This is a genomic window from Flavobacterium sp. RHBU_3, assembly GCF_046613565.1.
Taxonomy (GTDB): domain Bacteria; phylum Bacteroidota; class Bacteroidia; order Flavobacteriales; family Flavobacteriaceae; genus Flavobacterium.
The window spans coordinates 55,908-96,592 of the sequence record NZ_JBKJHC010000014.1 but is presented as its reverse complement, the minus strand read 5'-3'; the positions used below and the strand labels follow the sequence as shown (position 1 = coordinate 96,592).

Here is a 40,685-nt window from a genome sequence, read left to right as displayed (position 1 = left end):
TAGTTCAGCCACTTTTGGCTTATAGAAATTTACATAAAAGAAATTATCTTCTTTAATACCGGCATTGTTTACAAGGTGCTTTATTTGCTCGGTTTTTTCTATATCTACTTCGGGGCTTATTCCTAAAAAAGAAATAAACTCCCTAAAGTTTTCAAACCTAAAGCTAAGTGATGTATTCAGGGAATAAGGTGTAATACTGTATTCGGGTTTGGTATGGATACCCGCTTTTTTAAAAGCTTTGCGTATTATCTCAAAATCAGTATTCATTTTGCTTGCTGTTATGTAATTTCATTCTATGGTACTGTCGTTTTTTATAACGTGTATTTTACCCGCAGGTAGGGTAGCGGTTGTATCCTTTATTATAGTAAGCCCCAGTATGGTAAGCGGTATTTCTATAGGTTGTTCGCCTGCCTTAAACTCGGCTGCTATCCTGTTATAATCTGTTTCATTTAGTACAAGGCTGTCGCCCGGTTCTACATTGCCCGAAAATAAGAAGTCGCGTATGGAGGCTACGTTTATTTCGGTTCCGAAAGTGGTGTGATTTGGCATGGTGATTATTTTTTATTTAAAGTTAGCAATGTTATTTTCAGCACTGTTCCAAGCTTTTGTTAAATCAATGTTTACAGGCTGTTAAAGCTATATTTCTGTCACAAAACTATTTGCACTATCTTTGCAGCAAAAAGCTACAGCAATGCCTACATTTTTAGACTTCGATTTGCCAAAATCACTACAAAAAGCCATAGACGAGCTTGGGTTTTCCACGCCTACACCCATACAGGAGCGTGCCCTGCCCGTAATTATGAGCGGTCGCGATATGATGGGTATTGCACAAACCGGTACCGGTAAAACATTTGCCTACTTATTGCCAATACTTAAGCAATGGAAATTTATGGCTACCGATACGCCGCGTGTACTCATATTAGTACCCACGCGTGAACTGGTGGTACAGGTAGCCGAGGAAGTAGAGAAACTTACCAAATACATGTCGGTGCGTGTGCTGGGTGTGTATGGTGGTGTAAACATTAATACCCAAAAGACAAAGGTCTATGAAGGTGTAGACATACTTGTGGGTACTCCGGGCCGTGTTATGGATTTGGCATTAGATAATGTTATCCGTTTTGATGCGCTGCAAAAACTGGTTATAGACGAGTTTGACGAGATACTGAACCTTGGGTTCCGTTTTCAGGTAACGTCTATCCTTACCATGTTAAGGAATAAAAGGCAGAATATTCTTTTCTCTGCTACCATGACCGATGAGGTAGACGAAATGCTGAATGAGTTTTTTGAATTCCCTGAGGAAGTTTCACTGGCTCCAAGCGGTACACCACTTGAAAAGATAAGCCAGCTGGGGTATGTTGTTCCCAACTTCCTTACCAAGATAAACCTGCTGAAAGACCTTCTTAACAATGAAGGTATGGAGCGTGTACTGGTTTTTGTAAACAACAAAAAAACGGCAGACCTTGTAATGACTGCGCTCGATGATGATTTTTCGGGACAGTTTGGGGTAATACACTCTAACAAGTCGCAAAATTACAGGCTTAATACCATGGCCGAGTTTCAGCGTGGCGAACTAAGGGGTATTGTTACCACCGATGTTATGGCGCGTGGCCTTGATATTTCAGATATTACCCATGTTATAAATATGGAGTTCCCCGAAGTGCCAGAGCAATACATACACCGTATAGGCCGTACCGGGCGTGCCGATAAAGAAGGTACAGCCATAAGCTTCATATCGCCAAGGGAAGAAGAAATACAGCTGGCGGCAGAGGTATTAATGGAAAAGGAGATAGAAATACTTGATTTTCCTGAAGGGGTAAAAATAGAGGAGAAGTTACTGGAGTTTGAAAAAGACAAGAAGAAGGTAAAATTCCTGATGAAAAAGGTAAAGCTAGATGGTGGTGGGGCTTTCCATGATAAAAAAGATAAAAACAAAAAGGTGAACCTGGGCGGTCCAGGAAAGACCAAACCCCGCAAAACGGCTCCGCGTAACCGTGCTGTAGAGGCCAAACGTGCCGGTAAAAAGAAAAAAGGAAAATAATTATACCAAAAATTAAAAGCCTCCCAAACGATGTTCGGGAGGCTTTTTAATACACCTGGATTTTTATATATGGTAATCCGTCCTCAAAGTTTTTCAAATTTTTTAGCCTGGTTAAAGCCGGTAGTAACTACGTTAACCGTCTTGTCCAATCTTTAGAGTTAATAGTCTTCACCCCTAAGGGGCAATGGGCTATCATCATCATCTTTGCCGCAACCCACTATAAGTATGACTATTATGGCGCAGCACATTTTGGTAAAACTTTTCATAAAAGCAATTTTTCTGGTTTATATAACGGTTTTGATATGTATGTAAGCTATAAAAGTATTAAAAAAAGCCGAATTAAATGTTAATATTGTCTGTTAACAAGATGAATAAGTCGGTAAATGGTTGCGTACAGGGCAGCCTAACATAATGTTAAAGTTATATGAGGCTTTTAGGAGGAAAAAGTTTAAAATACCTTCGGTAGTTTGATTGTATTTATTATTTTTGTTGCACTTTTAATACGATAAACGCATATATCATGAATTTACACGAATATCAGGGAAAAGAAATACTGGCAAGCCACGGTGTACGTGTGCAACGCGGTATTGTTGCAAACAACCCTGCCGAAGCGGTAGCAGCTGCTAAAGAGCTTACTGCACAGACCGGTACTGGCTGGTATGTTATTAAAGCACAAATACATGCGGGTGGCCGCGGAAAAGGCGGTGGCGTAAAACTTGCCAAAAACCTTGAGCAGGTAGAAGAAATTGCAGGACAAATAATAGGCATGGACCTTATTACTCCGCAAACTCCTCCAACCGGAAAAAAAGTACACAAAGTACTTGTTGCTGAAGATGTATACTACCCTGGTGAGAGTGAAACTTCAGAATTCTATATGTCTGTGCTTCTTAACAGGGCAAAAGGCCGTAACATGATTATGTATTCTACCGAAGGTGGTATGGATATAGAAGAAGTTGCTGAGCATACACCAGACGCTATCTTTACTGAAGAAATCGATCCATCTGTAGGCCTTCAAGGCTTCCAGGCTCGTAGGATTGCTTTTAACCTTGGCCTTAGCGGAAATGCTTTTAAAGAAATGGTATCTTTTGTTGCCGCTCTTTACAAAGCGTATACAGACAGCGATGCATCGATGTTTGAAATCAACCCGGTGCTTAAAACTTCAGATAACAAAATTCTTGCTGTAGATGCTAAAGTAGTGCTTGATGACAACGCTCTTTACCGTCAGAAGAAATATGAAGAAATGCGCGACGTTCGTGAGGAGAACCCAATCGAAGTTGAAGCTAAAGAAGCCGGTCTTAACTATGTAGACCTTGATGGTACTGTAGGCTGTATGGTAAACGGTGCCGGTCTTGCAATGGCTACTATGGACCTTATTAAATATGCAGGCTTTGAGCCGGCTAACTTCCTTGACGTAGGTGGTACTGCCGATGCTAAGCGTGTAGAAACAGCGTTCCGTATCATCCTTCGTGACCCGAACGTAAAAGCTATCCTTATCAACATCTTTGGTGGTATCGTTCGTTGCGACCGTGTTGCACAAGGTGTTGTAGATGCTTACAAAAACATGGGCGACTCTATCAGTGTGCCTATCATTGTACGTCTGCAAGGTACTAACGCCGAGCTTGCAAAAGAGCTTATAGACAACTCTGGTATGCCTATCCTTTCTGCTACCCTGTTCCAGGAAGCTGCAGATCAGGTACAAGCTGCTCTTAGCTAATAATTTAATATTGCGCACACTCCCCGCGTCATTGCGAGGAACGAAGCAATCTAAATATCAAATCCCGTAAGAAATCTTACGGGATTTTTTTGTTTCAGCTATTTATTACCTGATAAGAGGAAATTGATTATTTCACCCTTTTTTAATATATTTGTAAAAACCGTGTTTTTGCTTGTAAACACGGGGATTTTTCGACCTAACAAACACAAGGAGGCAATACATGGACGAAGAACACTTAGAGCCTTTAGAAGGGGGCGAAGCCCACTACGACCCGCAGGGACATGAGCCCGAAGCGGGCGAAACCATTACTAAAGTTACCGGAATGTACAAGGACTGGTTCCTGGATTACGCGTCTTACGTAATCCTGGAACGTGCCGTACCTGCTATTGAAGACGGTTTTAAGCCTGTACAGCGCCGTATTATGCACTCGCTTAAGGAGCTGGATGACGGCCGTTACAACAAAGTAGCAAACGTGGTGGGGCATACCATGCAGTACCACCCACACGGCGATGCCAGTATTGGCGATGCCATGGTACAAATAGGGCAGAAGGACCTGCTAATAGATACACAGGGTAACTGGGGTAACATACTTACCGGTGATGGAGCTGCGGCTTCGCGTTATATAGAAGCAAGGCTGAGTAAATTTGGCCTTGAGGTATTGTACAGCCCTAAAATTACCACCTGGCAACTAAGCTATGACGGACGTAAGAATGAGCCGGTAAACCTGCCGGTGAAGTTTCCGCTGCTGCTTGCGCAGGGAGCCGAGGGTATTGCGGTGGGGCTTTCTACAAAGGTATTGCCGCACAACTTTAATGAGCTTATAGATGCCTCTATAAAAGTTTTAAAGAACAAACCGTTTACCATATACCCTGATTTTCCTACAGCGGGTATAGCAGACATGACCAATTATAACGATGGTATGCGTGGTGGTCGTGTACGCGTGCGCGCTAAGATTTCTCAGCTTGATAAAAGTACGCTGGTTATTACACAGATACCTTTTAGTACTAATACCGGTACACTGATAGACAGCATACTTAAAGCTAATGAAAAGGGGAAAATAAAGGTTAAAAAGATAGAAGACAATACAGCCGCCGATGTGGAAATCCTTATCCACCTGCCGCCGGGTGTGTCGCCTGATAAAACCATAGATGCCCTGTATGCCTTTACGGCGTGCGAAACGTCTATAGCACCACTGGGCTGTGTGATTGAAAATCATAAGCCGTTTTTTGTAGGGGTGAGCGAAATGCTGCGTATTTCTACACACCGCACGGTAGAACTTTTAAGGCGTGAGCTGGAAATTGAACTTGGTGAGTTAGAAGAGCAATGGCATTTCCTTTCGCTGGAGCGTATATTTATAGAAAACCGTATCTATCGCCTTATTGAGGAGGAAGAAACCTGGGAGGGTGTTATACGCGCTATAGATGATGGTCTTAAGCCGTTTACCAAACATTTAAGGCGTGCCGTTACCGAAGAAGATATTGTACGATTAACCGAAATAAGGATTAAACGTATTTCGAAATTCGACATTGACAAGGCGCAGGAAAAACTTGAAGCTCTTGAAGGTGAAATTGAACAGGTAAAATACAACCTGGAACATATTATTGATTTTGCTGTTAAGTATTTCCAGAATCTTAAAGATAAGTACGGCAAAGGCCGCGAACGTAAAACCGAGATACGCAACTTTGATAATATAGAGGCTACCAAGGTGGTACTTCGTAATACCAAGCTTTACGTAAACCGCGAGGAAGGCTTTGTGGGTACCGGGCTTAAAAAAGACGAGTACGTAGCCGACTGTAGCGATATTGATGATGTTATTGTTTTCCTGCGCGACGGTAGTATGATTATTACAAAGGTAGACGTTAAAACGTTTGTGGGTAAAGACATTATACACGTAGCGGTATTTGACAGGAATGACAAGCGCACCATCTACAACATGATATACCGCGACGGTAAAAACGGCCCGAGCTATGTAAAACGCTTTAACGTATCGGGGGTAACGCGTGATAAACCGTATGACCTTACTGCGGGTACAAAAGACTCTATGGTACTGTACTTTAGCGGTAACCCTAACGGTGAAGCAGAGGTTGTTACGGTGCTGTTACGTCAGGTAGGTAGTATTAAGAAGCTGAAGATAGACCTTGATTTTGCTGCTATTGCCATAAAAGGCCGTGCCTCAAGGGGTAATACCGTTACTAAGTATCCTATTAAGAAAATAGAGCTTAAGGAAAAAGGTATCAGCACGTTAAAGCCGAGAAGGATATGGTTTGACGATACTGTTCATCGTCTTAACGTAGATGCACGCGGGGAGTTGCTTGGTGAGTTTAAGCCAAACGACAGGCTGCTGGTTGTAAACCAAAACGGTAAGCTTAAAACCATTGTTCCTGAACTTACTACGCATTTTGACGATGGTATGATTGTTTTGGAAAAATGGAACCCTGATAAGCCGCTTTCTGCGATTTATTACGATGGCGATAAGCAACGTTACTACATAAAGCGATTTGTAGTGGAAAATGAAAATAAAGAAGAAACCTTTATTACAGACCACCCAGAATCGCGACTGGAAATTGTAAGTACTGACTGGAGGCCCGTAGCAGAGGTTATTTTTGCTAAAGTAAAAGGTGTACAGAAAGAAACTATAACTGTAGATATTGAAAGCTTCATTACCGTAAAAGGTATAAAGGCACAGGGTAATCAGCTGACTACCGATAAGGTAAAAGAAATTAACCTGCTGGATCCGTTACCTTATGAGGAACCGGAGCCGGAAGAACCCGAAACTATTTCAGATGAGAATGAAGGTGACGAACCATCAGTAAGCCTGGATGACGACGGACAAATAACACTAAGCCTGGATTAGTATAAAAGCACTCTGATAAGGAGTGCTTTTTTTATGTTTAATGAGTTTCCTGTTTCAAAAACCTGTATGGATTTAGAGAAATAATAGCTTTAGTTCTTTTTCAAATCATTAATTACATTTTTACTTCCATAATCAAATTATGTATAGTTATTTTTTAAATTATTAATTTAACCGCTATTTTTTTATTTTATTATTACTTTTTAAACAAAATTTTTATTAAATTTAAATCAAATAGTGATTTGTAAAATCTGTAAGAAAGGTTTTAATAATTAATTATTAAAAATTTTAGTGTAGAATATTATTAAATCAATCAGTTATGGAACCTTATTTTTTGTTATTGCAGTTAGAAGATGATCAAGGCCATATACCTGACGAGGATACCGCTACAATTTGCGATACCGCCGCCCAGGCATTATTAACAGGTAAGGCTAATATTGTTTGTATGAGAAATGATACAGGTGTCTCTGAAGACCTCAGGGCCCATGCGAGTACTCTCAAGCGTTTTACTACCTACATTATTTTACAAATCCATGCCACAAGCTGTGATTTAGTACACAGTGCTATTTTCATCCGGAAAATATATAAGTGGCTAAAAAACTCCTGTAGTTCTGAGTTGGTTCATTCCGAAAATAATTACAGGCTTATTGCCGTTACCTAACAAAAAGAGCAGCTTATAGCTGCTCTTTTTGTTATTCCTTAATCCAGGTATTATCACTTATATTAATATCCGGTACATAGCGTCCCGGGTCTATATCCAGCATTTTTATTTTCTTGGTGGTTTTAAGGAAATGATCCCACTGGTTACCGCGCTGCCATATTTCTACCGGCAGGGTACGCACCTCGGTAGTGTTGTCGTCATAAGTTATTTTATAAACTACAGGAGCAGGCATATCGCCTTTGTTAGTAAAGGTTATAAGATATCCGTCTTTTTCTTCAGCTACAGCAGAAATGCCCAGGTCTATGTTAGCATTGCTCATAAACCATCCTCTCCAAAACCAGTTTAGGTTTTCTCCGGCAGCATTGTCCATGGCGTTAAAAAAGTCGCTTGGTTGTGGGTGCTTGTACGCCCAGTTTTTAATGTAGTTACGGAAAGCATAATCAAACCTTTCGTGTCCCAGTATGTATTCGCGAAGCATTATTAGTCCGGTAGCGGGCTTATAATAAGCTGTATAGCCTAAGTTCATTGATCTTGCTATATCAGGGTAGGTAGCTATACTTTCGCGTTTGCGGCTCTTTAGCCAGTATACATGCTGGCGGCTTTTGGCTATATTACTCGGGTACTCATTATTGTTAAAAGCCCCTGCGCTGTAATAGTTGATAAAAGTATTAAAACCTTCGTCCATCCATGCATAACGGCGCTCATTACTGCCTACTATCATAGGGAACCAGTTATGGCCAAATTCGTGGTCGGTTACTTCCCAAAGGTCGCCACGGGTACTTTGCGCCCCACAGAACGACATACCCGGATATTCCATACCACCTACATTACTGGCTACGTTGATAGCGTTTGGATAGGGGTATTCAAAATAGGTTTTAGAATAGTGTTCTATGCTACCTTTTACATACTCTGTACTGCGGCCCCAGGCATCGTTACCGTCTACTTCTTTGGTATATACAGATTGTGCCATTGCAGGTTTACCACTTGGCAGATTTATACGGGCGGCATCCCAAATAAAATTCTTGGCAGTGGTAAACGCCACGTCGCGGGTGTTTTCCATTTTAAAGTGCCATGTAACCTTACCGCTCTGCACCGGGCGGGTTACTGTAGTGTTACCGGCCTCCTCAGGAGAAATAATATATACGGTTTTATCACTGTTTTTGGCTTGTTCCAGGCGTTGTTGTTCTTGCTTGGTAAGTACTTCACCGGCATTTACTAATGAACCTGAACCGGCTACAATATGGTTATACGGTACAGTTACTTTATAATCAAAGTTGCCGTATTCTACATAAAACTCGCCTGCACCAAGATAAGGTTCGGTATTCCAGCCTACAACATCGTCGTATACTGCCACACGCGGGTACCACTGCGCCATAGAGTAGGTAGTGCCACCCTGAGTGTTAAGTCGGCCCATGCGATCCATACCCTCCTCAGGAATTTTAAATTCAAAATCCATGCTTACTGTAGCTTTGCCACCATTAGCTTTTATCGGTTTATCAAAGAAAACCTGCATGCGGGTATCGCTTACCAGGAATTTAGTACCCGTAAAACCTTTTGTCTTTGCAGTAAGGTTGGTTATATTCAGTCCGCCATCGGTATCACCGCTATAACGGTTACCTGCAACCGGGGTGGTAAGTGTACCACGCGAATTTTCAGTAAAGCGGTTCTGCTCGGCGTACATCCATATATAATACAGGTCTTGCGGGCTGTTGTTATGGTATGTCATGGTAAGCTTGCCTTTTAGGGTGTTGCTTACATCGTCGAGCTCGGCCTCTATAACATAGTCGGCATGGTTTTGCCAGTATTCCGGGCCGGGTATACCACTGGCAGCCCTGTAGGTATTGCCGCGGCGGTACATAATGTCGTCAAATTTTTCCTGGTTGGTAGGGTCGGTTTCCTGGGCAAAGGCCGTAATAGCAGTAAGGCCTATGAACCAGAATATTTTTTGTATTTTCATTAAATTAAGGTAATGGTTATGTATCCTTTGCCACCAAAGATACCTAACTTAATGTAAATAATAAAATTGATATAATATTTTACTTATCATCTAATTTTATGAAATAACGGCTGCTTCAAACTGAAGTTTTGAGTATTTTTGCATGGATTTTTTCACAACAATCTTTGTACATACACAAATGAACAAAATAGCATCTTTCCTCTTTTCTACCCGTTTAATGGCCATGTTGTTCCTTCTGTTTGCCGCTGCCATGGGCATAGGCACATTTATAGAAGACGCATATAATACCGAAACTGCACGCGTATTTATTTATAACACATGGTGGTTTGAGGGAATAATGGCAGTTTTCCTGATTAACTTTTTGGGCAACATAAAAAAATACCAACTCCACAAACGCGAAAAATGGGCTACGCTGTTATTACACCTTGCCTTTATACTAATACTTACAGGGGCTTTTGTAACACGCTACCTGAGCTATGAAGGCATGATGCCTGTACGCGAAAAGGCTACCGAACACCAGTTTTATAGTGATAAGCCTTACCTTACCGTATGGGTAGATGGTGAATACCAGGGGCAGGTAATGCGCCGCAGCTATGAAAAGCCAATACTGATGACCAGTAAAGAAGTGCCGTTTTTAGCAAGTAACTATTTTGATATTAGTGACGAGTTTAACAGCATACCGTTTGACATAGAATATAAAAACTATGTTTTAGGTGCAAAGGAAACCATAGTACCCGATGCTAACGGAACCGATTACCTGAAGCTTGTAGAACAAAGCCAGGGCAAACGTGCCGACCATTACCTGAAGGCAGGTGAGGTACAAAACATCAATAACATACTGTTTGCCTTTAATAAGCCTACAGCGGGTGCTATAAACATTACCAAGACAGGCGAGGAGTATACATTAAGTGCTCCGTTTGAAGGTAGTTTTATGCGGATGGCCGATCGTATGCAGGGTAAAGTAGCTAAGGACACAGTACAGCCGCTTATGTTCCGTTCGTTGTACAATGTGGCAGGTGCTATGTTTGTATTGCCGGAACACGCCATAAAAGGTAAGGTTTCTTATGAGTTTAACGGCGATTATAAAACCAAGGAAGAATCGGCTTTAACGGTTACTGTAAAAAGCCAGGGCGAGGAAAAAGAAGTAACCCTTATGGGTGGAATCCAAAAGGTAGGTGTACCGGTAGCCTTTAAGATAGGAAAACTTGATTTTACGCTAATCTACGGTAGTAAAACTTACGATCTTCCGTTTGATGTAACACTTAACGACTTTATAGCAAACCGCTATCCGGGAATGGAAGGCATGAGTGCCGGCTATTCTTCATTTGAAAGTAAGGTTACCATAAATGATACTGAAAAGAAAGAAAAATTTGACTACCATATTTATATGAACCACGTACTTGATTACCGCGGCTACCGTTTCTTCCAGTCGGGGTTTGATCCTGATGAAATGGGGACCAGGCTGTCTGTTAGCCACGACTTTTGGGGTACATGGCTTTCATACGCCGGTTACTTTTTATTGTACATAGGGCTTATGGCTATATTATTTGACAAAAACACCCGCTTTGGCGACCTGAAAAAGAAAATAGATAAAATCCGTGAAAAGAAGGCGGGACTTACCGCTTTACTTATACTGTTCTTTGCTTTAGGAGGGTATGCCCAAAATCATGATCATGACCATGCTAATGAAAAGAACCATCAGCACGAAAGGCCTACTGAGAAACAGCTGGATTCTGTTTTTGAGAAGTACAAGATAAGTAAAGAACACGCTGCCAAGTTTGGCCGTATCCTTATTCAGGACAATGGACGTATAATGCCTGTAAATACTTTTTCATCAGAACTTTTGCGCAAGCTGAGCAAAAAGGAAACATTCCACGGAATGAATTCAGACCAGGCGCTGCTTTCTATGTCGCTTATGGACAGAATGTGGTATGAAGTTCCGGTTATTTTCCTTGCAAGGCATAATGATAGCCTGCGAAAAATAACAGGCTTACCTATAGACGCTGAGTATGCTGCCATGTCGGACTTTTTTGACAACAAAGGCAACTACAAACTGAGCGGGGTGCTGGAAGAAGGTGCCCATAAAAAAGAAATGAACAAGTTTGATAAAGACTTTAAAGATATTAACGAACGTATAGTACTGCTAAACCTTACCCTTTCGGGGCAGTTGTTTAAGGTGCTACCGGTACCGGGTAACAAAAACCACAAATGGGTATCGTATACAGAAGCAGTTACCGACAGTATTAAAGGTATGGATACCATACGTAATATAGTGCCATATTATTTTGGGGCGCTGGGTGCAGCAGTACAATCGGGTGGTTATAAAACAGCCGATGATATACTGGATAACCTTACGGTATATCAAAAGAAAATGGGAGGGGATGTAATGCCTTCTGACGAGAAGATAGAAGCAGAGCTGTGGTACAATAAAATAAATATTTTTGAAAAGTTGTTCCAGGGCTACCTGTACGCTGGGCTTTTAATGCTGGTATTTTCCATCATTAAGATTTTTAACGATACTAAGTTTGTAAATGGCGGTATTAAGGTATTTCGTAGCATTGTTTGGATATTGTTTATACTGCATACTATAGGATTGGGAGTGCGCTGGTATTTATCGGGTCACGCGCCTTGGAGTAACGCTTACGAATCCATTATTTATGTAGCATGGGCTACCATGTTCTTTGGTTTGGCACTGGGTGCGGGCTTTACGCCAAACGTAATGCTTTACCTTGTAATGAAGATTAGCTTCTTAAGGGATTATGTAAAGCGCAGGTCAGACCTTGTAGTTGCGGCAGCTGCTTTTGTAACAAGCATCATTCTTATGGTAGCACACTGGAACTGGCTTGATAGTTCTATTGCAAACCTGCAGCCGGTACTAAACTCGTATTGGTTAATGATACACGTAGCGGTAATTGTAGCCAGTTATGGACCATTTACCCTGGGGTTAATACTTGGGCTTGTATCGCTTACATTAATGCTGTTTGCTACAGAAAAGAACAAAAAGAAACTGGACCTGAATATTAAAGAGCTTACGTATGTAAACGAAATGGCCTTAACCGTAGGGCTTGTAATGCTTACTATTGGTAACTTTTTGGGTGGGCAGTGGGCCAACGAAAGCTGGGGCCGTTACTGGGGCTGGGACCCTAAGGAAACATGGGCACTGGTAAGTATTATGGTATACGCATTTGTAATACACATGCGCCTGGTACCTAAACTAAGAGGAACATGGATATTCAACCTGTTTAGTGCATTGGCATATTTTTCTATACTAATGACATATTTCGGGGTGAATTTCTACCTTACCGGCCTGCATAGTTATGCTACCGGCGAACCACGTACGCCTGCATACTTTTACTATATGGCGGCAGGTGTGCTTATCCTTGGCGGTTTTGCATACTGGAAATACAAGACGGTACTTAAGAAAAAATAAACCCGGTAACCGGGCATAAAAAAATCCCTTTACAATATTGTAAAGGGATTTTTTTATGCTTTAAGACTTTCGACTTTATAACTTTCGACTTTATAACTTTCGACTTTATAACTTTCGACTGACTAAAGGCTTAATATAAAATTATCTTTACTAAGCCCTTCAGATATTTGTTGCCAGTTTATGTGTACCACATCGCTCAATACTTTTTTAAGCATATTAAAGTCGTTTGGTTTCTTAATATAAACATTAGCGCCGGTTGTAAAAGTTTCCTCAATATCCTGCTCAGATGAAGAAGTAGAGTATATGGCTACCGATATTTTTTTAAGACGGTCGTTTTGCCTGATTTCCCTTAGGCACTCCATACCACTTTTTCGGGGCATATTTAAATCGAGGAAAACAATGTCCGGTAATACGCTGTCGGGAGTATTAAGATAGTCCATAAGCTGCTCACCATCATTAAAGGTGCTAATCTCATATTTTATCTTTACCTCCTCAAATGCCTCCTTAAAGAAAAGGCGGTCATCTTCATCGTCATCGGCAAGCATTATTTGTAATGGTGTAGAGCGCATCAATTATTTTTAAAAGTTCTTATTTGATATCTGTAATCCTCTTTTGACGCATTATTTTCCGGAAGGCAGAGGGCGTAACCCCTGTAATATTTTTAAATTGCTGGGAAAGGTAAGCCACACTACTATAATTCATCATAAATGAAATCTCAGTTAACGATAAATTTTCTGTTAATAATAACTGCTTTACTCTTTCAATCTTGTGCAAAATAATGAAATTTTCGATTGATATGAAAGTAACTTCTGAAAAAACCTGGGAGAGTGTACGGTAATTTTCACCAAGCTTTTCCGACAGAAACCGCGATATTTTAAGAGATTGCATCCCTTTATCTGCATAAAGCATTTCCAGGATTACATTCTTTATTTTTTGAACCATTATATTCTTTTGGTTGTCAACGATTTCAATCCCGAATGCTTCCAGAGATTTTAAAAAACTGCTGTAAACCTCGGGCGATACATTATTTTTTAGGTTTACATACCCCGGCTCTGTCACTCTGCTGTCTATATTAAATTTATCCAGTTGTTGCTGCAGCAAAACTTTACACATCGTGTCTATGTTATACTTAAGGTAAAGCTCCATAGGGTATTTTTTGTTAAAACCGGTTTTTGTAGGATATCTTCTTGAGTTATAAAAGTATAAAAATTTATAGTACTAATACTTACAGTTTTGTATCCTGCATAATATTGTAATATGTTTAACAGTGTTAAATATTAATGGTTTGTAAACGTGTGCTTTAGTTTGGTTTTTGTTTTGTAGAATTTTATAAAAAAATATTAAATACTTGCTTTTGTATAATCTAAACCAAGTATTTTTATGGGATAAATACTACTATATGCAGCAGCTTTTACCCCCGGATGGCGGTATAATTTATACCGAAACCGACATGCATTTTCTGTTTCCGGAACCACATAATGCCATTACATCATGTTTTTTCCTGATTATAGCCATTTACTGGACAGTTAAACTATGGGGCAGGGGCAGGCAGCATACCTTTCTGAGTTTTGCTCTGGTACTTTTGTATATAGGAGGTATAGGCGGTATGATTTATCATGGCCTGCGTCAGTGGTCTTTTTTTATAATGATGGACTGGGTGCCTATTATGCTGCTATGCGTTTTTGCAGGAATATATTTTATTAGCCACCTTACTAAGTGGTATTTTGCGGCACTTCTCGTTGTTGCTTACATGATTTTTTGGTATTTTTTACGAGCCAGCCTCAGAGGAACTACCGATATACAGTTGTACATTAATATTAACTATGCTGTAATGGCTTGTATTGTACTACTTCCTGTTTTGGGTTATTTAATAAAAACTAAGTTTAATCACGGCAGGTGGGTGGGCTTTGCTTTTGTGTCATTTATATGCGCACTTACGTTTCGTGTAGCCGATCCGTGGCAATGGTTAAGGTGGGGTACTCATTTTTTGTGGCACACATTTGGTGCGGTGGCAGCCTTTAGTATGTTTATGTATTTATATCTTATAAATAGTAAAATAGGCACAGCCGGTAGATAAACTAAATTAAAAAGCCTGTTTGCGGAGGCTTTGCAAACAGGCTTATAGCATTATACGGTATATATCCGACAACGTGTATTATTAAACTGAAAAGTTTGTTGCCGGAAAGAAAATTTTAACGTACCGAAAACAGTTGGTTTAGAAACTGATGCGGACTGTAAAATTAGGTAAAATCCCGGTTAACCCTATGGTTTTTTCCATAAAAAAAAGCCCAGGCAAAGGCTTTTTTTTATTTACAATTTAATTAATCTTAAAGAGTTGTTAAAAATTAACAATAGTGTTATATCTGTAACTAATTCATTTTCGACTTAATAAAGTCGGCAATTAGTGCGGCAATCACTTTTCCGGTAAGATGCACGTAGCTATTGCATTCAAGTTCAGGAACTGCTTCGCATACATGCAGGTAGGCAACATTGCGGCACTGCCCGAAGTAGTGTATAAAATGTCGTGCCTTCTCTATACTGAATCCGCTTGCGGTCATTGTATCAGTAGGGAAGTGTGGTAAAGCAGATAAGTCTATCTCCAGACCAAACGGGTCATCGGCTATAAAACCTTTGGCCAAAGCAAGTTCTTCGCTAAAGTGTTTTTCTTTTCGCACCGCTATTTGTTCGTAGGTGTTGTAGCGCAGGCGGTCGTTATGCTTTTTAATGGTCTCCAAGATTCCTTTATTGGCATAGCTTTCGTGCATACCAAAAATGAAATAGTTTTTAAGGAAACCTTCTTCAAAAGCATAGCTAAAGCCGTTACCGCTATGACGACCTTCCAGCATGCGCAGGCGTGCCCGGCTGTCGTAGTTTATGGCATTTACGGGTTTACCTTTAGCCAGTGCTGCGCCCTTTACATTGCCATAAGCATTGTTGTGCCCGCCACCCAGTACTATAGGGATTTTGCCTGCCTGAATAATGCGGCAAATGACATGAGATACGTCTTTATCTATCTTTTCAACCAAAGTGCTTAGCTGTCTTCTGCCTTCTTTTTCGCGTCCGTCGATGGTCGCAGCTGCTTCCATGGCTTCAGAAACGTCTACTTGTCCGAGTACAATAAGACTGTTTCCTTTACAAAAACGGTTGTGTTGCATGTTGCAAATGCTGCGCAGGGCGTAGTCCCATGCTTTTGCTGCACCGGGTTTGCCATGATTTGCACGTATGCCTATATCTTCGGGGATACCTACCAAAACAAACTGAGCCTCAGTTTCTTTGAGGAATTCAAAAGGATCAACTCCGTTAGGTATGGTTATAATTCGTTCTCCAAATTTAATTTCCCCGCTACGCTGTTTAGTATATTTTAACAGGTCTGCCGCTGTAAATAATGTAATGTTTTTCATTGCTTGCTTGTTATACCAAAAATAGTACTTTTCTGTAAAATTTTCTTAAAACGAGAACATCGTATTAAATTATAACTAAATTTGGAAAAACTAATTACATAAACGTTATGGAAGAAAATCAAAAGAGTAACTCCGGACTGAAAATAGTAATCATTGTACTATCACTCCTTCTTGCAGGAAGCCTTGTGATGATGTATAAAATGAGTACTGACAGTAAGCAAACTGAAACACAACTTGTGTCTGAGAAAGACAAATTAATGGCCGATCTTAAGGCTCAAAAAGAAAGCTACGACAAGGCTATTGCCGAGAATACGTCACTTTCGGGAGATCTTGAAGCTGAACGTGCCAAAATTGTAGAGCTTATGGCTGAAGTTGAAAAATCTAACGGTGAGGTTGCCGAGTTGCGTGGATTCAGGAATAAATATTCACAGCTTAAAAAACAACACGATAAGCTTATCGCTGAAAATAAAAGACTTGTAGAAGAAAACGCTACACTTACTACGCAGCGCGACAGTACACGCAGTGCACTGGATGATAGCAAACGCCTAAACGATACGCTTACTGCCCAGAATACTAATAAAGCTAAAATTATAGAAAAAGCACAGAAGCTTAGTATTACTAACGTACGTACCAAAACTTACAAGAAAAAAGGCTCTGGTAAACTGGTAGAAACTGATAAAGCGCGTAGGGTAGATGTTATAGATGTTACCTTTACCATTGCAGCTAACGAAGTTGCTATAGCCGGTGAAAAAACATATTACGTTCAGGTGATAGATCCTAAGAGTAATGTTATTGGCGAAAAGAAAACGGAGTCTTTTAACGGACAGTCGCTTACTTATAGTTTTATTACTAAGGCTAACTTCCAAAACAAAACAATAGATATCAATCAAACCATTAATGGAGATGATTTTGCAAAAGGTAACTATTTTGTAAACGTTTTTGATAATGGAGTACTTGTAGGAAGCTCAAGCTTTACACTACGATAAACAGAAAAAATACCACATTTAAAAAGCGTCTGAAAAGTAATTTTCAGGCGCTTTTTTATTCTACTTGTGTTTTATATTGAACTAAATGAATAACATTTTTAGTTTATAGAAACCTAACGATTTAAATATATGCTATTCTAAAAATCCTGTTTAAATACTAATGTAAAAATGCTTCCCTGTCCTGGTGTGCTGCTAACAGTAATAGTACCACCCTGTGCTTCCATAAACTCCTTACTTATGGCAAGGCCCAGCCCGGTTCCTTCCTTCTGGCTACCCGGCACCCTGAAATATTTATCGAATATTTTACCTATATAATGTTCAGATATTCCTATGCCGTTGTCTTTTACACTTATAGATATTGTATCAGCATAGGTTGCTGCCGAAACTGTTATCTCTGCATTTTCATAGGAATAGCGCACCGCGTTTGAAATTAGGTTAGAGATTATCCAGGTGGTTTTTTCGCGGTCGGCTAGTATGTCCTTTAGGTTTTCGGCAATCTGTACCTTAATGTCAGTATGTTTACCTGATGCCTGTATCCTGTTGGCATCAACAGCATCTTCAATTAGGATAGCCACATTGCAGGATTCCAGGTTTAGTGCTGTTTTACCAGTTTCTACCTGGGTTATGTTAAGTAATTCACCTGTAGTGCGCAGCAGCCTTGCGGTATCGTCTTTTATGCTTGCAAGCAATTCCTTCTGGTCGTTGTTAAGAGTTCCGGTTTTTTCATTTTCCAATAGTTGCAGGCTCATTTTCATACTGGCAATGGGTGTTTTAAATTCGTGCGACACCGTAGCGATAAAATTGGTCTTGGCCTCATCCAGTTCCTTGTGCGCAGTTATGTTTCTTAGTATAATAACCGAACCTATGGTATAACTTGCAGTTTCACCCGTAGGTACTACCTGTATCGGAATAATGTTCTTCTCAAAATAACTCTCGCGTCCGTCGGCGTATATTTTCATCACCTGCCTGTTTTGTGTTTCGCCTAATACCGCTTCACGGCTAAGGTCGCGCACCAGGTCATTGGTAAGGGCTACTTCGCTAATGTTTCTGCCTATAACACTCTCCTTTTTCAGTGCTGTAATTTTTAGTGCTTCCTCATTTACAAACAATATGTGGTGGGTTTCGTCCAGGCCAATAACGGGGTCTGCCATATTGTTTATAAGGGTTTCTACGCGCTTTTTCTCAGTCATTAATTTTGCCAGATCACTCGCCGAGTATTCTTCCAGCTTTTGCGCCATAGAGTTAAAGGTGGTTGCCATGGTGGCAAACTCGTCGTGCCCTTGTATATATACGCGTTGCGAATAGTTTTTCTCGGCAATCTGCCTTATGCTTTCGGTTAGTTTTTTTATAGGAGCTGCAATAGCCGTGGGCAAATTGATAAACAGTAAAAATCCGAGGCTTATACACAGTGCGGCAGTAAACGTAAGCCACAGTACCGAACTGTCGGCGGTTTTTTCGGCTATGGCGCTCTTACGTTGTATGGCATCCATGTTCAGTTTCATTACACTGTTTAGCGATTCCCGTATGTTGTGCAGGTGGGTTTTGTTTGTAGGTTCTTTTACCAGGCTGGCGTAGTGCATTTGCAGGTCGGTAGTGTATTCTTTTTCGCCTACTTCGGTGATGTTTGCCACCTGTTTGTCCATGTAAAATTTAAACTGTTTCAGGTTATTGGCAGTAAGCGTATCAGCATCTATGGCCTTTAGCATATTGCGGCTGTAATCCAGCGACTGGTAATTAGCCACCAGTATGTTCTTGGTGTCTTGCGCCAAAAGGTTTACCTGCCTTATGGCAAATGCCGATAGTATAGCAATGAGCAAAAACAACGTGCCGAGTGCCAGTTGCAGTTTGGTCCTTATTTTCATTTTTACGAAAGTATTACGAGGTCAATTTCGCTGCTGGACAGTTTGTTTAGCAACGACTTAAATACATTGGTAGACAAAATTACCTTAAATAAGTTTATGTGTGGCTTACCTATACAAATGGTAGTTACCTTACGGGCTTCGGCAGTAGCCATAATAGTAGATGCTACTCCAGGGCTTTCTATTTTTACAATTTCGGCACCAAGCTCTATGGCCAGTTTATAGTTGTTTATAAGATGGCGCTGTTTGTTCAGTGCTATTTTATCGGGTGCTTCGGCGGGAGTTTCTACATACAACAAAAACCACTTGCTGTGGTAGTAGTTAGCTAATCGGGCTGTTTTGCGTATTACTTTTTTGGCCGTAACGGGATTACTGCTTATACAGGCCATAAAACGCTCCTGCCTGCCGGTGTATCCGGTAACCTCAGTTTCTACCTTACGCTCTACCTGGCTGGCCACTTCCTTTAGTGCCAGTTCGCGCAGCTGAAGTATATGTTCTGCCTTAAAAAAGTTAGACAGGGCGTGCGGTATTTTATCCTGGGTATAAATTTTGCCTTCTTTAAGCCGGGTAATCAGTTCATCGGCAGTAAGGTCTATATTTACAACCTCATCGGCGGCTTTTAATACATTGTCTGGTATACGCTCCTTTACTTCAATACCCGTAATTTCCCTAACATCGTCGTTAAGGCTCTCTATATGCTGAATGTTTACCGCACTAATTACGTTTATCCCCGCATCGAGTATTTCCATAACGTCTTGCCAGCGTTTTTCGTTTCGGCTGCCTTCTATATTAGTGTGGGCAAGTTCATCTACCACAACCACTTCGGGCCTTAGGTTTATTATAGCCTGTACGTCCATTTCGTCCAGGTATTTACCTTTATAAAAAATAAACCTGCGTGGTACCACCGGAAGCCCATCGAGCAGCTCATGGGTTTCTTTACGGTTATGGGTTTCTATGTAGCCTATTTTTATGTCGATGCCGTTACGAAGCAGCGTATGGGCTTCCTGCAACATACGGTAGGTTTTGCCTACACCGGCACTCATGCCGATGTAGACCTTAAACTTACCCCTGCGCGACCGCTGAATCAAGTCCAGGAAGTGTTGCGCATTTGTATCTCTTTCTTCCATTAGAATGAAATTGCAAGTGCCGTAGTTACAAAAGTATTACTAGCGGTAAGACTACTGTTTTTTACAAAAATATCGTCTTTGCTGTTAAGGGTACGGGCTTCAAGTCGCCACATTACATTACTGTAAACATTATAATCAAAGTTTACCGAATAACCTGTGGTTTTAAAACCGTTTGGTGTTCCGGTAGGAATCATTACACCATATTTATCGGCATAATATTCGCCACGGGCACTAAGGTTTATTTTACTGTTTACCGAATAACGCGCTATAAGCACCGGCGAGTACCAACAGCTATAGCTGTCGCTGCCTTTGGCTTTTTGCTCGGCACCTATATCAAATCCTGCAATAAGCCCCCATTTGTCTGTAAGCTGAAAAATAGCGTACAAATTATGGAAGTAACGCATCCTTTTATCTACATTAGGATAGGTATTACCTACAAACGAACTGCTGTTTAGCGTAATTTTATCCGACGGCTTGTACGTAAGCTGGTGGCCAAATGACAGGCTTTTATTACCATCTATTCTTTGTATGCGCTGCCAACCGTTTAATACAAGACCGCTTATAAACCACTTGCCCGAAGGAGAGGTGTAACCTATCTTGGCACCACTTTCGTAATAAGGTGAATTATCTGCCAGGATACTGCGGGTAAGGTTCCAGCAATCTTTACCTATAGCACTTTCAAAGCCTATATGAGAACCAAAAATACCGGCATCTACCCACAGGTTTGCTGTTTTACTCAGTTTAACACCTGCATTGGCCTCAAATACGTTTTTCATTACACCTTGTTCAGAAGCAAGGTTGGCGTTAGCATAGGTACCTGCCATAAGTGCAAGGTTACCGCGCACCTGTCCGTTATCGTAGGCAGCTTTAATTAAGCCCAGGTTTAGTGCTACCTCATTATGCCTGTTGTGCGAATAAAAAAACGCAGGGCGGGTATTGTTTACCGGTTGATTAAAATCGTAAGCGTAGTAGGTTTCTATGTAAGCGCTAAGCTTAAGTCCGGCTACTTCGGGTTGCGGTAGTACCTTAATGGTATCGTTTTGGGCTATTACGGCACTGCCTGTTAGTACAAGTGCCGCAATTGAAAAAAGGGTTTTCATTTATTGTAAGTTGTCTATTGCTAAATTAAGTTTTAATACGTTTACTTTTGCAGGTCCCATGCAGCCAAGTAACGGTTTTTCGGTGTTATCTTCTATGACTTTAGTCACGGTTGCCTCAGTAAGATTACGGGCTTTTGCTACACGTGCCGTTTGTATGGCTGCTGCTTCGGGTGAAATGTCGGGGTCTAGTCCGGCCCCGCTGGCAGTAACCAGCTCAGCAGGAACATCTTTCCTGGCAACACCGGGGTTTTTTAGCAGAAAAGTATCAATACGACTTTCTACGGTTGCAAGATATTCCGGGTTAGAAGGTCCTTTATTACTACCACCCGAACCTGCTGCGTTATAATCTACAGCGCTGGGGCGCGACCAAAAGTATTTGTTCTGGGTAAAAGCCTGCCCCACATTAGTGTGGTAGCGTTTGCCCTTATTTTCGGTAATAAAGCCTTTTCCCTGATTGGGCGCTAACTGAGCAATTCCCAAAATGCTCATGGTGTAAATACCCGAAAAGAACAGGGCACAAAACAGGGTTAATCGTATGGCGGGAACAATATGTGTTTTCATTTTTATTTATTTTTAATGTTATGTGCAGTCCTTCCATTTCGACCGATAGGGAGAAATCTCTTTATGATGAATTTTTTTGAGATTTCTCCACTCCGCTGCGCTACGGTCGAAATGGAAGAGCGCATAGTATTACATTAGGTTAAAAGAATACAGCAACCAGCATGTCAATCAGTTTAATGCCTATGAACGGTACAATAACACCGCCTAATCCGTAGATAAACAGGTTACGACGCAGTAGTGCCGAAGCTCCGATAGGCTTGTATGCTACACCTTTTAGCGCCAGCGGAATCAGTATCGGGATAATTATGGCATTAAATATTACTGCCGATAGTATGGCGCTTTCCGGACTGTGCAGGTTCATAATATTTAGTCCCTGTAGTGCCGGTATGGCGGTAATAAACAGCGCCGGTATTATGGCAAAGTATTTTGCCACGTCGTTTGCTATACTAAAGGTGGTTAGCGTACCGCGCGTCATGAGCAACTGCTTGCCTATCTCCACAATCTCAATCAGCTTGGTAGGGTCGTTATCCAGGTCTACCATGTTACCAGCTTCCTTAGCGGCCTGTGTACCACTGTTCATGGCTACACCCACATCGGCCTGGGCAAGCGCCGGTGCGTCGTTAGTACCATCACCCATCATGGCTACCAGCTTACCTTGTTGCTGTTCGGCTTTTATGTAGTTCATCTTATCCTCGGGCTTGGCTTCGGCAATAAAATCGTCTACACCGGCTTTTTCGGCAATAAACTTGGCCGTTAGCGGGTTGTCGCCCGTAACCATTACCGTTTTTACCCCCATTTTGCGCAGGCGTTCAAAACGTTCAGAAATACCTGTTTTAATAATATCCTGTAGTTCTATTACCCCAAGTACTTTTTCGTTTTGAGAAACCACTAATGGCGTACCACCATTGCCCGAAACTTTTTTTACTACTTCGGTAACTTCTTCCGGAAAAGGGTTGCCTGCTTTTTCAACTAAATTCTTAATGGCATCAAACGCTCCTTTACGAATGCGTACATCGGCAAAATCGATACCCGAACTGCGCGTTTCGGCAGTAAACTTTATAAAGCGTGGGTTTTCAACCTTAAAAGCATTTGCCTCTATACCGGCAAGCTCTATTATGGATTTACCCTCGGGTGTTTCATCGCTCATAGAGCTTAACACCGCTGCTTTTACAAAGGTTTTTTCATCGACTCCGGTTACAGGGTGAAAGTGTGTAGCCTTACGGTTACCTATAGTTATGGTACCGGTTTTATCTAGTAAAAGTACATCTATATCACCGGCTGTTTCTACTGCCTTACCTGATTTTGTAATTACATTGGCGCGCAATGCCCTGTCCATACCCGCAATACCAATGGCCGATAAAAGCCCCCCAATGGTGGTAGGAATAAGACATACAAACAGCGATATAAAAGCAGCAATGGTTATAGGAATATTAGCATAATCGGCAAAAGGTTTCAGTGTAACACACACTATGATAAACACTAGTGTAAAACCCGCCAAAAGTATGGTAAGCGCAATTTCGTTTGGTGTTTTCTGGCGGCTGGCACCTTCTACAAGGGCAATCATTTTATCCAGAAAGCTTTCGCCTGCATTAGTAGTTACCTGTACTTTTATTTTATCCGAAAGTACTTTGGTACCACCTGTAACCGAGCTTTTATCGCCGCCGGCTTCGCGTATTACCGGAGCACTTTCACCGGTTATGGCGCTTTCGTCTATGGTAGCAAGGCCTTCTATAATTTCGCCATCGGTAGGAATAATATCTCCGGCTTCGCAAATAAATACATCACCTTTTTTTAGCGTCGACGAGGGTACTACCTGTACCTCATCTAAGTACATTTCGCCCACGGGTTCTACCTTTTTAGCAGGAGTTTCCTCGCGGGTCTTACGCAGGCTGTCGGCCTGCGCCTTACCGCGGGCTTCTGCAATGGCTTCTGCAAAGTTGGCAAACAGCAGCGTAAACAGTAGTATTATAAAAACCGTAAGATTGTACGCAAAGCTCCCCTGGCTTTTTTCGCCCACAAGTACCCAAATACATACAAAGAGCATAATAGCTGTACCTACTTCTACCGTAAACATTACGGGATTTTTTATAAGCGACGAAGGGTTTAGCTTAATAAAAGATTGTTTCAATGCCTGCTGCACAAGTTCTTTTTGGAACAGGCTTGTATTTTGACTTTTCATTGTTATTGAAAATTAGTGGTATAATGAAAAATACTCGGCTATTGGCCCCAGTGTAAGCGATGGGAAAAATGATAGTGCTGCAACAATAAAAATCACCGCAAATATCATAAAGCCAAAGGTTGAGGTATCTGTTTTAAGAGTACCGGCGCTTTCGGGTACATATTTTTTACCGGCAAGTATGCCTGCTATGGCTACCGGACCAATAATAGGCAGGTAACGTGCCAATAGCATTACAATACCGGTAGCTATGTTCCAGAACGGAGTGTTATCACCCAGGCCTTCAAAACCGCTACCATTGTTAGCCGATGATGAGGTAAACTCATACAGCATTTCACTAAATCCGTGGTAGCCCGGGTTTGCAAGCCAACTGGCGTATGCCTCGGGGTTGCCAGCATATACGTAACTTGCCAGTGCCGTGCCTGCAAGAATAAGCAGTGGGTGCAGCAACGCTACCATCATGGCTATTTTCATTTCTCTGGCTTCTATCTTTTTGCCCAGGAACTCGGGTGTGCGCCCTACCATAAGCCCACTGATAAACACCGCAAGTATTATGAAGATGTAAAAGTTAAGGAAGCCCACGCCTATACCACCGTAGAAGCAGTTTACCATCATGCCTAGTAACGTGGTAGCACCGCCCAGCGGGGTAAAGCTGTCGTGCATTGCATTAACAGATCCGTTACTGGTACAGGTAGTATACACCGCCCAGTTAGCCGATGCTTCGGCACCAAAACGCACTTCTTTACCTTCCATACTGCCGGTATGCTGCGCTATTCCCATTTTGTCCAGTGCCGGGTTACCACCCATTTCGCCTACAATAGTGGGGATTAATAGCAATAGGAAACCCACGGTCATTACACTATAAATGGTCCATGCCAGTTTTTTTCGTTTAAGCACATGGCCTAAGGCAAATATCAGTGCTATGGGAATTAGTACTATACTCAGGTTTTCTACGAGGTTTGTAAAGTAGTTGGGGTTTTCCATAGGATTGGCACTGTTAGGGCCATAAAAACCACCACCGTTTGTACCCAGTTGTTTTATAGCAACAAATGCCGCCACCGGCCCACGGCTTACATCTTGTGTTTTGCCCTCAAGGGTGGTAATGTGGTCTTTACCTTCAAAGGTCATAGGTGTGCCGTTAAACACCAGTATAGCAGCTAACACAAGGCACAATGGCAGCAATACTCTTGTAGCCGAGCGCACGAAGAAACTGTAAAAGTTACCCAGTGTAGCCGAAGTTTTCTCTTTCATAGCCATAAATACCACAGCACAAACCGCCATACCGCAAGCGGCACTAATAAACTGCCACAGCATAAGAGTAAGCTGCCCTAAATAACTCAGGCCTGATTCACCACTATAGTGTTGCAGATTTGTATTAGTAATAAAACTCACGGTGGTATTAAATGCTAAATCCATGCTCATGGCTGGGTTACCATCGGGGTTTAGCGGAAGCCAGTCCATATTAAGCAATACAAACATGGATAAGATAAACCAAACCAGGTTAATAACCAGTAATGCGCTAATGTGCTGCTTCCAGGTCATTTCCACTTTATCGTTTATGCCGCCCAACTTAAAGAACAACCGGTCTATTGGGTTAAAAATTTTGTCGGCCCAGGTAGGTTCATAGTTAAATATCTTACCTATATACCTGCCCAGCGGAAGCGCCAGTGCCAAAACCAGCACATACATTACTACTATTCCGATAATTTCACTACTCATGGTTTAAAATTTTTCGGGTTTTACAAGTACATAGCACATGTAGGCAAATACCAGCAGGGCTATAAAAAAAAGTGCAGTCATGATTCTTTATTGAAAGATTGAAATATTGAAGGATTGAAAAATTCTGTTTTTTAAACACCCGAGGCGTTAACCTGCAGCACGTATTCTTTTTTAAGTGTAGGGGGAAACAACTCAGAAACGGTACAATTACGTATTTCTATAAAAGTAGAAACCGAATACACATAGATGCTGCCTATAGCATTTCGGGTTTCGGCATTACCGTTTTTAAAAAGCAGTTCGGCCATATCAAGGCATTTTTTTGCCCGGCTTACCTGTCCGCTTCTAATAAAGCTTTTGGTTAGTTCTGCAAACTGTACAGCCTTTGTGGAGACTGATTTTACATGATTTTTCATTTTGAAAGTATTTGTTTTCGAATACCCTAACGCCAAAATGAATGCCTGTTTTTAATGACGACTGTTAAAATACTATTATTCAACACAATAAAACAAAAACAAAGCCGTGCCAAAATAAAAACCCTATCATTTTGAAAGGACTATCCTTATCAAAATGATAGGGTTTTGCATTAAAACCTCCGTTCTTGTATACTATCCTATCTTATATTCTTCAATTTTTCGGTAAAGCGTTGCTATACCTATACCTAAAAGTCGGGCAGCTTCGGCTTTGTTTCCGTTTGTATAATTAAGTACTTTTTGTATCTGTACTTTCTCGGCTGCGGCTAATGAAAAAGCCGATAGCAACTTTGTACCGTTTTCCTCAGCCACCGAGGTATCTTGCTGTACAATATCAAAAGGAAGCGTATTTACGGTAATTGTATCTGAAGTTTCTAATATTACGCTACGCTCTATTACATTTTTTAGTTCCCGTATGTTTCCCGGCCAAGGATGCAATTTAAGTGCTTGCAAATAAGTCGGTTGCATTCCTTTTAGTTGTCTGCCTGTTTTTGCATTAAACGATTTTATAAAAAATCCAGCCAGTGTTTCTATATCGGCCACACGCTCCCGCAATGATGGAAGTTTAATTTGAAATATAGACAACCTATAGTACAAATCTTGCCGGAAATGGCCTGCTTCTATTTCCTTTAACAAATCACGGTTAGTTGCGGCAACCACCCGTACATTTACTTTGGTTACTTTGCTTTCTCCTACTTTTATAAACTCACCGCTTTCTAATACCCTAAGCAGTTTTGCCTGCAGGTCTAGTGCCATTTCGCCCAATTCATCTAAAAATATAGTACCACCATCTGCTTCTTCAAAAAGACCTTTCTTGTCTTTTACGGCACCTGTAAAGGCTCCTGCAATATGACCAAACATTTCGCTTTCGAGCAAATCGTGGCTAAATGCCGAACAGTTTACGGCCACAAAACTCTTTGTTTTACGGTTACTATTTTGATGAATGGCATTGGCAAAAACTTCTTTTCCGGTACCGGTTTCACCCGTTAACAGTACAGTAGCATCAGTAGGAGCTACGCGTTCGGCAAGTGTTGTGGCTTCTTTTATGGTTTTAGAATTTCCTATAATACCTTCAAGAGAGTATTTTTTTTCTAGGCGCGATTCTAAGTGGGCCACCTGTTTACTTAACGCTGACTTTTCTATAGCTCTGTGTATAAGTGGAATAATCTTGTTGTTGTCATCACCTTTAACAATGTAGTCGAATGCCCCGTTTTTTATGGCCTGAACGCCATCGGGAATGTTACCATAGGCGGTAAGCAGTATAACTTCAGTTTGCGGATGGTTTTCCTTAATGGTAGCAGTAAGATTTACGCCATTTCCATCGGGCAGTTTTACGTCGCATAACACAACATCAAATTCCTGCTGCTCCAGCCTTTTAATACCCGTTTTGCAGTCTGGAGCCTCGGTAACTTCAAAACCTTCAAGACTGATAATTCTGGCCATGAGAGATCTAAGCTTTTCTTCGTCGTCTATAATGAGGATTTTGTTCATTAACGAAATAATTAATAATTAGTAATGGTCTTCTTGTGTAAGAAATAACTGCAAAATTAAATTTTAATACAGATAACACGAAATTATCTTGGTTAATGAAGTGGTTTAAACTTTTTAGAATTAAAAAAGCGTTATCGATATTTGTATCGCTAAACATACAATTATCAAAACCAATTCTTTATGTACAGTGTACTTGACAAAGATACGATACAATTAGAAATTGTTGTATATCTACTTAAAGCCTGTCTTGGATTTTCTGTAAAAGATCCATTATCAGAATCAATAAATTGCTATAAGAATCTATTTTATAGTAACTTAAATGTAGTTGTGTAAATAAGGCTGTACATATAACCGTGTAAATAATAGTTACGTTCAGCGCTCTGACAGGAGTGGTAATTGTAAAGCAACTATTAAGTTTGGTATTTACAATTTTGACGATTAACTACATTACAAATTTAGCATTCAATATATTTTAGCTTTATAAAATAATATAGATCTTTACAAGATGATTTTAGCCATAGATGTTTATTATTTAGAAAGAGGTGCAAAGGCTGTGGGCGTATTGTTTGAATGGGAGGATTTTGCGCCCAGGCAAACTATTATAGAATTTGTACCCGAAGTGGCCGAGTATATTCCGGGTGAATTTTATAAACGTGAATTGCCCTGCATTGAGGCATTGCTAAAAAAGATTGGCACTGATTTCCTGTATACGGTAATCATAGACGGGCATGTTTATGTAGACAATAACGGCACATACGGACTCGGTGGAAAAACCTTTGAACTAATGGATAATCGCATACCGGTTATCGGTGTGGCTAAAACAGGTTTCCATACCAATAAGGAAACCGTTATTGAGGTTTTTCGTGGGGAAAGTAAGAATCCATTATATGTATCGGCTATAGGCATGGATAATGATTTGGCGGCAGCCAAAATACAAGCCATGCACGGTAGTTACCGTATGCCCGATATTTTAAAAAAGCTGGATATGGTTACTAAAGAATAGCTTTAAAGAGTAACCTCATAATAGGTTGTGCCTTTGTTGTACTTGCAATCGGATATCAATACTTTATCTCCTAAAATATATCTTCCAAAGAAAGGTGTATCTATAAAAATACTTCCTTGGTTTATCTTGTATTTATAGGTGTTTTTGTAGGTTTCGGGCTGTTCCCTGTCTGAACGTTTTACAAAGTGCGTAAAGGTTATGGAATCTTTGCTCAAACGTGCTGTCGTATGTGTGTACACCATACAACCTCCTGAGATCGTTTCTTTACAACTTTCAGTGGTTTTTGTACAATACGTTTTACCAGCCAATGTATTTTGTGCAAATGTCATGACAGGTAGCATAAGAAACAACAATAGTATTTTTTTCATTCCTAAGGCTTTGTAGTAAGATACCTTTTTAGGTGAAAAGGTTGGGAGGGGTGAAAAATATTTTTCAGGTACTACTATTCTTCATACAGGATTTCAAAAATCTCTATCCTGTATTTTAAAATCGAGTCGATATTTACAGTTTTATTTTGGGTAAGGGCAATATATTTGCTCCGATACCTGTGGTCTTTACTTATGGTAGATTCAAGTTTGTTTTTTATCAGCTGATTTTTATCCCTTTCATAGTCATATGTCATCATAAACATTTTGCTGTCCACAGCTCTTTGAAAACTATTCTGAACGGTTATTTTCCGTGTTATGGTAAAGTTTTGAAAGTTTACCGGGATTATGGGCTGCCTGTAGCTTATGATTTCGCCCATATACTCTTTCTCCCGAGGGATTGTAGGGTTTACAGCCCAAAGCACAAAAAATACAGTAATGCCTAAAACATTCAGGTTTATAGCCTTTTGTGTTTTAGGTAGAAGACGGTGCAGGTAACGTGCTAAAAACAGTGCAGCTATAGGAAACAAGCTTGTTATCATTATATGCATGTAGGTTCTCACTTTGTAAGTGCTATAATGGTTTCCCATTGTACTAAGTAAAACGATAAGCAAAATTAACAGGCCTCCATAACCTAAAACACGAAGGAAATAGGACAAGACCTTTGCCATGTTTCCTTCAGGTTTGTGGAAATACCAGCCCAAAACAACAGATACCAGCATTGTAATAAGACAGCCTCCAACTAAACTGCTTTTTGCGATAAGCAAGGGAAATATAAATACCACACTAATGCAAAATACCGCGTAACAGAGCATTGATATAACCAACCTGATTTTTTTAGGCAGGTAACGCAGCACGCTAAGCAGTGCTATGATTAGTAAAATAATATGAATACGCATTAATTCATGTAGGTTGAGAAAAACAAATATAACAAAAAAGCCATCCCGTAAAGGATGGCTTTTCAATATATTGCGTTACATGATTAAGCAAGTTTAGCAAGTATCGCGTTTAGCGTAGCACTTGGCCTCATAGCGGCATCAGTTTTAGCATAGTCAGGGTGGTAGTAACCACCTATTTCCTGAGCTTTTCCCTGAGCAGCAATAAGTTCTGCATCAATCTTAGCTTCGTTTTCAGTAAGCTCGGCGGCAATAGGGGTAAAGATTGCTTTAAGTTCAGCATCTTTGTCCTGTGCAGCAAGTGCCTGAGCCCAGTACAGTGCAAGGTAGAAGTGAGAACCACGGTTGTCTATCTGGCCTACGCGACGTGCAGGAGACTTGTCGTTTTCAAGGAATTTTTCGTTTGCGGCATCAAGAGCCTCGCTAAGTACAAGTGATTTAGCGTTGTTCTGAGTCTGGCCAAGGTGCTCAAATGATACACCAAGAGCAAGGAACTCACCCAGTGAATCCCAACGTAGGTAACCTTCTTCTACAAACTGTTGTACGTGCTTAGGAGCCGATCCACCTGCACCGGTTTCAAACAGGCCACCACCGTTCATTAGCGGAACGATAGAAAGCATTTTAGCCGATGTACCCAGTTCCAGGATAGGGAATAGGTCAGTCAGGTAGTCACGTAGTACGTTACCGGTTACCGAGATTGTGTCTTTACCGTCTTTAATGCGCTCCAGTGAGAACTGAGTAGCTGCAATAGGGTCAAGGATTTGTATGTCAAGACCTGTAGTATCGTGGTCTTTTAGGTAAGTGTTTACTTTAGCAATAAGTTCGCGGTCATGGGCGCGGTTTTCATCCAACCAGAAAACAGCAGGAGTTTCGCTTAGCCTTGCGCGATTAACAGCAAGTTTCACCCAGTCCTGGATAGGAGCATCTTTAGTTTGGCACATCCTGAAGATGTCACCGGCTTCAACCGGCTGCTCCATGTATACTGTACCGTTGTTGTTGTCTACAACCTTGATAACACCATTAGCAGTAGCCTGGAATGTTTTATCGTGCGAACCGTATTCTTCAGCTTTCTGTGCCATAAGGCCCACATTTGGTACACTACCCATAGTGGCAGGGTTAAAGGCACCATGTTTTTTACAGAAGTCGATAGTAGCAGTATATACGCCGCTGTAGTTCCTGTCCGGAATAATAGCTTTAGTATCTTGTTGTTTGCCTTCTACGTTCCACATTTGTCCGCTTGTACGTATCATTGCCGGCATAGAAGCATCAACAATAACGTCGCTTGGTACGTGTAGGTTAGTAATACCCAGGTCAGAGTTTACATAAGCCAGGGCAGGGGCAGAGGTGTAAACCGCTTCAATAGCAGCTTTAACTTCAGCTTCTTCCGGTTTGCCTGCTATTTTAGCATAAACATCACCAAGGCCATTACGGGTATCTACACCAAGTTGCTTAAATAAATCAGCGTATTTAGTAAATACATCAGCATAGAAAACCTCTACAATAGCACCAAAGATAATAGGGTCTGAAACCTTCATCATGGTAGCTTTAAGGTGTACAGAGAACAGTACGCCCTGTGCCTTTGCATCTTCAATTTCTTTAGAAACAAATGCTTTAAGTTTGCTTAGGCTAAGTGCAGAGCTATCAATGATTTCACCAGCTTTAAGCGGAGTAGAAGCTTTAAGTACAGTTGAAGTACCATCAGCACCTACAAATTCTATTTTCACGTCTGTAGCCTCGCTTACAGTAACTGATTTTTCGCTACCGTAAAAGTCGCCTTCGCTCATGCTTGCTACGTGGGTTTTGCTGTCAGCGCTCCATGCACCCATAGAGTGAGGATGTGCTTTAGCGTAGTTCTTAACAGCTTTGGGAGCACGACGGTCTGAGTTACCTTCGCGTAGTACCGGGTTTACAGCCGAACCAAGAACCTTAGCGTATTTAGCCTTGATTGCTTTTTCTTCGTCAGTTTGTGCATCTTCCGGGAAGTTAGGAATGTTATATCCTTGATCCTGAAGTTCTTTAATTGCTGCTTTTAGCTGTGGTACAGAAGCAGAAATGTTTGGAAGTTTAATGATGTTAGCTTCCGGAGTATTAGCAAGCTCACCAAGTTCGGTAAGGGCATCGCCTATTTTTTGAGCATCTGTTAGGTTCTCAGGAAAGTTAGCAAGTATCCTTCCGGCAAGTGAGATATCTCTTGTTTCAACATTAATACCAGCTGTTGAAGCAAAAGCCTGCACGATAGGTAAAAATGAATGTGTAGCCAGCATTGGCGCCTCATCGGTTATCGTGTAGTAAATTTTAGATTTGTCAGACATCTTCTGTTTGTTTATAGCTTCATCGGGAAAATGAAACCGAAAAAGCTGATTGTTAATACGTTATTTTAAGTTTGTTTAGGCTTTAAACTGTATTTAGAGATGTGCATTTTGCACTATACCGAAAATACAATTCAAGGCTCGCAAATATAGGAAAACTCATTCTAAATAGGGTGGTTTTATTTCGTAAAAAATCGATATAGATTTTATGTTTTCAGTAAATTATCGGGAATATTTTTTAAGCTTTTATATTGTTGCAGATGATGGTTTTAAGCGGGATTTATTCTTAAAACAGCATGGGAGTAAAATAAGCGCTTTCTGTATATATTTCAGGTCTTTTTTTATGGGGGTAGGGCGGTTCTGCATTGTGAATTTTTATTTGATGCCTTTTATAAAACAGGGGTAAATAAAAATCCCTGCTTTTTAGGGCAGGGATTACTATTAACGATATAAATTATGCTTAAAAATTAGCTTGCAGGATTTTCGGCTTTTTTAATGGTAACAACCAGTTCGCTGCCTCCATCTTCAAGATCCATAAAAATCTCGTCACCACTTGATATTTTAGAAGTAATGATTTCTTCAGCAAGTACATCTTCTACATATTTCTGTATAGCGCGTTTTAGTGGCCTTGCACCATACTGCTTGTCAAAACCTTTGTCGGCAATAAAGTCTTTCGCTTTCTCGCTAAGCTGAATGTTGTAGCCAAGGTCTTTAACGCGGGCATATAGCTTTTCAAGTTCAATAGTGATGATTTTATCAATGTGTTCTTTCTCAAGAGGGTTAAATACAATGATGTCGTCTATACGGTTAATGAACTCCGGTGCAAATGTTTTTTTAAGCGCGGCTTCAATAACACCTTTACTGTGTTCGTCAGCTTGTGCCACTTTGGCAGATGTGCCGAAACCTACACCTTGTCCGAAATCTTTCAGTTGGCGTGCACCAACGTTAGATGTCATGATGATGATGGTATTCTTAAAGTCGATTTTACGGCCAAGGCTGTCAGTTAAGAAACCGTCATCCAGTACCTGAAGCATCATATTAAATACATCAGGGTGGGCTTTTTCAATCTCATCAAGAAGCACTACGGCATACGGCTTACGACGTACTTTTTCGGTAAGCTGTCCGCCTTCTTCATAACCTACGTATCCCGGAGGCGCACCTACAAGGCGAGAGATAGCAAATTTCTCCATGTACTCACTCATGTCAATACGGATAAGAGCATCTTCGCTGTCAAATAGTTCTTTAGCAATAACCTTGGCAAGCTGCGTTTTACCTACACCGGTTTGACCAAGGAAAATGAACGAACCTATTGGCTTGTTCGGATCCTTAAGGCCGGCACGGTTACGCTGAATAGACTTGGCTATTTTTAGTACAGCTTCATCTTGTCCAATTACCTTACCTTTAATGAGTTCAGGTAGTTTGGCTAACTTGTTGCTTTCGGTTTGTGCAATACGATTTACAGGAATACCTGTCATCATACTTACTACATCGGCTACGTTATCTTCGGTTACGGTAACGCGGTTGTTTTTAGAGTCTTCTTCCCATTGTTCCTGGGCTATGGCAAGCTCTTTTTCAATGCGTTTTTCGTCATCACGAAGCTTGGCAGCTTCTTCGTATTTCTGTTTTTTAACCACGCTGTTCTTAAGTTCGCGTACTTCCTCAAGCTGACGCTCAAGGTCAAGGATTTGCTTAGGAACATCAATATTGGTTATGTGCACGCGGCTTCCTGCCTCGTCAAGTGCATCAATAGCCTTGTCCGGAAGAAAACGCTCGCTCATATACCTGTCTGTCAGCTTCACGCAGGCCTCAATAGCCTCAGGTGTGTAGATAACATTGTGGTGGTCTTCGTACTTGTTCTTAATATTGTTAAGAATAGTAATCGTTTCCGGTACGCTGGTAGGTTCTACCATTACCTTTTGGAAACGACGCTCTAAAGCACCGTCTTTTTCAATGTACTGGCGGTACTCGTCAAGCGTAGTGGCGCCAATGCATTGGATTTCGCCACGTGCAAGAGCCGGTTTAAACATGTTACTCGCGTCAAGCGAACCTGTAGCGCCACCCGCACCTACAATAGTGTGGATTTCGTCTATGAAAAGGATGATGTCGTCATTCTTTTCCAGCTCGTTCATAACCGCTTTCATACGCTCTTCAAACTGGCCACGGTACTTGGTGCCGGCTACAAGGCTGGCAAGGTCAAGTGTTACCACACGCTTATTGAACAGTATACGCGATACTTTTTTCTGGATGATGCGCAGGGCAAGTCCTTCAGCAATGGCCGATTTACCTACACCCGGCTCACCTATAAGTAGCGGGTTGTTCTTTTTACGGCGGCTAAGGATTTGGCTTACGCGCTCTATCTCTTTTTCACGACCTACTACAGGGTCAAGCTTGCCTTCTTCGGCAAGTTCTGTCAGGTCTCGGCCAAAATTATCGAGAACCGGGGTTTTTGATTTTTTATTGGCCTTATTGCCGGGAGCAGGATTGCTGAAGCCGCTGTCGCCCCTCAGGCTGTCATCCTGTCCTGGATCGTCGTTATAGGATTCTGCTTTTGGCAGGTTGTCCATAAAATCTTCCTCGTTTGATGTCATGCTAATGAATTGTTCTTTAACAGTTTCGTAATCAATTTTCAGTTTGTTCAGCAATTTCGTTGTAGGGTCATTTTCATTGCGTAATATGCATAGCAGCAGGTGTGCTGTGCTTATGCTTGTGCTTTGAAAGACCTTGGCTTCCAGGAATGTAGTGCGTAGTGCTCTTTCTGCCTGGCGTGTAAGGTGAAGGTTTTTCTTCTCGTTATTACGCTCTGCAGTAGGATTAGCAGGGCTAAGTATTTCTACTTTTCTGCGCAGATGATCCAGGTCTACCGATATGCTGTTCAGGATGGCTATGGCTTTGCCTTGCCCGTCCCGTAAAATACCTAACATAAGATGTTCTGTACCAATAAAGTCATGACCCAGCCGGAGGGCTTCCTCCTTACTGTAGGTAATTACGTCCTTGACTCTTGGTGAAAAATTATCATCCATATTCATCCTTTCTTTACTAATGTAAATCTACTATTTTTTAAGGAATTTGCAAAAACTATACCTAACAAAGTCCTGTCATGCTAATAGACAAAAAATACCTGACAAAAGAAAGCGTTTTATGCTTACTTTATTAACTATAGCTGGGGTTGCTGTTGTTGATAAATGGGGTAAAATAGTGGTTTTAAAATGCAGAAATCATAATTTTATTGTGTATATTGGCGCGTTTTGTATTAACTATAAATTTTAATTATAACGACTTATGGCTGAAGGAGAAAAGTTAATTCCTATTAATATAGAAGACCAGATGAAGTCGGCCTACATCGATTATTCGATGTCGGTTATCGTGTCGAGGGCGCTTCCGGACGTAAGGGATGGCTTGAAACCCGTGCACAGAAGGGTACTGTACGGAATGTATGAACTGGGCGTACTAAGTAACAGGGCGCATAAAAAATCGGCAAGGATTGTTGGTGAGGTACTGGGTAAGTACCACCCGCATGGCGACTCGTCGGTTTACGATACTATGGTGCGTATGGCCCAGGACTGGAGCCTTCGCTACCTTATGGTAGACGGCCAGGGTAACTTCGGTTCTATAGACGGCGACAGCCCTGCAGCAATGCGTTATACCGAGGCAAGGCTGAAAAAGCTTTCTGAAGATATAATGAGTGACCTTGATAAGGAAACCGTAGATTTTCAGTTAAACTTTGACGATACCCTGCAGGAACCTACAGTAATGCCTACACGTATACCTAACCTGCTGGTTAACGGCGCAAGTGGTATTGCAGTAGGTATGGCTACAAACATGGCTCCGCACAACCTTAGTGAGGTAGTAGATGGTATACTGGCGTACATAGACAATAATGATATAGAGATAGACGAACTGATGCACCATATTAAAGCTCCTGATTTTCCTACAGGGGGTACTATATATGGGTATGAGGGCGTACGCGAAGCTTTTAAAACCGGCCGTGGCCGTATAGTACTTCGTGCCAAGACCAACTTTGAAGAAGTGGAAGGGCGCGAGGCTATTATTGTTACTGAAATACCGTATCAGGTAAACAAGGCTGACATGGTTAAGAAAACCGCCGATCTTGTTAATGAGAAGAAGATTGACGGTATAGCTAATATACGTGACGAAAGTGACCGTAACGGTATGCGTATTGTATATATATTAAAGAAGGATGCGGTGCCAAATGTGGTGCTTAATACCTTATTTAAATTTACACAGCTGCAATCGTCTTTCAGCGTAAACAACATTGCGCTTGTAAACGGCAGGCCTGAAATGCTGAACCTGAAGGATATGATCCACCACTTTGTGGAGCACAGGCATGATGTGGTAGTACGCCGTACACAATACGAACTTCGTAAAGCGGAAGAGCGTGCACACATACTTGAAGGCCTTATCATTGCTTCTGATAATATTGATGAAGTAATTGCTATCATCCGTAGCTCTAAAGACGGTGAAGAAGCCCGTGCCCGACTTATTGAGCGTTTCAGCCTTAGCGAAATACAGGCCCGTGCCATTGTAGAAATGAGGCTGCGCCAGCTTACAGGTCTTGAGCAGGATAAACTTCGTGCCGAGTATGCAGAGATTATGAAATTAATCGCTGAGTTAAAAGCACTCCTTGCCAGCAAAGAGCTAAGGATGGCACTTATTAAAGAAGAGCTTGTAGAGGTTAAAGATAAATATGGTGACGACCGTCGTAGCCAGATAGAATACAGCGGTGGCGATGTAAGCATTGAGGACCTTATTGCCGACGAAAATGTGGTAATCACTATTTCGCATGCGGGTTACATTAAGCGTACCCCGCTTAGCGAATACAAAACCCAAAACAGGGGAGGTGTTGGCCAGAAAGGCGTAACTACACGTGATGCCGACTTCCTGGAGCACCTGTTTGTGGCTACTAACCACCAGTATATGTTGTTCTTTACACAAAAAGGTAAGTGTTTCTGGATGCGTGTATACGAAATCCCAGAAGGTAGCAAGACCAGTAAAGGACGTGCTATACAAAACCTTATTAACATAGAGAATGACGATAAGGTAAAAGCGTTCATCTGCACACAAGACCTTAAAAACGAAGAGTACGTAAATAACCATTACGTAATAATGTGTACCAAAAAAGGTATCGTAAAGAAAACCCTTTTGGAACAATACTCTCGCCCAAGGTTAAACGGTATTGCTGCAATTACTATCCGCGAAGACGACGAACTGCTTGAAGCAAAACTTACTACCGGTGAAAGCCAGGTGCTTATTGCTGTGAAGAGTGGTAAACTTGTCCGTTTTGAGGAAGGTAAAACAAGGCCGATGGGACGTAGTGCCAGCGGTGTACGTGGTATTACCCTTGCCGATGATAACGACGAAGTAATTGGCATGGTATCTGTAAATGATATGAACAGCGAAATACTTGTGGTGTCTGAAAATGGTTATGGTAAGCGTAGTAGCCTTGAGGATTACCGTATTACTAACCGTGGTGGTAAAGGTGTAAAAACCCTTAGCATTACAGATAAAACAGGTCAGCTGGTTTCTATTAACAACGTTACCGATGCTGATGACCTTATGATTATCAACAAATCAGGTCTTACTATCCGTATGATGGTAAGCGACCTGCGTGTTATGGGACGTGCCACCCAGGGTGTTCGCCTTATAAACATTAAAGGTAACGACTCTATAGCGGCTGTTGCCAAAGTAATGCGTGAAGAAGAGGAGGATCTTGAAGGCCTTGAAAACGTAGAAGGTGTTGAGGGAACTGAATCTGGTATTGCTGATGATGCAGAGCAAGAAACAAATACAGACGAATAAACAACAATAAACATACTTATGAAAATTAAATATGCCGTAGCAGCGTCACTGCTACTTTCAGTTGCTGCTTATGCACAAAAAGATGAGCTGAAGGCACTAAAAAAGCTGGATGAGCTTAAAACTCCTCCAACTGAAGCGCAAGTTAAAGAGTATAACGACCTTTTTGCTGCATTTGAATCTAAGATTGGTAGTGCGTCTGAAGAACAAAAAAGGGATTTTTATTACTATAGAGGTACTTACTACCTATTTGTTGATATGGCACTTAATCCGGCTAATGCCGTTAATGCTATCAATAAGGGTATGGAAGATGTTAATAAGGTTCTTGAAATAGAGAAAAAAGGCAAGAAAAAATATACTGACGAACTGGAGCAACAAAGTTTACCACAGTTAAAAGCCGAGATATTACAACTTGCACAAACTGCTACACAACAAAAGCAGTATAAAATGGCAGCTGGTGCTTATGAACTGGCTTATAAGGTAGATCCAAAAGACCCTTATAACCTTTACAATGCTGCAGCAATGTCACTTAATTCCCAGGATTATGACGGAGCTTTAAAGTATTATCTTGAGCTTGATAAAATTGGTTTTACTGGTGAGTATACTTATTATACTGCTACCAATAAAGCTACAGGTCAGGATGAAACTTTTCCGAGTAAAACGGTTATGGATATAGCTATTAATACATCTAAGTCTCACACTAACGGAAGGGAGTTGAAGCAACCTTCTGTAAGGCCTGAGATTATTAAGAATATAGCGCTAATCTATAAAAGTAAAGGTGAAAAAGACAAAGCAAAAACATTTTTTGCTAATGCGCGAAAAGAAAATCCTAACGACCAGGATTTGTTACTTGCCGAAGCAGCTCTTTACTACGAGTTAGGTGATACAGCTACATATAAAAAGCTTATAGGTGAAGCTGTGGCTAAGAATCCTAACGACCCTACGCTTTATTACAATATGGGTGTAGTTTCAGCAGATTCTCAACCTGAAGAAGCTGAAAAATTCTATAAGAAAGCGCTTGAGCTTAAACCGGATTATTTTGATGCGCTTGTAAACATGAGTACACTTCAACTTAGGGGTGAACAAAAGATTGTTGACGACATGAACAAAATCACCGGTAATACCGCGAAGGACAACCAAAAGTATGAGGCTCTTAAAAATCAAAGGGCTGCTCTTTATAACAAAGCACTTCCTTACCTGGAGCAGGCTCACAAACTTAAGCCCGATGACCAGTATGTAATTTCGGTTCTTGCCGGTATGTACCAGGCACTTGACCGTACTGCTGATTACAATGCAATGAAAGCAAAAAGGAAATCATAATTTCCTTTTTGTTTCTTAATAAAACTAATAAAGCCACCTTTTGGGTGGCTTTGTTGTTATTGTATGTTAAAGGAATTATCGTAGCTGGGCTCCGGTTTCCTTTTCAAGGTTTTGCCTTATTTTACCCATAATTTTGTCAATCTGATCATCGGTAAGGGTTTTGTCGCTGTCTTGCAGCACAAAACTCACGGCATATGATTTTTTACCTTCAGGAAGGTTTTTGCCTTCATATACGTCAAACAGGCTTACGTCTTTAAGTAGTGACTTTTCTGTAAGTACCGATGTTTTGTATATCTGTTCAAAGCTCACAGCAGTATCTACAAGTAGTGCTAAGTCACGGCGTACTTCCGGGAATTTAGAAATCTCTGTAAACTTAATTTTACCGGATACTATTTTGGTAATTGCTGCCCAGTTAAAGTCGGCAAACAATACATCCTGTTTAATGTCGAAATGTTTTAGGACATTCTTTTTAACGGTACCAAACTCTACTATGGTTTCAACTCCTATAGAAAATGCCATGCCCTCGGCAAATACATCACTGCTTAGCGGCTGGCTTTGCACTTTATTAAGTTCAAGCCTTGACAGGATTTGAGTGATATAACCTTTAAACAAGAAGAAATCAGCACCTTTCTGAGGCTGAGTCCAGCTTTCTGCTTGGCGGTTACCCGTTACGGTAAGTGTAAGGTGTTTGTTTTCGTTATAACTGCCGGCTACATTATGGTAGCTTTTGCCAAATTCAAAGAACTTAAGATCGCCACGACGACGGTTAATGTTAAATGAAACCGCTTCGAGAGCACTGAATAACAACGACTGCCTCATTACAGAAAGGTCGTTGCTCAGCGGGTTCAGCATGGTTACATTATGGTCTTCCTTCAGGTTTTCAGAAAGGGCAATGTAATCAGGAGTGGTAAGGCTGTTAGCCATCATCTCGTTAAACCCAAGTGCTGTAAGCTGGTTTGCTACAATATTCTGTAGCTTATAATCTTCCGTACGCGATGAGTTGGAAATTGAAGCATTAAGCTTTTGTGTAAAGCCAATGTTGTTATAGCCGTATATCCTAAGAATTTCTTCAATTACGTCTATTTCGCGTTCCACATCTACACGGTATACCGGGATAACCAAACCAAGTCCTTTTTCAGACATGTTGCTGATTTTTATATCCAGTGATACCAATATTTTCTTGATGGTTTCTTTAGATATCTCCTGGCCTATAACACGGTTTACAGTGTCAAAGCTAAGGAATACTGAGTGGTCTTCTATCTTTTTAGGATATTGATCCTCTATGTCAGATGTAATTTCACCACCGGCAGTTTCCTGTATCAGTAGGGCTGCACGTTTAAGAGCATATTGCGTAATATTTGGGTCAATACCTCTTTCAAAACGGAATGATGCATCGCTGCTAATGGCATGGCGTTTTGCACTCTTACGTATAGAAAC

General features: G+C 41.1%; 30 protein-coding genes (1 of these 30 only partly in view). 10 read left to right on the top strand and 20 right to left on the bottom strand.

Features of this window, described 5'->3' with window-relative positions; translation table 11 throughout:
- Nucleotides 1–267, bottom strand: a 267-nt coding sequence (locus tag ACLI1A_RS17465) for a hypothetical protein (RefSeq protein WP_411409974.1), incomplete at its 3' end; no start/stop codon positions are given.
- Between the two features lie 21 nt (nt 268–288).
- Entirely contained in the window at nt 289–549 is a 261-nt protein-coding gene (locus tag ACLI1A_RS17460) for a hypothetical protein (RefSeq protein WP_411409973.1), read from the bottom strand.
- A 142-nt stretch (nt 550–691) separates the two neighbouring features.
- Between ACLI1A_RS17460 and ACLI1A_RS17455 the strand changes: the two genes are divergently transcribed.
- The 4 genes from ACLI1A_RS17455 (at nt 692) to ACLI1A_RS17440 (ending at nt 7,264) form a co-directional block, all read left to right on the top strand.
- Nucleotides 692–2,038 (top strand): DEAD/DEAH box helicase, encoded by a 1,347-nt coding sequence (locus tag ACLI1A_RS17455; protein ID WP_411409972.1) that lies wholly within the window; start codon nt 692–694, stop codon nt 2,036–2,038.
- 520 nt (nt 2,039–2,558) lie between these two features.
- Entirely contained in the window at nt 2,559–3,752 is a 1,194-nt protein-coding gene (gene sucC / locus ACLI1A_RS17450) for an ADP-forming succinate--CoA ligase subunit beta (RefSeq protein ID WP_411409971.1), read from the top strand.
- A gap of 220 nt (nt 3,753–3,972) precedes the next feature.
- Nucleotides 3,973–6,606 carry a DNA gyrase/topoisomerase IV subunit A gene (locus ACLI1A_RS17445; RefSeq protein WP_411409970.1) on the top strand — a complete coding sequence of 878 codons (2,634 nt, stop codon included), beginning with the start codon at nt 3,973–3,975 and terminating at the stop codon, nt 6,604–6,606.
- A 316-nt stretch (nt 6,607–6,922) separates the two neighbouring features.
- The gene (locus ACLI1A_RS17440) at nt 6,923–7,264 is read left to right on the top strand and encodes a hypothetical protein (protein ID WP_411409969.1); all 342 of its coding nucleotides are present in this window, start codon (nt 6,923–6,925) and stop codon (nt 7,262–7,264) included.
- Nucleotides 7,265–7,295: 31 nt separating this feature from the next.
- On the opposite strand, the gene ACLI1A_RS17435 is transcribed toward ACLI1A_RS17440, so the two are convergent.
- Nucleotides 7,296–9,221 (bottom strand): M1 family metallopeptidase, encoded by a 1,926-nt coding sequence (locus ACLI1A_RS17435; RefSeq protein WP_411409968.1) that lies wholly within the window; start codon nt 9,219–9,221, stop codon nt 7,296–7,298.
- Between the two features lie 178 nt (nt 9,222–9,399).
- On the opposite strand from ACLI1A_RS17435, the gene ccsA reads away from it, so the two are divergent.
- Nucleotides 9,400–12,651: a cytochrome c biogenesis protein CcsA gene (gene ccsA / locus ACLI1A_RS17430; protein WP_411409967.1), complete on the top strand. Its 3,252-nt coding sequence runs from the start codon at nt 9,400–9,402 to the stop codon at nt 12,649–12,651.
- Nucleotides 12,652–12,773: 122 nt separating this feature from the next.
- Here ccsA and ACLI1A_RS17425 read toward each other — a convergent pair whose 3' ends face one another.
- A complete protein-coding gene (locus ACLI1A_RS17425; protein WP_411409966.1) occupies nt 12,774–13,220 on the bottom strand; it encodes a response regulator in 447 nt (148 codons plus the stop codon).
- A 19-nt stretch (nt 13,221–13,239) separates the two neighbouring features.
- On the bottom strand, nt 13,240–13,797 hold the full coding sequence (locus ACLI1A_RS17420; protein WP_411409965.1) for a helix-turn-helix domain-containing protein: 558 nt from the start codon (nt 13,795–13,797) through the stop codon (nt 13,240–13,242).
- A 253-nt stretch (nt 13,798–14,050) separates the two neighbouring features.
- Here ACLI1A_RS17420 and ACLI1A_RS17415 point away from each other — a divergent pair, with 253 nt between their 5' ends.
- Nucleotides 14,051–14,728, top strand: a complete 678-nt coding sequence (locus tag ACLI1A_RS17415) for a hypothetical protein (RefSeq protein ID WP_411409964.1) — start codon at nt 14,051–14,053, stop codon at nt 14,726–14,728.
- 292 nt (nt 14,729–15,020) lie between these two features.
- Here the strand turns inward: ACLI1A_RS17415 and ACLI1A_RS17410 are convergent, their stop codons facing one another.
- Nucleotides 15,021–16,052, bottom strand: coding sequence for a formimidoylglutamase (locus ACLI1A_RS17410; protein ID WP_411409963.1), 1,032 nt, complete (start codon nt 16,050–16,052; stop codon nt 15,021–15,023).
- A gap of 107 nt (nt 16,053–16,159) precedes the next feature.
- Between ACLI1A_RS17410 and ACLI1A_RS17405 the strand changes: the two genes are divergently transcribed.
- Nucleotides 16,160–17,038, top strand: a complete 879-nt coding sequence (locus ACLI1A_RS17405) for a hypothetical protein (RefSeq protein WP_411409962.1) — start codon at nt 16,160–16,162, stop codon at nt 17,036–17,038.
- A 137-nt stretch (nt 17,039–17,175) separates the two neighbouring features.
- Here the strand turns inward: ACLI1A_RS17405 and ACLI1A_RS17400 are convergent, their stop codons facing one another.
- The 9 genes from ACLI1A_RS17400 to ACLI1A_RS17360 form a co-directional block, all read right to left on the bottom strand.
- The gene (locus tag ACLI1A_RS17400) at nt 17,176–18,900 is read right to left on the bottom strand and encodes an ATP-binding protein (RefSeq protein WP_411409961.1); all 1,725 of its coding nucleotides are present in this window, start codon (nt 18,898–18,900) and stop codon (nt 17,176–17,178) included.
- Nucleotides 18,901–18,902: 2 nt separating this feature from the next.
- Nucleotides 18,903–20,024 (bottom strand): sensor protein KdpD, encoded by a 1,122-nt coding sequence (locus ACLI1A_RS17395; protein ID WP_411409960.1) that lies wholly within the window; start codon nt 20,022–20,024, stop codon nt 18,903–18,905.
- On the bottom strand, nt 20,024–21,124 hold the full coding sequence (locus ACLI1A_RS17390) for a porin (protein ID WP_411409959.1): 1,101 nt from the start codon (nt 21,122–21,124) through the stop codon (nt 20,024–20,026). Before ACLI1A_RS17390 ends, ACLI1A_RS17395 begins: the two co-directional genes overlap by 1 nt.
- Complete coding sequence (locus ACLI1A_RS17385) at nt 21,125–21,685, bottom strand: K(+)-transporting ATPase subunit C (RefSeq protein WP_411409958.1); 561 nt, start codon at nt 21,683–21,685, stop codon at nt 21,125–21,127.
- Nucleotides 21,686–21,824: 139 nt separating this feature from the next.
- The gene (gene kdpB, locus ACLI1A_RS17380) at nt 21,825–23,864 is read right to left on the bottom strand and encodes a potassium-transporting ATPase subunit KdpB (protein ID WP_411409957.1); all 2,040 of its coding nucleotides are present in this window, start codon (nt 23,862–23,864) and stop codon (nt 21,825–21,827) included.
- Between the two features lie 12 nt (nt 23,865–23,876).
- Nucleotides 23,877–25,580: a potassium-transporting ATPase subunit KdpA gene (kdpA, locus tag ACLI1A_RS17375; RefSeq protein ID WP_411409956.1), complete on the bottom strand. Its 1,704-nt coding sequence runs from the start codon at nt 25,578–25,580 to the stop codon at nt 23,877–23,879.
- Nucleotides 25,581–25,583: 3 nt separating this feature from the next.
- The gene (locus ACLI1A_RS17370; protein WP_411409976.1) at nt 25,584–25,661 is read right to left on the bottom strand and encodes a potassium-transporting ATPase subunit F; all 78 of its coding nucleotides are present in this window, start codon (nt 25,659–25,661) and stop codon (nt 25,584–25,586) included.
- A 50-nt stretch (nt 25,662–25,711) separates the two neighbouring features.
- Entirely contained in the window at nt 25,712–25,993 is a 282-nt protein-coding gene (locus ACLI1A_RS17365; RefSeq protein ID WP_411409955.1) for a hypothetical protein, read from the bottom strand.
- Nucleotides 25,994–26,185: 192 nt separating this feature from the next.
- Entirely contained in the window at nt 26,186–27,541 is a 1,356-nt protein-coding gene (locus ACLI1A_RS17360) for a sigma-54-dependent transcriptional regulator (RefSeq protein ID WP_411409954.1), read from the bottom strand.
- Between the two features lie 505 nt (nt 27,542–28,046).
- Here ACLI1A_RS17360 and ACLI1A_RS17355 point away from each other — a divergent pair.
- Nucleotides 28,047–28,544, top strand: a complete 498-nt coding sequence (locus tag ACLI1A_RS17355) for an endonuclease V (RefSeq protein WP_411409953.1) — start codon at nt 28,047–28,049, stop codon at nt 28,542–28,544.
- 2 nt (nt 28,545–28,546) lie between these two features.
- Here the strand turns inward: ACLI1A_RS17355 and ACLI1A_RS17350 are convergent, their stop codons facing one another.
- From ACLI1A_RS17350 to ACLI1A_RS17335, 4 genes are all read right to left on the bottom strand, one after another.
- Nucleotides 28,547–28,912, bottom strand: a complete 366-nt coding sequence (locus ACLI1A_RS17350; protein ID WP_411409952.1) for a hypothetical protein — start codon at nt 28,910–28,912, stop codon at nt 28,547–28,549.
- Nucleotides 28,913–28,986: 74 nt separating this feature from the next.
- Nucleotides 28,987–29,460 (bottom strand): hypothetical protein, encoded by a 474-nt coding sequence (locus tag ACLI1A_RS17345; RefSeq protein WP_411409951.1) that lies wholly within the window; start codon nt 29,458–29,460, stop codon nt 28,987–28,989.
- A gap of 431 nt (nt 29,461–29,891) precedes the next feature.
- Nucleotides 29,892–32,117 carry an NADP-dependent isocitrate dehydrogenase gene (locus tag ACLI1A_RS17340; RefSeq protein WP_411409950.1) on the bottom strand — a complete coding sequence of 742 codons (2,226 nt, stop codon included), beginning with the start codon at nt 32,115–32,117 and terminating at the stop codon, nt 29,892–29,894.
- Between the two features lie 464 nt (nt 32,118–32,581).
- On the bottom strand, nt 32,582–35,134 hold the full coding sequence (locus ACLI1A_RS17335; RefSeq protein ID WP_411409949.1) for an ATP-dependent Clp protease ATP-binding subunit: 2,553 nt from the start codon (nt 35,132–35,134) through the stop codon (nt 32,582–32,584).
- Between the two features lie 259 nt (nt 35,135–35,393).
- On the opposite strand from ACLI1A_RS17335, the gene gyrA reads away from it, so the two are divergent.
- Nucleotides 35,394–37,931, top strand: coding sequence for a DNA gyrase subunit A (gene gyrA, locus ACLI1A_RS17330; protein WP_411409948.1), 2,538 nt, complete (start codon nt 35,394–35,396; stop codon nt 37,929–37,931).
- Nucleotides 37,932–37,949: 18 nt separating this feature from the next.
- Nucleotides 37,950–39,248, top strand: a complete 1,299-nt coding sequence (locus ACLI1A_RS17325; RefSeq protein ID WP_411409947.1) for a hypothetical protein — start codon at nt 37,950–37,952, stop codon at nt 39,246–39,248.
- Nucleotides 39,249–39,323: 75 nt separating this feature from the next.
- On the opposite strand, the gene pheT is transcribed toward ACLI1A_RS17325, so the two are convergent.
- A protein-coding gene (gene pheT, locus ACLI1A_RS17320; RefSeq protein ID WP_411409946.1) for a phenylalanine--tRNA ligase subunit beta crosses the window boundary here: on the bottom strand, nt 39,324–40,685 show its 3' portion. The gene runs 1,065 nt beyond the window's last position; the window shows 1,362 of its 2,427 coding nt (coding positions 1,066–2,427); the start codon falls outside the window, past its right edge; its stop codon occupies nt 39,324–39,326.

Bases quoted from the DNA above. Each gene is read 5' to 3' on its own strand.
- ACLI1A_RS17460 (WP_411409973.1), bottom strand. From the start codon at position 549: ATGCCAAATCACACCACTTTCGGAACCGAAATAAACGTAGCCTCCATA.
- ACLI1A_RS17455 (WP_411409972.1), top strand. From the start codon at position 692: ATGCCTACATTTTTAGACTTCGATTTGCCAAAATCACTACAAAAAGCC.
- sucC (WP_411409971.1), top strand. From the start codon at position 2,559: ATGAATTTACACGAATATCAGGGAAAAGAAATACTGGCAAGCCACGGT.
- ACLI1A_RS17445 (WP_411409970.1), top strand. From the start codon at position 3,973: ATGGACGAAGAACACTTAGAGCCTTTAGAAGGGGGCGAAGCCCACTAC.
- ACLI1A_RS17440 (WP_411409969.1), top strand. From the start codon at position 6,923: ATGGAACCTTATTTTTTGTTATTGCAGTTAGAAGATGATCAAGGCCAT.
- ACLI1A_RS17435 (WP_411409968.1), bottom strand. From the start codon at position 9,221: ATGAAAATACAAAAAATATTCTGGTTCATAGGCCTTACTGCTATTACG.
- ccsA (WP_411409967.1), top strand. From the start codon at position 9,400: ATGAACAAAATAGCATCTTTCCTCTTTTCTACCCGTTTAATGGCCATG.
- ACLI1A_RS17425 (WP_411409966.1), bottom strand. From the start codon at position 13,220: ATGCGCTCTACACCATTACAAATAATGCTTGCCGATGACGATGAAGAT.
- ACLI1A_RS17420 (WP_411409965.1), bottom strand. From the start codon at position 13,797: ATGGAGCTTTACCTTAAGTATAACATAGACACGATGTGTAAAGTTTTG.
- ACLI1A_RS17415 (WP_411409964.1), top strand. From the start codon at position 14,051: ATGCAGCAGCTTTTACCCCCGGATGGCGGTATAATTTATACCGAAACC.
- ACLI1A_RS17410 (WP_411409963.1), bottom strand. From the start codon at position 16,052: ATGAAAAACATTACATTATTTACAGCGGCAGACCTGTTAAAATATACT.
- ACLI1A_RS17405 (WP_411409962.1), top strand. From the start codon at position 16,160: ATGGAAGAAAATCAAAAGAGTAACTCCGGACTGAAAATAGTAATCATT.
- ACLI1A_RS17400 (WP_411409961.1), bottom strand. From the start codon at position 18,900: ATGAAAATAAGGACCAAACTGCAACTGGCACTCGGCACGTTGTTTTTG.
- ACLI1A_RS17395 (WP_411409960.1), bottom strand. From the start codon at position 20,024: ATGGAAGAAAGAGATACAAATGCGCAACACTTCCTGGACTTGATTCAG.
- ACLI1A_RS17390 (WP_411409959.1), bottom strand. From the start codon at position 21,124: ATGAAAACCCTTTTTTCAATTGCGGCACTTGTACTAACAGGCAGTGCC.
- ACLI1A_RS17385 (WP_411409958.1), bottom strand. From the start codon at position 21,685: ATGAAAACACATATTGTTCCCGCCATACGATTAACCCTGTTTTGTGCC.
- kdpB (WP_411409957.1), bottom strand. From the start codon at position 23,864: ATGAAAAGTCAAAATACAAGCCTGTTCCAAAAAGAACTTGTGCAGCAG.
- kdpA (WP_411409956.1), bottom strand. From the start codon at position 25,580: ATGAGTAGTGAAATTATCGGAATAGTAGTAATGTATGTGCTGGTTTTG.
- ACLI1A_RS17370 (WP_411409976.1), bottom strand. From the start codon at position 25,661: ATGACTGCACTTTTTTTTATAGCCCTGCTGGTATTTGCCTACATGTGC.
- ACLI1A_RS17365 (WP_411409955.1), bottom strand. From the start codon at position 25,993: ATGAAAAATCATGTAAAATCAGTCTCCACAAAGGCTGTACAGTTTGCA.
- ACLI1A_RS17360 (WP_411409954.1), bottom strand. From the start codon at position 27,541: ATGAACAAAATCCTCATTATAGACGACGAAGAAAAGCTTAGATCTCTC.
- ACLI1A_RS17355 (WP_411409953.1), top strand. From the start codon at position 28,047: ATGATTTTAGCCATAGATGTTTATTATTTAGAAAGAGGTGCAAAGGCT.
- ACLI1A_RS17350 (WP_411409952.1), bottom strand. From the start codon at position 28,912: ATGAAAAAAATACTATTGTTGTTTCTTATGCTACCTGTCATGACATTT.
- ACLI1A_RS17345 (WP_411409951.1), bottom strand. From the start codon at position 29,460: ATGCATATAATGATAACAAGCTTGTTTCCTATAGCTGCACTGTTTTTA.
- ACLI1A_RS17340 (WP_411409950.1), bottom strand. From the start codon at position 32,117: ATGTCTGACAAATCTAAAATTTACTACACGATAACCGATGAGGCGCCA.
- ACLI1A_RS17335 (WP_411409949.1), bottom strand. From the start codon at position 35,134: ATGGATGATAATTTTTCACCAAGAGTCAAGGACGTAATTACCTACAGT.
- gyrA (WP_411409948.1), top strand. From the start codon at position 35,394: ATGGCTGAAGGAGAAAAGTTAATTCCTATTAATATAGAAGACCAGATG.
- ACLI1A_RS17325 (WP_411409947.1), top strand. From the start codon at position 37,950: ATGAAAATTAAATATGCCGTAGCAGCGTCACTGCTACTTTCAGTTGCT.